At 49.7% G+C, this 57671-nt stretch carries 54 protein-coding genes and 3 tRNA genes (2 of these 57 running past the window's edge); 16 read left to right on the top strand and 41 right to left on the bottom strand.

All coding sequences use genetic code 11. The features are described 5' to 3' along the window. Positions 1-710, top strand: the final stretch of a protein-coding gene (locus tag IE055_RS02835) for a TolB-like translocation protein (RefSeq protein ID WP_189398478.1). 1018 nt of this gene lie to the left of the window's left edge; only the last 710 of its 1728 coding nucleotides appear in the window; the start codon falls outside the window, past its left edge; it ends in the stop codon at positions 708-710. A gap of 163 nt (positions 711-873) precedes the next feature. Beyond that, entirely contained in the window at positions 874-1779 is a 906-nt protein-coding gene (locus tag IE055_RS02830; RefSeq protein WP_189398477.1) for a DMT family transporter, read from the top strand. Positions 1780-1860: 81 nt separating this feature from the next. Here IE055_RS02830 and IE055_RS02825 read toward each other — a convergent pair whose 3' ends face one another. The 3 genes from IE055_RS02825 to IE055_RS02815 are packed head-to-tail and all read right to left on the bottom strand — an operon-like array spanning position 1861 to position 4680. Continuing rightward, on the bottom strand, positions 1861-2760 hold the full coding sequence (locus IE055_RS02825) for an LbetaH domain-containing protein (protein WP_189398476.1): 900 nt from the start codon (positions 2758-2760) through the stop codon (positions 1861-1863). Between the two features lies 1 nt (position 2761). Beyond that, complete coding sequence (locus tag IE055_RS02820) at positions 2762-3436, bottom strand: sugar transferase (RefSeq protein ID WP_189398475.1); 675 nt, start codon at positions 3434-3436, stop codon at positions 2762-2764. After that, complete coding sequence (locus tag IE055_RS02815; protein WP_189398474.1) at positions 3436-4680, bottom strand: WecB/TagA/CpsF family glycosyltransferase; 1245 nt, start codon at positions 4678-4680, stop codon at positions 3436-3438. Before IE055_RS02815 ends, IE055_RS02820 begins: the two co-directional genes overlap by 1 nt. A gap of 210 nt (positions 4681-4890) precedes the next feature. Between IE055_RS02815 and IE055_RS02810 the strand changes: the two genes are divergently transcribed. The 5 genes from IE055_RS02810 to IE055_RS02790 are packed head-to-tail and all read left to right on the top strand — an operon-like array spanning position 4891 to position 10735. Continuing rightward, positions 4891-6120, top strand: coding sequence for a polysaccharide biosynthesis/export family protein (locus IE055_RS02810; RefSeq protein WP_189398473.1), 1230 nt, complete (start codon positions 4891-4893; stop codon positions 6118-6120). Then, entirely contained in the window at positions 6117-7496 is a 1380-nt protein-coding gene (locus IE055_RS02805) for a GumC family protein (protein ID WP_189398472.1), read from the top strand. The genes IE055_RS02810 and IE055_RS02805 overlap by 4 nt, the downstream gene beginning before the upstream one ends. Before the next feature lies 1 nt (position 7497). Continuing rightward, positions 7498-8856 (top strand): O-antigen ligase family protein, encoded by a 1359-nt coding sequence (locus IE055_RS02800; protein WP_189398471.1) that lies wholly within the window; start codon positions 7498-7500, stop codon positions 8854-8856. A gap of 10 nt (positions 8857-8866) precedes the next feature. Beyond that, positions 8867-9769 (top strand): sulfotransferase domain-containing protein, encoded by a 903-nt coding sequence (locus IE055_RS02795; RefSeq protein WP_189398470.1) that lies wholly within the window; start codon positions 8867-8869, stop codon positions 9767-9769. Positions 9770-9799: 30 nt separating this feature from the next. After that, complete coding sequence (locus IE055_RS02790) at positions 9800-10735, top strand: glycosyltransferase family 2 protein (protein WP_189398469.1); 936 nt, start codon at positions 9800-9802, stop codon at positions 10733-10735. A 25-nt stretch (positions 10736-10760) separates the two neighbouring features. Here the strand turns inward: IE055_RS02790 and IE055_RS02785 are convergent, their stop codons facing one another. The 7 genes from IE055_RS02785 to fusA all read right to left on the bottom strand — a co-directional run bounded on the left by IE055_RS02785 (position 10761) and on the right by fusA (position 18871). Beyond that, positions 10761-11786, bottom strand: coding sequence for a glycosyltransferase family 2 protein (locus IE055_RS02785; RefSeq protein WP_189398468.1), 1026 nt, complete (start codon positions 11784-11786; stop codon positions 10761-10763). Continuing rightward, complete coding sequence (locus IE055_RS02780; RefSeq protein ID WP_189398467.1) at positions 11776-13089, bottom strand: lipopolysaccharide biosynthesis protein; 1314 nt, start codon at positions 13087-13089, stop codon at positions 11776-11778. Before IE055_RS02780 ends, IE055_RS02785 begins: the two co-directional genes overlap by 11 nt. A gap of 3 nt (positions 13090-13092) precedes the next feature. Next, the gene (locus tag IE055_RS02775) at positions 13093-14817 is read right to left on the bottom strand and encodes an ATP-binding protein (RefSeq protein ID WP_189398466.1); all 1725 of its coding nucleotides are present in this window, start codon (positions 14815-14817) and stop codon (positions 13093-13095) included. A 41-nt stretch (positions 14818-14858) separates the two neighbouring features. Then, positions 14859-15395 carry a heme NO-binding domain-containing protein gene (locus IE055_RS02770; protein ID WP_189398465.1) on the bottom strand — a complete coding sequence of 179 codons (537 nt, stop codon included), beginning with the start codon at positions 15393-15395 and terminating at the stop codon, positions 14859-14861. 15 nt (positions 15396-15410) lie between these two features. Then, complete coding sequence (locus IE055_RS02765) at positions 15411-16028, bottom strand: response regulator (protein ID WP_189398464.1); 618 nt, start codon at positions 16026-16028, stop codon at positions 15411-15413. Positions 16029-16223: 195 nt separating this feature from the next. After that, complete coding sequence (locus IE055_RS02760; protein ID WP_189398463.1) at positions 16224-16613, bottom strand: hypothetical protein; 390 nt, start codon at positions 16611-16613, stop codon at positions 16224-16226. A 170-nt stretch (positions 16614-16783) separates the two neighbouring features. Next, positions 16784-18871, bottom strand: a complete 2088-nt coding sequence (gene fusA / locus IE055_RS02755) for an elongation factor G (RefSeq protein ID WP_189398462.1) — start codon at positions 18869-18871, stop codon at positions 16784-16786. A gap of 613 nt (positions 18872-19484) precedes the next feature. Between fusA and IE055_RS02750 the strand changes: the two genes are divergently transcribed. Beyond that, complete coding sequence (locus tag IE055_RS02750; RefSeq protein WP_189398461.1) at positions 19485-19742, top strand: hypothetical protein; 258 nt, start codon at positions 19485-19487, stop codon at positions 19740-19742. Positions 19743-20248: 506 nt separating this feature from the next. Next, on the top strand, positions 20249-20455 hold the full coding sequence (locus IE055_RS02745; protein WP_189398460.1) for a cold-shock protein: 207 nt from the start codon (positions 20249-20251) through the stop codon (positions 20453-20455). A 115-nt stretch (positions 20456-20570) separates the two neighbouring features. Here IE055_RS02745 and IE055_RS02740 read toward each other — a convergent pair whose 3' ends face one another. The 5 genes from IE055_RS02740 to glnK form a co-directional block, all read right to left on the bottom strand. Continuing rightward, on the bottom strand, positions 20571-22118 hold the full coding sequence (locus tag IE055_RS02740) for a YifB family Mg chelatase-like AAA ATPase (RefSeq protein WP_229794096.1): 1548 nt from the start codon (positions 22116-22118) through the stop codon (positions 20571-20573). Positions 22119-22248: 130 nt separating this feature from the next. Beyond that, positions 22249-23205, bottom strand: a complete 957-nt coding sequence (locus IE055_RS02735; RefSeq protein ID WP_189398459.1) for a LysR family transcriptional regulator — start codon at positions 23203-23205, stop codon at positions 22249-22251. Between the two features lie 65 nt (positions 23206-23270). Beyond that, positions 23271-23465 (bottom strand): hypothetical protein, encoded by a 195-nt coding sequence (locus IE055_RS02730; protein WP_189398458.1) that lies wholly within the window; start codon positions 23463-23465, stop codon positions 23271-23273. Positions 23466-23611: 146 nt separating this feature from the next. Further along, positions 23612-24853: an ammonium transporter AmtB gene (gene amtB / locus IE055_RS02725; RefSeq protein WP_189398457.1), complete on the bottom strand. Its 1242-nt coding sequence runs from the start codon at positions 24851-24853 to the stop codon at positions 23612-23614. A 42-nt stretch (positions 24854-24895) separates the two neighbouring features. Then, positions 24896-25234 (bottom strand): P-II family nitrogen regulator, encoded by a 339-nt coding sequence (gene glnK / locus IE055_RS02720; protein WP_189398456.1) that lies wholly within the window; start codon positions 25232-25234, stop codon positions 24896-24898. Between the two features lie 525 nt (positions 25235-25759). Here glnK and IE055_RS02715 point away from each other — a divergent pair. Then, on the top strand, positions 25760-26407 hold the full coding sequence (locus IE055_RS02715) for a TorF family putative porin (RefSeq protein ID WP_189398455.1): 648 nt from the start codon (positions 25760-25762) through the stop codon (positions 26405-26407). A 243-nt stretch (positions 26408-26650) separates the two neighbouring features. Here the strand turns inward: IE055_RS02715 and IE055_RS02710 are convergent, their stop codons facing one another. The 8 genes from IE055_RS02710 to IE055_RS02675 all read right to left on the bottom strand — a co-directional run bounded on the left by IE055_RS02710 (position 26651) and on the right by IE055_RS02675 (position 32800). Continuing rightward, positions 26651-27016: a MerR family transcriptional regulator gene (locus tag IE055_RS02710; RefSeq protein WP_189398454.1), complete on the bottom strand. Its 366-nt coding sequence runs from the start codon at positions 27014-27016 to the stop codon at positions 26651-26653. Positions 27017-27243: 227 nt separating this feature from the next. Beyond that, positions 27244-27555, bottom strand: a complete 312-nt coding sequence (locus IE055_RS02705) for an integration host factor subunit alpha (RefSeq protein ID WP_189398453.1) — start codon at positions 27553-27555, stop codon at positions 27244-27246. A gap of 34 nt (positions 27556-27589) precedes the next feature. After that, positions 27590-29992: a phenylalanine--tRNA ligase subunit beta gene (pheT, locus tag IE055_RS02700; RefSeq protein WP_189398452.1), complete on the bottom strand. Its 2403-nt coding sequence runs from the start codon at positions 29990-29992 to the stop codon at positions 27590-27592. After that, the gene (gene pheS / locus IE055_RS02695; RefSeq protein WP_189398451.1) at positions 29989-31035 is read right to left on the bottom strand and encodes a phenylalanine--tRNA ligase subunit alpha; all 1047 of its coding nucleotides are present in this window, start codon (positions 31033-31035) and stop codon (positions 29989-29991) included. The genes pheT and pheS overlap by 4 nt, the downstream gene beginning before the upstream one ends. Before the next feature lie 84 nt (positions 31036-31119). Beyond that, positions 31120-31479 carry a 50S ribosomal protein L20 gene (rplT, locus tag IE055_RS02690; RefSeq protein ID WP_189398450.1) on the bottom strand — a complete coding sequence of 120 codons (360 nt, stop codon included), beginning with the start codon at positions 31477-31479 and terminating at the stop codon, positions 31120-31122. A gap of 92 nt (positions 31480-31571) precedes the next feature. Continuing rightward, the gene (gene rpmI, locus IE055_RS02685; protein ID WP_189398449.1) at positions 31572-31769 is read right to left on the bottom strand and encodes a 50S ribosomal protein L35; all 198 of its coding nucleotides are present in this window, start codon (positions 31767-31769) and stop codon (positions 31572-31574) included. Between the two features lie 191 nt (positions 31770-31960). After that, complete coding sequence (gene infC, locus IE055_RS02680) at positions 31961-32479, bottom strand: translation initiation factor IF-3 (protein WP_189398923.1); 519 nt, start codon at positions 32477-32479, stop codon at positions 31961-31963. A gap of 244 nt (positions 32480-32723) precedes the next feature. Then, positions 32724-32800 (bottom strand) — tRNA-Val (locus IE055_RS02675). A gap of 247 nt (positions 32801-33047) precedes the next feature. On the opposite strand from IE055_RS02675, the gene IE055_RS02670 reads away from it, so the two are divergent. Then, positions 33048-33470 carry a YidB family protein gene (locus tag IE055_RS02670; RefSeq protein WP_189398448.1) on the top strand — a complete coding sequence of 141 codons (423 nt, stop codon included), beginning with the start codon at positions 33048-33050 and terminating at the stop codon, positions 33468-33470. 338 nt (positions 33471-33808) lie between these two features. Then, positions 33809-35110 (top strand): dicarboxylate/amino acid:cation symporter, encoded by a 1302-nt coding sequence (locus IE055_RS02665; protein ID WP_229794095.1) that lies wholly within the window; start codon positions 33809-33811, stop codon positions 35108-35110. 95 nt (positions 35111-35205) lie between these two features. Here IE055_RS02665 and IE055_RS02660 read toward each other — a convergent pair whose 3' ends face one another. The 6 genes from IE055_RS02660 to uvrB form a co-directional block, all read right to left on the bottom strand. Further along, positions 35206-36612, bottom strand: coding sequence for a Glu/Leu/Phe/Val family dehydrogenase (locus IE055_RS02660; RefSeq protein WP_189398446.1), 1407 nt, complete (start codon positions 36610-36612; stop codon positions 35206-35208). A 231-nt stretch (positions 36613-36843) separates the two neighbouring features. Then, the gene (locus IE055_RS02655; RefSeq protein WP_189398445.1) at positions 36844-39594 is read right to left on the bottom strand and encodes a TonB-dependent receptor plug domain-containing protein; all 2751 of its coding nucleotides are present in this window, start codon (positions 39592-39594) and stop codon (positions 36844-36846) included. Positions 39595-39706: 112 nt separating this feature from the next. Next, positions 39707-40747, bottom strand: a complete 1041-nt coding sequence (locus tag IE055_RS02650) for a FecR family protein (protein WP_189398444.1) — start codon at positions 40745-40747, stop codon at positions 39707-39709. 5 nt (positions 40748-40752) lie between these two features. Next, on the bottom strand, positions 40753-41421 hold the full coding sequence (locus tag IE055_RS02645; protein ID WP_189398443.1) for an RNA polymerase sigma factor: 669 nt from the start codon (positions 41419-41421) through the stop codon (positions 40753-40755). Next, positions 41387-42148: a TSUP family transporter gene (locus tag IE055_RS02640; RefSeq protein WP_229794094.1), complete on the bottom strand. Its 762-nt coding sequence runs from the start codon at positions 42146-42148 to the stop codon at positions 41387-41389. Before IE055_RS02640 ends, IE055_RS02645 begins: the two co-directional genes overlap by 35 nt. A 99-nt stretch (positions 42149-42247) precedes the next feature. Next, on the bottom strand, positions 42248-44248 hold the full coding sequence (gene uvrB / locus IE055_RS02635; RefSeq protein WP_189398442.1) for an excinuclease ABC subunit UvrB: 2001 nt from the start codon (positions 44246-44248) through the stop codon (positions 42248-42250). A 172-nt stretch (positions 44249-44420) separates the two neighbouring features. Here uvrB and IE055_RS02630 point away from each other — a divergent pair, with 172 nt between their 5' ends. Together IE055_RS02630 and IE055_RS02625 are read left to right on the top strand one after the other, a co-directional pair. Further along, on the top strand, positions 44421-44993 hold the full coding sequence (locus IE055_RS02630; RefSeq protein ID WP_189398921.1) for a GspH/FimT family pseudopilin: 573 nt from the start codon (positions 44421-44423) through the stop codon (positions 44991-44993). A 113-nt stretch (positions 44994-45106) separates the two neighbouring features. Next, positions 45107-45182: transfer RNA gene (locus IE055_RS02625), tRNA-Asn, on the top strand. Positions 45183-45477: 295 nt separating this feature from the next. Here the strand turns inward: IE055_RS02625 and IE055_RS02620 are convergent. Then, a complete protein-coding gene (locus IE055_RS02620; RefSeq protein WP_189398441.1) occupies positions 45478-46383 on the bottom strand; it encodes a hypothetical protein in 906 nt (301 codons plus the stop codon). Between the two features lie 219 nt (positions 46384-46602). Continuing rightward, positions 46603-47628 carry a 3-oxoacyl-[acyl-carrier-protein] synthase III C-terminal domain-containing protein gene (locus tag IE055_RS02615; RefSeq protein ID WP_189398440.1) on the bottom strand — a complete coding sequence of 342 codons (1026 nt, stop codon included), beginning with the start codon at positions 47626-47628 and terminating at the stop codon, positions 46603-46605. A gap of 1278 nt (positions 47629-48906) precedes the next feature. Between IE055_RS02615 and IE055_RS02610 the strand changes: the two genes are divergently transcribed. Beyond that, positions 48907-49467: a nitroreductase family protein gene (locus tag IE055_RS02610; protein WP_189398439.1), complete on the top strand. Its 561-nt coding sequence runs from the start codon at positions 48907-48909 to the stop codon at positions 49465-49467. A 15-nt stretch (positions 49468-49482) separates the two neighbouring features. Here the strand turns inward: IE055_RS02610 and IE055_RS02605 are convergent, their stop codons facing one another. From IE055_RS02605 to IE055_RS02570, 8 genes are all read right to left on the bottom strand, one after another. Continuing rightward, entirely contained in the window at positions 49483-49803 is a 321-nt protein-coding gene (locus IE055_RS02605) for a 2Fe-2S iron-sulfur cluster-binding protein (protein WP_189398438.1), read from the bottom strand. Positions 49804-49960: 157 nt separating this feature from the next. After that, a tRNA-Leu gene (locus IE055_RS02600) sits at positions 49961-50045 on the bottom strand. A gap of 31 nt (positions 50046-50076) precedes the next feature. Next, positions 50077-50592: a preprotein translocase subunit SecG gene (gene secG, locus IE055_RS02595; protein ID WP_189398437.1), complete on the bottom strand. Its 516-nt coding sequence runs from the start codon at positions 50590-50592 to the stop codon at positions 50077-50079. A gap of 81 nt (positions 50593-50673) precedes the next feature. Continuing rightward, positions 50674-51474 (bottom strand): triose-phosphate isomerase, encoded by an 801-nt coding sequence (gene tpiA, locus IE055_RS02590; RefSeq protein WP_189398436.1) that lies wholly within the window; start codon positions 51472-51474, stop codon positions 50674-50676. A gap of 91 nt (positions 51475-51565) precedes the next feature. After that, complete coding sequence (gene glmM / locus IE055_RS02585) at positions 51566-52912, bottom strand: phosphoglucosamine mutase (RefSeq protein WP_189398435.1); 1347 nt, start codon at positions 52910-52912, stop codon at positions 51566-51568. 13 nt (positions 52913-52925) lie between these two features. Beyond that, on the bottom strand, positions 52926-53714 hold the full coding sequence (folP, locus tag IE055_RS02580) for a dihydropteroate synthase (protein ID WP_189398920.1): 789 nt from the start codon (positions 53712-53714) through the stop codon (positions 52926-52928). A 105-nt stretch (positions 53715-53819) separates the two neighbouring features. Further along, a complete protein-coding gene (gene ftsH / locus IE055_RS02575; protein WP_229794092.1) occupies positions 53820-55730 on the bottom strand; it encodes an ATP-dependent zinc metalloprotease FtsH in 1911 nt (636 codons plus the stop codon). A gap of 127 nt (positions 55731-55857) precedes the next feature. Next, positions 55858-56484: an RlmE family RNA methyltransferase gene (locus tag IE055_RS02570; protein WP_189398434.1), complete on the bottom strand. Its 627-nt coding sequence runs from the start codon at positions 56482-56484 to the stop codon at positions 55858-55860. 131 nt (positions 56485-56615) lie between these two features. Between IE055_RS02570 and yhbY the strand changes: the two genes are divergently transcribed. Beyond that, positions 56616-56912, top strand: coding sequence for a ribosome assembly RNA-binding protein YhbY (gene yhbY, locus IE055_RS02565; protein ID WP_189398433.1), 297 nt, complete (start codon positions 56616-56618; stop codon positions 56910-56912). Positions 56913-57000: 88 nt separating this feature from the next. Here the strand turns inward: yhbY and greA are convergent, their stop codons facing one another. Further along, positions 57001-57480, bottom strand: coding sequence for a transcription elongation factor GreA (gene greA / locus IE055_RS02560; protein ID WP_189398432.1), 480 nt, complete (start codon positions 57478-57480; stop codon positions 57001-57003). A gap of 14 nt (positions 57481-57494) precedes the next feature. Then, positions 57495-57671: the final stretch of a carbamoyl-phosphate synthase large subunit gene (gene carB, locus IE055_RS02555; protein ID WP_189398431.1), read on the bottom strand. It continues 3051 nt past the right edge of the window; 177 of the gene's 3228 nt are visible here — the last part of the coding sequence; its start codon lies off the right edge, out of view; its stop codon occupies positions 57495-57497.

Here is a 57671-nt window from a genome sequence, read left to right as displayed (position 1 = left end):
CGATGGATCGAAGCAGTGAGCCGGTACTCCTTAACCCCATTCCAGTACCGGGTGGTAGCGTGAGCATCTATTTTGCGTTCACCCCGGATTCATCACGCGTGGTTTTCCTCGGTGATCTGGATACTGACAGGGTCGAAGAGTTGTATTCTGTCCCCGTTGCTGGGCCTAGTTCAGAAGCGGTAAAGCTCCACGCTGACTTGGTTGCAAATCAACGGGTAGAAAGTTTTGATATTGTGCCTGACGGCAGCAGCGTGGTATTTCGAATGGACACGTCAATACCCAGTTATCAGTCCGATCTCTACCTAGCGCCGGTGGACGGCAGCTCGCAAGCGACGATGTTAAATGTCAACGCACACGACAAGGTCAACGTCAAAGAGCAAATTTTCATCAGCACGAATAGTGAGTACGTGGTGTATCTGGCTGATCAAGATACGGACGATATAACCGAAATGTACTCGGTATCGCTCAAAGAACCTCAACTTCCAGTCAAACTAAATGCGCCTCTTCCCGCAGGCGGTCAAGTCGCAAGCGGTTTGGTCCTGCCTAACAACTATGTTCGCATTAGCCCGAATTCCAAGCGTATTCTGTACAGCGCGGAACAGGTAACAGACGATGTAACAGAGTTATTTATGATCGAACAAAAGAGCGATGACGAGAGCTGCTTCGTAGTCAAAACCGCTGCAGCCAAAGTGGTTACTTTTTGCCTGTAACGCCCGCTCCGGCGCATTTACACAAGTTCTGGTGAGCGCCTAGCCTGAAGGCGGCGCTCATCAGCCCTGCTCGAATCAGCATTTGACAATTCAGGGGCCAAAATCGCTTGGCATCCGAAACAAGTTACTGCATGCTTCGCGACCTACAAGGAGCTTTGAAGTTATGCAGCGTATTTTCTCACTCAGTCCAGTCTCGGTCGGGTTTCTGTTTGCCTTGGGATCCGCCGCCCTGTTTGCAATCCGCCCAATCTTTGTCAAACTGGTGTATGCCGAGGGCACAGACCCGACAACGTTAATCGGTTTCCGCATGCTGTTCTCGCTGCCGGTGTATTTAGTGATTCTGGTGTGGCTGCTACGAAGCCCTGAGCTACGCGGCCGTTTGACCCTGCGAAACATTAGCCAAGCAGCTATCGTTGGCTGGTTCGGCTACTACTTCGCCAGCTTACTTGACCTTCTAGGTCTGCAATACGTCACCGCACAATTAGGGCGCATGGTGTTGTATGTGTACCCGACCTTTGTTGTTCTGTTCGGTGCGCTGTTATTTCAACAAAGAATTACCTTACGCACATTGATTTCGCTGCTGATCACCTACACTGGCGTTTTAATCATTTTTGGTCATGATTTGGATTCGTATGGCAGTGATGTCATAAAAGGTTCGCTACTCATTCTAGCGTGCGCCGTGAGTTTTGCCTTTTATTTACTATTTAGCAAATCGTTGATTAAGGACATGGGCAGTCGTTTGTTTACCTCGATTGCGCTTATTAGCGCCAGCGTTGCCATTTTGGTTCACTACGCCACAACACGCTCCGTCTCAGCGCCCAACGTAACGCCAACTGCGTTGTTTTGGGTATTTATTATCGCCATGTTCTGCACCGTCATTCCGACTTTTCTAACCACCTCAGCCGTGGCGCGGATCGGCGCAGATAAAACCGGGATCGTGGCCATGGTTGGCCCCGGATTTACCTCTGTGTTTGCCGTTTCCATCCTGCAGGAATCTTTCACGCTCTACCATCTGGCTGGTGTGACAATAACGATTCTCGGTGTTTGGGTGCTGAGTCGCACCCGATGAGACTCAACACCCAAAACCGGCCTCAAAGAAACCGTATTTTCTCAACGTATCCACGTTATCGGGCTGGATGCACGTAGATATTTACGACAATTGAAATACCGTACCAGCGTGGATAATGGAATCCGTCAACACCTGCTCCGCTGATACCATTGAGTTGGGCATTACAATGGTATGGTCGAGACACGCATGATCCTCAACGTAAACATCGCGGTTTAATATTACCGAATTTAAACGGACCTCGCGCCCAACCTGGCAGTGCTTTTCAATCATCACGTCGCTCCAATTACCTGCGACGCCACGAGACACATGCGACGACCAATGCTGGCGTCGCCCGACTTGGCGATTTACCAGTACACTGGGCTCCAAGCCGTGAAACTTTCCGGCCATGAGATCGAAATTGGCCTGATGGAAATCACGCGCAGTGTGCAATAGGTTAACCTTCACACCCGGCAACTCAATCGGCATACTATTTATCACGAAGTCGGCCTTACTTGGCTTCAGTAGCGTCAGACCTGGTCGGTGCCCAGCAGACTGCGCTTGCAACAGTGTATGCTCATTCATGTGCGCAAGCCGTAAAAATTCCGCCACGCAAAAGCCGCGTAGCTTATCGGCTTCTATCACAAGCAAACCATGCTCACCGCCAACGGATTTAAACTCGCGTAGTACTTGTTCAGTGGAGCAGGCATACTGCATCACATTCACGGTCATTCCCCAGCGTCCATCATTGCCGACCCGCTTTAAAACCTGCTCAGCATTGTTGCCAGCAAGCACAATGCATTGCTGAAACTTTAGTTCCTGCAACTCCTGTAACACATGCTCCACGACAGACTTACCCGCCACCACCAGAGAGGCAGCCTCGATCTCACCAAAGACTTCGACGATCTCTTGACCGGGAAGCTTGTCTGCTAACACGATCGCGGTTGGTGCTCCGTATTCGCAAGCTTCGTTTTGCGTCGACGTCACGTTCATCAAATTCAACATGTTAGTAAGCTCCTCGCGCGGTCAAGACCGCCGGAATGGTTTTGATCAACAACATAATGTCGACCCATATTGATTGCGATTCGATGTACTGTAAATCCAGTTCCACCTGTTGCTCAAACGGGATATCCGAACGTCCACACACCTGCCAGATACAAGTAATTCCCGGCAACACCATCAACCGAACCCGGTCGGTACGACTGTATTGCGCTACTTCACTGGCAAGTGGTGGACGTGGACCAACCAACGACATATCCCCCTTGATCACGTTGATAAGTTGCGGAAGCTCGTCGATCGAGGCCTTCCTAATCAGCGCACCGACTCTCGTAATTCGAGGATCGCGCTTCATTTTGAACAACACGCCATTTTGCATCTCGTTAGCGTGCTCAATTGCGGTACGGCGTGCCTCAGCATCAACCACCATCGAACGAAATTTAAACATAGTGAAACCGGTACCATTTACGCCGACACGTTGTTGTTTGAAAAATACTGGCCCCTTGGATTCCAACTTGATAGCCACGCCAACCAACAATAATAACGGGCTCAGTAAACACAGTGCTAATCCAGCAACCAACACGTCCAGACTACGTTTCATGAGCATGTGAGACTTGAATTTGAGCTTCCAAACACGAGATTTGACGCGTAGTTTCCAGGAGCTTTTGACTTGATAGGCGCGCATTAGCAGACCTCCAACGTGGCGGCATGACTTCGACGTTGTGCTTTTGATATTAATACCCGGCACAGGAACAATGGATTGCCAATCAGATACCGCCCAGCTTTGGCTTTAGGCTGCATCGCCAATCGCCAAACCCACTCCAACGACAAGGCTCGTATCCACTCTGGCGCGCGGGATACAGCACCAGAATAAAAGTCAAACAAGCCCCCAACCCCGATCGCTACTCCCAAACTCAGGCGATCGGCATTGTCGGCAATCCACTGCTCCTGCTTCGGCGCACCCAACGCGACGAACAGAATATCCACATCATTACGATTTATTTCTTCACAAACGGCTTCGGCACTCGGTGTCGTGTATCCATCCAGATAACCTGCCACGATCAGACCAGGGTAGTCCCGTTTGAGCCGACGTGCCGTCTCTTCAACCACCGCTGGCTGCCCACCGTATAAGAATATGCGCTTTTCAGCCGCAGCGAGCGCGTGGCACAAATTCGGGAACATGTCCGTTCCATTCACATTGTCCACCAAGCGCGCTCCGTGGCGCCGTGCAGCAAGTCGTAGCCCCACACCGTCGGCGAATACGTGATCAAATCCCTGCAGCGCGCGTTGATAATGGTTGTCCTTGATATACTTATTGACACAGTCTGCGTTAACAAACGCTACCTTAGTAAGCGCTTTGTTCCGAGACTTTGTAGCCACATGCTCTATCAAGGTATTAACCGCTGACTGCATGGTAGCGTTTTGAATCCCAACCCCAAACAAAGAAAACGTGTCCGGCACTGTAAATTCGGCTACTGGTGAATTGGCTTTCCAAGGCACCAAAGCTGCCAGCAACACTCGGGCACGCAACGTCAGTGATTGCTGTTGCGCAAACTGCATTGAGGTGTCGAATTCACTATCAACAGCGCACCCACGTTTCAATGCCACACGATAAGGTGATATCACGCCGGGTGCCACATTGAATCGAGCACGCTGCCGCGCTGTCAAGCGTGCCAACTCGGTCATATCCAAGGCGACTGGCCCGATCAGATCGAAATCACCCTTCAAATAATGGAACCATAAGTCCACATTCGCCAATGGGCGATTTGCCGCAGTAAATACTCGGAGCTTAATTGGCTGCTTATCTCTACCCGCTACCACTCTCGTAAACAATGTAATCGCTTGCTGCTTATAAAGAGCCTGCAATAGCCCAAAACACAATTTGGTGCCGGTGATCAAAAGCGCCACACTCCCAATTAACAATCTCATGTTACCCCCTACGCGTTTAAGTTATTTTGCTATTATTATCATATTTATCACTATGTCAACATCAATTGATCATATTTATCATTAAATACGCGATTCGTCGCATTAAGAGCGTATTCATCAATCGATAATGTGCCTAAAACTGCCAATCAATGATAATAATGCTAATTATTCGTGAAATATTCACTGAAAATCTTGACATAAATGATAATTATGATAATTTCACCGCAATCAATTATCACTTTGGGGATTCAAGGGATGTTTACGACTTATCTACCTCGTATTGCGAGTATTTTCGGCCTGCTGATATCAGTGAGCGCTTGTAGCGTCATGCCGAAACATCTCGACAACGCGGGCGAAGAGACCGACCACACCTTTCATCGTTCAGTGAGATTGGACAATCAAACGGTGACGACTTTCCGCGCTTTGCAGCAACAACAACTGGTGACAGCCAGCGACGTTGAGATGAGCACCCCGCGCTTCTCTCGCGGCGATTGGGTAAAAATGAAAATTCAGACCATGCCAAATTACGATGGTTTGTATCAGATCAATGCCGCTGGAGAGATGGAGATCCCATTCAGTGACCCATTGCTCGCGGCTGGGCTCGATCGAAGAAACTTGATCCGGGCACTCCAATCGAGCCTGTTGCGACAAGGCTGGTTTCATGATGATCAAACCATGCTCGATGTCAGCTTGGTGCGCGCTTCGAGCATCCAAGTAACTGTATTCGGTGCGGTGTTCAGTCAAGGACAAGTCACTATTAATGGGCAGCCGGCGACCAAACCCCAAGATACCGTGCAGCACGAAACTGGCTCGTTTACAACCGGACGAAACCTGGCCGCTGCACTCCGTGCGGCCGGCGGCATCCGCCCCGATGCCGATCTGCGAAACGTCATCCTAAAACGCCACGGTGTGTTTTACTTACTCAACATTCACAACCTGGTCGATGGTGAACACTATCAAACTGTACCGACATTGATACAAGGGGACGAAATCTACGTTGCTTCGCGCGGTGAAGAAGACACTCACCTGATCCGACCGACGTCGATTACACCACCGGGAATGCGTGTACTGATGTCCAATCTGACCGCTCCGGCACTGAGTAATGCACAATCCGCGATTAGTACGGATGCCACCAGGCTGGCCTACGGTGCCAGTTTGCTGGATGCGGCGATCTCGGCCAATTGCATTGGAGGAACACACAATGCCAATGCATCGCGCAGTATTTTATTGATCACTCGGCATCATGGCAGCACACAACAGGTGGTTATTCGTCGCTCCATCAATCAACTGCTTGCGAATGCATCAGACTATGCGGTGAACCCTTACCTAATGCCTGATGACGGTGTTGCTTGTTACGATTCACGCTTCACTAACCTCCGTGACGTGGCACGCGGTGTCGGCGAATTGTTCGGTCCGATTTTACTTGGAGGCATCCTGTGAACTGGCCTCTGTTTTTTCGTGCATTCCTTGCGAGTGCTTGGCGCGTAAAGTTTCGCATTGCGGCAATTTTCATTGTGGTTACGGTGATTGCAGTTCTGAACACGGTTTTCGAGCGCCCTAAGTACAAAACCGACTGGGTGGTCTTGCTACCTGGCACTGAGCGCGGATCAACCATCAACCTGGACAATCTAGGTGAAGCCCGTAGCAGTGGTAAAAACGCCTATGGCAGTGTTTCCATCAGCCCGAAAAACACCTATAAAGAAATTGCGTTGAGTGATGCAGTGATTCAACGCGCCGCCAAAGCGTATTCGGTACCTGCGAATGCGTTTAGCAAACCCAGAATCCGCCTGATCGATCAGACTCCGGCCATGCAATTCTCTCTTAAGGGAAGGTCACCGGAAGAACTGACGCACCGCGCTGAACTCTATAACACCGTGTTTCATTCCGTGCTCGACGAGTTGAGAACCAATGAAATCGAGCGCCATTATCAAGGCGTCGAAGGCAATTTATCGGAAGCAAAAAAACGCTTACGAGCGGCACGCGAAGCCATTGTTGAATATCAGAACAACGGTAACATTCTTTCCGATGGTCAATTTCAGACCTGGCTCACCGACGCGGAACAACTGCGTACGGAACAGAGCCGCGCGGAAGTTGAGCTTGCCTCACAGTCCGCGAAACTGGAAGCCGAGCTACGGCAACTGGGCATTTCGCCGGCCCAAGCTCAAGCTTTATTACTACCGCAAGCTAACCCCACAACGCGCAGTGCGTTACAAGCTTTGGCAGAAACACAAGCCAAGGAATCCAGCATGCGCGAGGTGTACGGTGCGCAAAACCCAATGCGTCGACAAGTGAGTAAAGAGTTGACGGGAATTCGCAACGCGCTGGCGAACAACCTGACTAACATACCCGACCTCAACACATTGGATCGCAGCCAACTTTATGGCCTACTCTCCGAGGACCTGAGTGGCACGCTACAAAGCATAAATCAACAACTGGCCACGATAGAAGGTACCAAAGCTCGGATTCAAGTTTTAGTCAAGCAACGCGAACTTTACAGTGAACGCATAAAATCTCACACGCGTGAAGCGGCCAATCTGAGCGATCTCAAACGTAACCACCAAATCGCTGAGGCTATATTCAGTTCGGCACTGGCAAAGCTCGATACCAGTCGATTGGACATCTACGCTACTTACCCGTTGACACAACTATTGACGGAACCAGGCGGCACCATTAAGCGCGATCGCCTGCAAGCCAAGTTGATCATCGTCGCCCTGTTTATGGTCTTTGGATTGTTGTCGCTGGCTGTGATTTTGGCAGACGTGCGCCAATGTCTGATGAGCGACCTCAACTTCACCGAACGGAACAAGGAGCAATGATATGATCGCCGAGCTCTACGATAAGATACGCTATCAACGTTGGCACGATTTCGGTACGCTGAGTAGCGACGAACGTCTCATCACGCGCTGCATCACATTGACCTTTGCATTTTACTTGGTCGGTGCCTTATACCTCATTGCTCCGGTACTCGGTTGGGGACTGGCTGCAGTCGTGATCGCGCGTTGGGTCAGCGGTATTAAGCTCAGTCACCGAAACACCAAATGGTTGATCGCACTTTGGTGCCTAAGCGCGCTAATTCTCGAGCTCACGCTGGTGATCGCCCACGTCGACTTCAATCTGGGTTTCGGCAAAATAATTAAATCCACCATTGGCTGGGCTAAAGGCTGGGCACTATTAAGCATTTTCATTGTGTTGGGTTATACATTGAAGCTGCGCTACCAAGTCATTTGTCGTGCCGCGTGTATCGTTGGACTGATTGCATTACTCGCCACGCCAGCACTCATCATGGCCTTTATTCTGCGCTTGCCTGAAACATTGTATGTATCGCCGTTGAAGGTATTCGGCGGTGCCGGACCCGAGTTTTTCACGATTCGTCTCTACGAGATCGACCCATTTAACGGTCGCCCGCGCTGGCGGTATTTTGCACCCTGGGCGCCCGCCGTCGGATTTGTCGCGAATATCTATTTCTTATGTGCATGGTTCGAAAAAGATCGCTTCTGGAAGACTGTGGGCCTGATTGGAAACGCGACGATGATCTTCCTTGCCAGCTCGCGCATGGGCATTATCGTACTACTACTCATTCCGCTCGCAGTGTGGGGATTATCACGATTAACGCGCCCTTGGGTAATCATTACCACCGCATGCGGTATTTTGGCGGTCGCGATGATGTTCGACCCCATCTCCGAATTCCTGCTAACCACCTTAAACGACATTAAAGAAGCGCGTGCAGACTCAACACGTGTCCGTGCCAGCCTGGGCAATATCGCGCTTTACCGTTGGCAATCAGAAGCATTCTGGTTTGGGCATGGCGTGGTGGAAACCGGCACGCACCTAGTTGAGTTCATGCCTATTGGCTCGCACCACAATTGGTATGGGCTGCTGTTTGTTAAGGGCTTCATAGGTTTCTTAGCATTCCTCACACCATTTGTACTCACGTGCCTGGTCCTATTGATCAAAGCACAGTATCAGGTGAGCTCTCGTTTAGGCCTTGGTATGTGCCTCATCCTGGGCTTTTTCTCGATGAGTGAAAACATCGAGGCGCTGGCTTATATGACTTGGCCAGCTTGGTTGTTGATCGGCGTCGGTATCCGTGAATGCTTCGCAGACGTGGACACCTATCAACATAACTTACTCGGCCGATTCCGCATCATTTCTGAATCGCTCTCGACTAATCGATAAGAGACACTTTATGACACGTAAACCCAATTTTATTATCGCTGGCGCAGCCAAGTCTGGTACCACGACCTTGCACGGCCTATTGAACAGTAACCCCGAGGTATTTTTGCCGGAGTTGAAAGAACCACACTATTTTTGTCGCGAGCAAAAGTTCAATTTTCCGGTCATCACGGATCACGATGACTACGTCGCATTGTTCGATCAGCACCACGAGAAAGCACTCGGTGAAGCGTCTACGGCCTATTTGTATTACCCGGAGAGCGCGGAACGTATCCACGCGGAAATCCCAGACTGTAAAATAATCTGCCTAATCCGCAACCCAGTTGAGCGCGCATTGTCCATGTGGGGCCACCAAGTTAGAGAAGGTTTGGAAATTGAATCATTGGACCAAGCGATTGAAGACGAAATTAATGGCAAACAACGTACATTAAATGGCGTTGACTATGGATTCAATTATTGTCGATTGGGGCTAATCGCGGATCACATCGAACAGTATCAATCTCTGTTCGGTCACGATAACGTACTGCTGTTGGACTATCGACAATTACACAGCAACCCACAACAGCTGGTAAACCGAGTGTGTGACTTTCTGGGCGTGGAGCCACATACATTGCCCACGAAACAATCGCATTTGAACGCCTCTGGCGTGCCCAAGTTCGGTTGGTTGCATACCTTTCTGAATGCGCAGAACCCTGCTAAAAAACTGTTACTAGCGCCATTCAAATTGCTGCTACCTGCGAAGCTGAGACACCAAGTGTGGCAAAAACTGCGCAACCAAAACATTCGCCAAGGACAGCGACACCAACTGTCTGAGTTCGCCAAAATACACTTGGACCAGTATTTTAAAGAAGAAGTCTTGCGTATTGATGATCTGTTGCGCAATAGTGGTCAGGCCAGTCAACCACTAGCCAGCTAAACCAAAACCACCCAACGGAGCCCAGCAAAAATGTCGACAACCACGCCAACCTCATTCTCTGTGGTAATACCGGTATATAACAAAGCGGCCAGCATTCGACGTGCTGTGGTGTCAGTACTAGATCAAGCCGACATTGCACCGAATCGCGTGGAGATAATTTTGGTGGACGATGGCTCGCAAGACGACTCCGTAAGCTGTGCCACCGAATTGCAAGCTGAGTTCTCGGATCGGCGGATAAAACTGCATCGCCAGAAAAATGCGGGGGTCTCTGCGGCCCGAAACACCGGCGTAAGCTTAGCCTCACACCCTTTGGTTGTGTTTCTCGATGCAGACGACAGCTACAAACCTACTTTCTTGGCCACCATTGAACGGCTTTTTTTAGCCTTCCCTGCGTGTGCTGCCTTCGGCACCGCATACGAGTTCGTTTGGCAAACATCAGGCCAAAAAAAGAGCCCACGATTACGTGGTCTCGACCCAGCAAACCGCAAGCAAATTCTGCCAGATTTTTTTCTCAGCGCAGCGCAAGGCGACCTACCATTTAACACTTCGAGTCTCTGTGTGCGCAAAGACGTGTTTGAGCTTTTGGGAGGATTTCCATTAGGCGAAAATATGGGCGAAGATCAATCTCTGTTCTGCGAGTTAGCATTATCGCATCAGATTGCATACAGCCCCGATGTGTGTGCGCACTACTTTCAGGAAGTGAGTGGTTCTCTAATGCAAACCGAATCTGCAGTCGGGGAAATGCCGTTCTCTGAACGCCTACAAAGCAAACTCGACGCAGGTACCATTCCAGCGGACATGGCACCCAGTGTGCGGGCATACATAGCCGGGCATTTACTCGATCTTGTGCGACGCAATCTCCGTAGTGGAAACTTTGCGGCGGCGAAGAAGATACTCAAAGATCCAAGATCAAAGGTAACTCGATTGAAGTGGTACTACTGGCACGCGCGCAGCCTGCTCGCGTAATGCCCGCGCTTGAGCTAAGCGGCGGTTATAGAAATCGCGCCACCAATTTACGCTGACCAGCTTCGGGTAAACAAGCCATCACTAGACTGGCAGCAGCCGTCACCAAGGTACGTTTTGATTCTGTCATTAACGCACCAGGGCTGTACCGTAATGCTTTCACAAACCAAGACAACGCTTGCCTGCCTTGCGCCTGCGAAATACAGCGACGCGCAATATATCGACACTGAAATGCCTTGGCCGCGGGCGTATGCCGCTTGACGAATTCCGGTGCCAGCTCGGCGAGACCATCAATGAATTTGAGCCAAGTCTGATACTGACTGGCGACATCGGCTGACAATCCAGCATTATTCAAGCGATAATAGGTCAGAGGCTTATCAATCAAGCTGAATTCAGTGGCCGTCAACAATGCAAGTCGTGTCCAGCAATCAATGTCCTCGGACTGTTTTAGGGACTCATTGAAGTACTGCCAATACTCGGTCTGCCGACCATGTTTATCCTTGCCACGAAACGCCAGCTGCTGCAATACGCCATTTCGAATCACTGGCGCGGAACCATTTCCGATGGGGTTACGACAGAATACATCGCGCGGTGTATACCCAGATTTAATCGCCGGTGTCTGCATTTTTTCGAGTGACTGGCCCTGTTCGTTCACAAACATTGACGCGCTGAACGACACGCCGACTTCAGGGTGCGCCTGCATAAACGTCACGTGGTGTCGCAACTTGTCGGGATGCCAGTAGTCATCGGAGTCCAGAAACGCAATAAACTCGCCACGCGCCTGGCGAATCCCGGTGTTTCGAGCCCCTGCCAGTCCGCGGTTTTCTTGATGGACAAGCTGAATCCGAGGATCGGCGTCAATCAAATTCTGGATACACGCAATCGAGTCATCCGGGGACTCATCATCGACCACAATCAACTCGAGGTCGTCATAGGTCTGGGCCAACACCGATTCAACGGCGGTCCGGATGTAGTCCCGGACATTGTAAACGGGCATCACGACCGTCACAACTGGTGAATGCGCTGCGTGCGTATGCTGAGAATTAGTGTCCATAACCCGCCTCTTTCGCCAAGGGTTTAAGTTCTGCGGTTTGAGTGCTTGACTCCGCCGGACAACAAACGCGCCATGCATAAATCAAGTACAGCGGATTACTCAGCAGATAGATCAGGAGAATACCCGTTGCAACAGCCATCAGGCTGACAGTCGATGCAAAAGCCACCACACTGATGAACAGCGTCGTCAGCACCATATTCCAAATGAAATCATGCTGTATCCGATTTGCCGCTAACACCAAGGCCGAGGCACTCTCACCAAAGGCGCGTGGGACAGCAGACAAACACAATACCGCCAACAAGGGCACCGCATGCGCCCACTGCTCACCGAATACGATCGGAACATACCAATACGCCAAACCTGCCTGCAACAGCAATAACGGCACCACCACTAAGGCAATCTGTTTCATATTTCGACCAAATCGTGCACGCAGGGCCGCCACATTGTTTCGAACTTCACAGAGATTCGGATACAGCGCGGAGTTAACTGCTTTGATCAGTGTCAAACTGAACCCAAGACCCGCGTTCCGGGCAAAGTAATAAATACCAAGCGCCTCCATTCCCAATAAACGCCCGATCAGCATGTTATCTAGATTCAGACGTGCGGTTTTAAGCACCTCGATGCTTAGGAAATAACGTCCGAACTCCAGCACCTCACGCCACAGCGGTAAGCTCAACACCGCCCCACTCGGCCGCCAAACAATTGCACGCCGATAGCCAATTAACCAAATTGGGGTAGTGAGAAATTTCGGTAACACAATCGCCCATGCCCCCAGACCACAGAGCGCTAAGATAGCGGTAATCAGATTATCTGTGGCTACCTGCCCACCATCAATCATGGCAACGGATTTAAGCCGTTGTTGCCGTTGTACTAACGCCGCATGCACCATACCAAACGGCATTAATAAGTAGGTCAGTGCCAGAATTTGTAACATTGGCACCAAACTTGGTGCGTCATACCAATCGGCCAGCGGATACGCTATCAATACCTGAAACACAAACAGACTGAAGCAAAACAGCAGATTCAGCCGATATGCGGTGTTACACACCTCGTCCAATTGACTCTCATCGCATTGCACAATTTTGGCACCAATACCATTACGGCTAAACACCCGAATGAGCTCATTGACCGTGAGCACCAGCGCAGCCAGTCCAAATGCGAGCGGATCCAACATTCTTGCCAACACCACGGCGGTGATTAACCGCGTTGCACGCACGACGACTTCACTCGCCCCAAGCCAACCTAAATTGGTCAGAAAGACGTTGTTTGCCACCCGCGTCTGCAGTGATTTAATCCAGCCCATAATTCAACCTACCGCCTGTTGTTTCCTTGTAATCCGCGCTACCTCTTCCCGAATTACGGATGAGACTAGAGCCCATTGAGCCTCGATTTCCTCCTGCCAGTCGGTGAGCTGGATCGAGTCTGGTTCACGCTCTACCTGCTCAAACAAGGCCGACAGTGTTGATTCCCCCATACTGGCGGCAGCACCTTTCAGCGAATGACCTATTTTCGAAATCGAATCAGACTCACCCGCCTCGATGGCGGCCTGCAAGGCAACTAAGCTGGCGCTTGTGTGAGCAAGAAAGGTATCCGCAATTTCGACAAATACGGTTTCCCAAATATCGCCAAACTGAGTTTTAAAGTAACTTGAGTCGAACGCGCTTTGATGGCCGCGGTCGCTTGACGCCAAAGCACCCTGCGGCATCGGGACCTGTGCCAACATGTTTGCCAATTCGTTTAAACTCAGCGGTTTGCCGAGAAACTCATCGAATCCCATATCCAGCAATCGTTGTTTTTGATCTTGGTAATTGGATGCGGTTAGTGCTACGCAATAATGGCCAGCAATGCGAGGCTCTGCCTCACGAATTGCCTTGATTGTTTGCTCTCCGTCCATGATCGGCATGATGATGTCCATCAAAACCAAATCATAATCATGGGTTTGTAATCGCTGTAGCGCTTCTGCGCCGTTGTCTACCATGTCAGCATGTTGACCCAGCTGTGCCAGTTGGGCTGCTAATACCTTTTGATTAATCGGATTATCTTCTGCCACCAGGATACGTGGCTTAGGGGCCTTGGCCGGATCAGCAAACGTAACCGCCGCTTGCGCATCAGCCACATTAGCGCTGGACACGTCCGTTGGTAATCGCACCTCAAAGACACTGCCATGACCAACTTGGCTGCGACATCGGATACTGCCGTGCATCAATGCGCACAACTGAGAACAGATGGCTAAACCAAGCCCAACACCGCACTGCGGCTCGCCCAATTGTTCATACGCATTAAAAATTTTTTCAATTTGTTCGGGTGGTATCCCCACACCCGTGTCAACCACATCAATACAAAGCTCACCTGTTTGCGCGCCGTTAGGGTTGGGAATGAACGACAGTTTAATGCGCACCGAACCCGACTCCGTGTTCTTGATTGCATTGGAAACGAGGTTATTAAGAATTTGCCGATAGCGGCCCTTGTCCAAGCGCACAAATGACGGCAGAGAAGGGTCGAGTTCCAATCGTAGATCCAAACCCTTTTGATCAGCTTCTAGCTGAAACATGGCCACTAAGTTACGATGAAGTCGCGCCGTGTCGACATCCACCGGTTGCAACACTAATTTACCGGCTTCTATCTTAGTGATATCCAGCATGTCATTGAGCAGTACGATCAAGGACCTGGCGGCGCTGTTAATGGTATCCACATAGTCGTATTGCGAGGTCGACAAGTCGGTCTTGAGTAGCAGTTCGGACAATCCAGTGATGGCGTTTAGTGGCGTTCGCACCTCGTGGCTCATCTGGCCAATAAAGCGCAGGCGTTCATTTAGTGTTTTTTGCAAGCGCTGATTACTGATTGATAGCTCGTAGGTCGCCTGCTTCACTTCGTCTTCCAGACCTTTATGTGCTAACTCCAGTTGTTGATTCAGCTCATACAATTCTCGGGACTTCTTCTCCAGCAAGGTTTCAGCTTGATCCCGTGCCGCTTTCAGCCGTTCCGCGCGCGAACGCGCCAACCGTAATTGATTATCCAGATCGTTAGACATTGCCTTATATTCCCCCCGAGTAAAGGCTTGACTAATTCAGCTCAGATTAGCTGAATCACAAATTTTGCTGCACATTGATCCTCAGCAATTTCACACGAGACCAACTCTTCCCTATTTCCAAAATATTTAATACAAGCATTCACCAGCGCTTGCGCCACCGCCGCCAGCGGCCTTGGTGATTGATAGTCCAGTGTAAACTGCTTGCCGTCTGTCTGGTATTCAAACTTTGGCAGTTCCGCGTCTGGGTACAGCTTTTTTACCTCCACATGGATATGGTTATCAATCTGAGACAACATTTGGGCAGCAGAAGATACACCGTCAAAGAACACCTGATAGTCACGTTTAAACACCCCAAACAAATGATCTGAAAACGCTTGCAGCAAGAAAGACGTCTCGTGCTCTGTATCCGTGACCGCCTGAGTCAGCAATTGAATCAGTTCTTGGTAATCGTACTGACCTACTCGCGAGTACGCACCGCCCGATGACACTCCACTGTTATCAATAATAGCCTGCGCCTGCTCTGGACCGACAGTATCCTCCAGAAACTCAACAAACTCTGACAAAATTATCCCCTTCATTTTTCCCCCTAAGATCTAAGTAGCTACTGCAGATTTTGACGTTGTCGACGCCAGTTCAAGTCGTTCAAAAACGGTATTCCTCAGCTCGTCAACGTTGACTGGCTTCTTAAAATAAGCCACTTCCGCAGGGATCCCACCCCGCTCCGCAATGCTGTCACTGGAGAGGCCGCTGATGACGATAATTTTGTCGCTGGATAAGAGCTGAGACTTGTACAGCGAGCGAATCATCTGCAGTCCATCCATTCCGGGCATGTAAATGTCTGAAATAAGTAAGTCTGGTAACGCCTTACCGATTTCAACCAAACCTTCGAACCCATCATGCTTCACGACAACCTCAATTGGTTGCTGCCAAGAATCGATAACGGCTTGGTAAAATTTTGCCACAGTAGGATTGTCTTCGACCACCAGAATACGTTTTTTCTTCTTTGCGTAATTCTGCACAACATCCAGACTCGGCTTGCCTGCCACCCGGTCGGCGACGGATTTAGCCACGATTCGACGATGTCCGCCAGCTGTCTTCCACGCCTCAAGTGAACCGTTCTCCACCCATAATTGCACCGTTCGCACAGAAACACCGAGTAATTTAGCTGCTTCAATGGTGGTGTAAAACTCTTTTTCGTTTTGGTTGCTCATTTTAATGATAAATATAATAGAGTAGGTTTTTTCATTTTTATCATTTTAACTAAATAATGCAAGCTTCGATTGTAATTAATTCATTTTTTTTACGAAAGTGACACTTTTATCACTATTCGCAGATACCTCAGCGCGATGACGTTTTTTCGAATGGTGAGACCCTCTGGATCCACCCCGCGTGACACAACGATCAACTCAGTTTAGATCGGCATTGCCATCCAACGGTGCATGCTCAATGGATTTGAGCTTCTCAAATTTCTCTGCTAGCGACGCCGCATCCTGTTCTGACTCCGTCGCGGACTCGGCCAACACCTCATCGATAAAATCGACGCGATGCTGCTCGGACCGAGTTTCGAAATCGGAGTTAATCATCGCGTCGTGCTCGGTATCTTGGGCTGAACTTACGCTCAACGTGGACTGGCGCAAAGACTGTTCTAATTGTGAGGTGAACGCTGGATCGATGGCTTCATGCTCAACCGGCGCAGATTCAGGATATTCTGTTGAATTATCAGGCGGCTCATCTATTGAGCATGCGCTGACCAGCAGAATAACACTTAAAAGAGAGGAGCAACGGGTTCTAGACATACTGCTGATTTATTCTAGGTTGATTTGTTTCGAAGTAAAAAATCTAGCAGAACCTGGGTTCACACGCCAGTCTTGCGGTTACCGGAGACTTAGTGTGTAGGCATAAAAAAAGCCTCACCGAATCCGGTGAGGCTTTGTGACGAGACTTGTGCTAACTCACACGCAAGCCGTTATGCTTTTGCTGCATCACGCTCCTTTTGAGCGGCGATAACTTCATCCGCCACGTTGCGTGGGCAAGGCATGTAGTGCGCAAACTCCATTGAGAACTGGCCACGACCTGAAGTCATGGTGCGCAGATCACCAATGTAGCCAAACATTTCAGCCAGTGGCACGTCCGCTTTGATACGTACTCCGGTTGGGGTCAAATCTTGCGACTTGATCATGCCACGACGACGGTTCAAGTCACCAATTACGTCACCTACGTTGTCCTCTGGAGAGAACACGTCAACTTTCATGATTGGCTCAATGATTTGAGGTCCAGCTTTTGGCAATGTCTGACGATAGGCACCCTTAGCGGCAATCTCAAACGCCACCGCTGAGGAGTCAACTGCGTGGAAGGCCCCGTCCATCAACGTCACTTTCACGTCTTCTGTCGGGAAGCCAGCCAAAACACCTTTCTCCATTGACAAACTAAAGCCTTTTTCTACCGCAGGCCAGAACTCACGAGGTACGTTACCACCCGTTACCTTCGACTCGAAGACAAAGCCGCCACCCGGCTCATTTGGCTCGACCACGTAATCGATTTTACCGAATTGTCCGGAACCACCCGATTGCTTCTTGTGTGTGTAGCTATCTTCCACGCGCTGCGTAATCGACTCACGGTAGGCCACTTGTGGCGCGCCAACCGTACACTCAACACCGTGCGTTCGCTTCAGGATGTCAACTTTAATATCTAAGTGCAGCTCACCCATACCTCGCAGAATAGTTTCGCCTGATTCTTGATCAGTCTCGACCACAAAGGAAGGGTCTTCTGCGACCATCTTACCTAGCGCAATACCCATTTTTTCAGTCGCCGCTTTATCTTTCGGGAACACCGCCATCGAGATAACAGGGTCTGGGAACACCATTGGTTCCAAGGTCACTGGGTCTTTTGGGTCGCACAATGTGTGGCCGGTTTGCACGTTTTTCATGCCAACGATAGCGATGATATCGCCAGCCTGTGCCGAGCTCAGCTCGATTCGATCGTCCGCGTGCATTTCCACCATACGGCCAACACGCTCGGTTTTACCCGTAAACGAGTTCAAAATGGTGTCACCTTTGTTTAGCTTACCTGAGTAGATGCGCACGAAAGTCAGTGCACCAAAGCGGTCATCCATAATTTTGAATGCCAGCGCTTTGAATGTCTCAGCCGCATCAACCGTTGCAACACGGCCTGTTTCATTACCTTCTTCATCCACAATCGGTTGCGCCTCAACTTCAGTTGGGCTTGGCAGATAATCCACCACCGCATTCAGTACCAGCTGAACGCCTTTGTTCTTGAAGGCTGAGCCACAGTATGTTGGGAAGAACAGCAGCTTGTTCGTACCTTTGCGGATACACGCTTTAATCTGCTCGATGCTTGGCTCCTCACCTTCAAGGTAAGCTTCCATTACATCGTCATCGGCTTCAACCGCAGTTTCGATGAGCTTCTCACGAAACTCTTCAACTTTGTCGACCATATCCGCCGGTACTTCACCAACTTCGTATTTCGTCGGGTCGCCTGAGTTGTCCCATACGTAAGACTTACGCTCCAACAGGTCAACCACACCAACGAAGTCATCCTCAATACCAATTGGCAGAACCATCACCAGCGGTGTTGCAGCCAACACGTTTTCGATCTGATCAACCACGCGATAGAAGTCTGCCCCCATACGGTCCAGCTTGTTGACAAAGATCACACGAGCGACTTCTGATTCGTTCGCATAACGCCAGTTAGTCTCTGACTGAGGCTCAACACCACCCGATCCACAGAACACACCAATACCGCCGTCCAGTACTTTCAGTGAACGATAAACTTCCACAGTGAAGTCAACGTGGCCTGGCGTGTCAATGATGTTGAAGCGATGTCCGGCCCACTCACAGCTGGTGGCAGCCGACTGAATCGTGATACCACGCTCCTGTTCTTGCTCCATGAAGTCAGTTGTCGCCTCACCATCATGTACTTCACCGATTTTATGAATCTTGCCGGTCAGGCTTAAGATACGCTCAGTGGTGGTTGTCTTCCCCGCGTCTACGTGCGCGAAGATACCAATATTTCTGTATTTCGATAGGTCAGCCATGTCGATCTCTCAATGATGAGTTTTAACGGTTTTAGTCAATCCGGCGGCTAGAATCGGCGACCGAAAAGCCAGTATGCACCCAACTTTTTGGTACATACAAAAAAATGAAAAGGTGTTGGAATCCAAGACCCAACACCAAGTGGCTCGCGATTCTACAACAAGTTTTGCTTAAGGTCTAAGCTTAAACTTCAAATTTTGCTTAATTCGCACTGGCCCATAACTGGTGTAAAATTACGTATCCGTCAGGAACGACGAATTAACTTGCATGCCAACTACTGGTTTGGTAAAAATTAATTGTAACTCAATGGGTTGAGGTAGATTTATCAGCAGTGTGTAGATTTTGTACGCACGACTGAATTGAACCACTGGTAACAACGTGGTTTTTCAGTTTAGTCGCACGCAGCATTGCTGATCAACAAAACACGATTGGCGGGTACTTGGATTACCCCTGATGCCTCAACACTGAGTATTCCAACCACTCCTGTTCGGCTTCAGCCTCCCCTCCAATACAACGTCTTGCCAACGCCAATACGCCTGCGTTCGCACGACCAAACCGTTGTGTCTTTGATCTGTAACCAAGACCCGACACCCTTGACTCACACCAGGAGGACTCATGCATATTGACCGACCCATGGCCCGGCTGTTTTTTGAAATCAAACGCAACAGCCCGTTTGAAAAACGCGAAGACATGAAGATCGCGGCACCCGATGTTGGTGAACGTCTCGTCGCGCTCTACCGAGAATCCGACAACCAAGCACTCAAGAAAATGATCCGCACATTTATGGAACATGCCGGAGAAGATTGGGTGGCACAGCTTTCTGGTACCAAGAAATCAAAACTCCTTTTTTACCGGGTTGCGCAATCACGCTAAAAAGTGAATCTCCAGCTCAACGCCAAGCACATCCAGATTAAGAGTCGTGGCTTACTGGCTTGTGCTTGGCTTTTTCCTGCCACGCCAAATTCGAGCTCAAATTTCCGAATGATCACATTTTTTAACAAAAGCGTACCGTTTTCGTCATAAAAATCCGACTGTTAGCTAATTATTCTTTCCATGCAGGTACAATTCGCTCTATAATTAAGTTCACTTGAAAGTGCGATTGATTTTATGCACAGCTGACTGCCTTGTTTTACACGCTTAGGTCTGTTGGGTTTTGCCAAAGACGGTACCACCCCGCGCGAAACCTAAAGGTTTTCAACCTCAGTGTTTCCTGAGTAATTCGGTTTTTAATATCTACCCGCTTCATTTCACGTATCAACTGGCCGAAACCTGCAAATTATTAGCAGAGCTAAGCCTTTATAGTTAAACCTCCGGTCTAGCGTCTCGCACATCGAGAACTAACTGGAAAAACCGACAATTAATATCCAGGAATTTTTATCATGGCAACATCTACAGGTACAGTTAAGTGGTTCAATGAAACAAAAGGCTTCGGCTTCATTGAGCAAGACGGCGGCCCTGACGTATTCGCACATTACAGCGCCATCAGTGGCGGCGGCTTCAAAACTCTGGCTGAAGGCCAGAAAGTTGAATTCGATATCAAGCAAGGTGAAAAAGGCCCACAAGCTGAAAACATCGTTTTGCTGTAATTACTAAGATCGGAATGCTGGCTAACCAGCGCAGCAACTGATCCTGAAAAGCCTCGTGCAAACGAGGCTTTTTTTGTGCTTGTCGTAAACTCTAAGCGAATACGAACAACCCACTTCAATTTCGGTCCAGACACCGAAACCCAATAGCCTCAGATAAATGTACTTTGCTGATTTCAGCGTCTCTGTTCATATCAGCGATAGTCCGGGCCAACTTCAAAATCCGATGATATGCCCGCGCTGACATATTCAATCGTTCGCAAACCACTTCAAGAAATCCCGCTGCTTCTGCATCCAACGCACAATAGCGTTCAAGTTGTAGACTGGTGAACTGGCTATTAAGACAACCTTGCCGAGAGCGTTGCCGCGCTCTCACTTCATCGACTCTTGCTCGTATTTGCGACGAACTTTCTCCGCGCTCTTGATTCGACTGAAGTTCCTTTATAGATACCCGGGGTAAATGCAGGTGCATATCGATTCGATCGATCAACGGGCCGGAAAGCTTGCCCCGATATTGTTCGATGCTGGCTGCAGTACACTGACAACGATCCGTACCATCACCGAGAAAACCACATTTACAAGGATTGCAGGCAGCAACCAATAAAAACTTTGCTGGGTAACACACCGAGTGCGACGCACGTGCAATATTGACTTCACCGGTCTCCAGCGGCTCCCGTAATTGTTCTAAGGTCGAGCGTGAAAACTCCGTCAACTCGTCCAGGAACAACACGCCATGATGAGCACGTGAAATTTCGCCCGGCCGTGGCACCGAGCCACCGCCCACCAATGCTGCCGCCGACGCTGAATGGTGTGGTGCACGATATGGTCGTCGTCGCCAGTCAGATATTACAAATTCTCCGTTCGCAACGGATTGTATAGCCGCGGCTTGCAGTGCTTCATCCGATTGCATGGCCGGAAGCAATGTTGGCAATCGGCTAGCCAACATACTTTTACCCGTGCCCGGAGGCCCAACAAACAGCAAACTATGGTTTCCAGCTGCCGCTATCTCAAGCGCCCGCTTGGCATGAAGTTGGCCCCGCACATCACTCAAATCCAACCCATTGCTCAACTCCGACTCAGCGTGTTTCTCACACAGTGCTGGCACTAATCGCTGCTGGCCGGTTAGATGGGCGCAGAGTTCAAGTAGGTGTGCTGCTGGTAGACTCTCAGTATGCTCAGCCAGGCTTGCTTCGGCTGCGTTCACCCGGGGGAGAAATAAGCGATGTCTGGCGCGCCCGCACGCGAGCGCGGTGGGCAAAACTCCAGGCACTTTGCGCAATCCTCCGTCGAGAGCCAACTCTCCGATAAACTCAGAACCTTCTATACGCGCACCCGGTAACTGACCAGAAGCGAGCAAAATACCAAGGGCTATGGGCAAGTCAAATCGGCCGCCAGACTTTGGTAGATCAGCGGGCGCGAGGTTAACGGTGATGCGCTTAGCTGGGAACTCAAAACCACTGTTCAAGATTGCTCCGCGGACCCGATCTTTACTTTCTTTGACGGCGGTTTCCGGCAACCCAACTGTAGAAAAGCTCGGCAAGCCATTGGCCAAATGCACCTCGACGGTCACCGCAACGGCTTCGACACCAACGACCGCACGCGTACTTAGCATAGCAAGTGACTTAGTGCTGCCCGACGGCTGCACTTCAGACGGCATCTGATTCATTTTACTCTCCTTGTAAATTGTGAGTTACGTCAAACACAGCGCTTCCTGCGTCGATTTTGACCGAAATCAAAATCGGTGTTTATCTGTTTATACTAACGCATTCCGGATCAATTCGAAACTGTCTGCGCTGTTACTTAGCGGCCTCTTCTGCTTGAATTTCATTTGCGACCTCACGAATAACGTTGCGAAACCACTTATGAGCAATATTGTGATGCAATAACGGACTCCACACCATGTGCAGTTCAATTTTCGGGATTTCGAACGGCGCTGGCATGATCGCCAAATTATCAAAGTGATCCACCAAATGTGTCGAACGGGTAGCGACTGTGGCAATCAAATCCTGCTGCTGAGTCAGCTGAATTGCGGATATGTAATGACGAGTGTAGACCGCGATTTTGCGGCGTTTGCCTAAATTGTCTAACGCGATATCCACCCAACCAAGTTTTTGGATGTCATCTGGGTTTACCCCCGTTGCAACGCCCATACCGGTTTTGTTTACCCAAACATGATTGCCTTTGAGATATTTATCGAAATCAAAGTTCTTACGCAACGGATTGTCTTCACGCATCACGCAGGAAAAGTTATCCTGCCACAGAACTGACAAGTGCAGAGACTGGGGTAACTGATCGAAACGGTTCATCACCAAATCAACATTACCCAGCTCGATATCCTGAAAGGTCACATCGCTGGGTGTCAGAATATCCAACGCGGTATCTGGTGCTTCTTCCGCCATGCGTGTCCGTACGCGCGGTAAAAGCGTGGTTTCGGCGTAGTCACTGGCCATGACGCGGAATAGCCGCTTACTGTTAGTTGGGTCGAACTCAATGGTTGGCTGTACAAACAACTCAATCTGCGATAACACATTCTGTACCAGTGGCTGTAATTCCTTAGCCTTATCTGTTGGCATCATGCCATTACTGGTGCGCACCAAAAGTGGGTCGTTGAACACCTTGCGCAAACGCCGTAAACCATTGCTCATCGCGGGCTGGCTCAAGCCAAGATGCTCAGCGGCCTTGGTGACGTTTCCCTCGCGCAGTAGCACACTAAAATAGACCAGCAGGTTTAAATCGATATTAGATAAATTCAATGATATTCATGGCGTGAATGATTTAAATTTAATCATAACCCATGTTTATTTTATCGCCAAGCTTTTCAGTCACCGTGAGCGACATTCTGCTTCAGCTGTTCGGCATGTTGATGCCCGGTCTCGGCAGATAACGATAAAGGTTTGGATTGATTCATCGACTGCTCGTTGCCTGATTTTGTATGGTTTACCACAATCGCGAATACCACGCTGGTGAGCGTTACCAGAATTAGCCAATGGTTCTGTTTCATCTTTGTCGGCATGGTGACTCTCGCACTGATACGACATTTTACGGTTATCTAGTTAGTGCGCCCCAGTTGGAATACTCCCACTCGGATAATTTTCAGTGAATAAAAAAAGCGGCTCAGTCAATACACTGAGCCGCTTTTGTTGACAATTGAATCAGGAGTTAGTTGGTGAATTCTGGGTACGCTTCCATGCCACACTCTGACATATCGACACCTTCGAATTCCTCTTCTTCTGTTACTCGCAGACCCATGATAACTTTGATTAAGCCCCACGCAACCAAACTGGTTACAAAAACCCAAACAAAGATAGTCGCAGCACCAATCAATTGACCAGAGAAGCTCGCGTTTTCACCGTTGGTAAACGGTACCAGAAGCAGCCCCAACAGGCCAACAACACCATGCACAGAGATCGCGCCAACAGGATCATCGATTTTCAGCTTGTCCAGCGTCAAGATCGAGAACACAACCAGAGTACCACCGATGGCGCCAAACAACGTTGCTAACGCGGGCGTCGGCGTTGATGGCTCGGCAGTAATCGCAACTAGACCCGCCAAGGCGCCATTTAAGGCCATGGTCAAATCCGCTTTACCAAACAATACGCGCGCAACCAATAGTGCGGCGATCAAGCCACCCGCGGCCGCAGCGTTGGTGTTCATGAATACCACAGCTACCGCGTTGGCATTTTCAACCGTGGCAGTCGCTAAAACTGAACCACCGTTGAAACCAAACCAACCTAACCATAGGATGAATGTACCCAAAGTGGCCAGTGGCAGGTTTGCACCTGGAATCGCTTTTGGCTTGCCATCTGCTGAGTACTTGCCAGCACGAGGGCCTAATAGTAGAACACCCGCCAATGCAGCAGCGGCACCTGCCATGTGCACAATACCGGAACCGGCAAAGTCAGAGAATCCAAGATCACCGAGTGTGTACAGTCCAAAAACAGCCTCACCACCCCAAGTCCAAGCACCTTCCATTGGGTAGATGAAACCAGTCATCACGACAGCGAAAACAAGAAATGCCCACAGCTTCATACGCTCAGCCACCGCACCTGACACGATTGACATCGCCGTTGCAACGAACACCACCTGGAAGAAAAAGTCTGCGGACGGCGCGTAAGTCGCTGGCTCCTCAGCGCCAGCAACACCATCACCGACGATGCCGCTCAATAGCCATTTGAACTCATCACCACCGTACATAATTGAGTAACCGCAGACCATATACATGGTGCAGGCAACTGCGAATAAGGCAACGTTTTTAGTTAGGATTTCTGTGGTGTTCTTGGCACGAACCAGGCCCGCTTCGAGCATTGCGAAACCCGCGGCCATCCACATTACGAGTGCACCACATACCAAAAAGTAAAAGGTATCTAATGCATAAGAAAGTTGAAAAATTTGGTTTTCCATGATGTTGTCTCTCTATCTTAAGAGTTAGAAATTTGGGGGACTCTAGATTGCTTCTTCGCCGGTTTCTCCGGTGCGGATACGGATCACCTGACTTAACTCAACGACAAAGATTTTGCCGTCACCGACCTTGCCATTGTTGGCTGATTCGGTGATGACCTCGACGGTTTGATCCAACATGTCGTCGGCCACGGCGACTTCAATTTTGATCTTTGGCATGAAGTCGACGTTGTATTCAGCGCCGCGATACAATTCTGTGTGACCTTTCTGGCGACCGAATCCCTTCACCTCGGTCACCGTCATCCCCTGAATACCGATGCTGGCAAGAGCATCTCTCACGTCATCGATTTTGAATGGTTTAATAATTGCTGTGATTAGCTTCATAGCGCTTCACCTTAAGTAGTTTGTTTATTGATCCGCTTTTGTCCCGTAAACCAAAACAGGTATCGAAAAGCTCAGATTGTCTGTTGAGCCAGCACACGAGTGTGTCTACCTCACCGCCTAACACTGCTGCAGATGCACCTAATTAAGTACATTTGGAGCATTGCCCCAACACCAGCGCGTGATGCTGTTGTCGGTGGTTTAGCAAAACCCGTGCCAATCTAACCAACGCCGTAAATTAACGGATTCCGCGCTTAGAGTGGCGTTCTCACCTAAAAACCACCCCCAGCACGAAAACCAACGCACCATCATAGTGCCATCACAACATCGCATGCTCAATGTTGGTGCATTTCAGGGACAACTAACGTCAGTTACAGAATACTAATGCGCCTCGGTGCCTATTTAATAAGGGCCAGCCGGCAGCACTATTTTTTTTGGCACGGCTTTTGCTATGACTGGGTTGTCCAGCGTTTTGCGTGCGACTTAAATTAACAAATCTTTTCTCCTAGAAGAAATCGAGAGGACTACATGAAAAACTCACTGAAAGCAGTTTCCGCATCTATCTTGGCGGCCGCAATGCTCACCCCCACAGCTCAAGCAGAAATTTCCGCCAATGTTGCTCTCACGTCTGACTACGTTTGGCGCGGTGTTTCGCAAAACCAAGAAGACCCCGCATTGCAAGGTGGCTTTGACTACGCGCACGAGTCAGGTTTTTACGTCGGCACTTGGGGTTCTAACGTTAATTTCGGTGGTGCCAGTACGGAACTGGATATCTATGCAGGTTGGTCGACCGAGTTAGAAAGTGGCTTAGGACTTGATTTTGGTATCATCGAATACACTTATCACGGTAGCGATGTTGCGAGCGATCTGAATTTTACTGAGTATTACGCTGGTATCAGCTACGCGGGCTTTGGTGCCATCTATTCGGTTGGCGATGAGCTAGATGATCAATGGGAAGTCAGCTATGGCTACGACTTTGAAAACGGACTCTCGTTGGCGGCGGCCTACGGTGACTACACTCTCGGAGACGACTACCAATACATGTCAATTGGTGGCTCAATGGAAGTCGGCGGAATTGGCTTAGATCTGACGTACTACACAACCGACACCGAAGCAGTGGACGACATTCCAGATACAGACGATCGAGTGGTTTTCACTATTTCCAAATCATTCTAATTGACCTCAGACCAAAAAAATCATCGAAAAAGGCCGCACACTGCGGCCTTTTTTTATGCTCTCATAGGGAAAAATCACAACTTACATCGCGGTTGCAGACTCGACGCTTGCGCTAAGTTGCACAGGACCGCGCACAGGATGGCGCAGGGAGTCTGCAGACGGTGAAACCGTGTAAATCAGAACTGGAATGATCGTGGATACACGATGCAAAGTAAGATAGGAATTTCTTGCAAAAAGAACTAATTACTCAGATAGGATAGAGACGACTTCGTCGATTTCAGAGATCAGTTCAGCAACCACCTGACGCTTTACCTGTGTGGTTGGTGTAGACTGTCCACCCGCTTCCATTTCAATCTGGTTCTTAGCACCACTAATGGTGAAACCTTCGATATATAACAAACTACGAATGCGTCGAATCAGTTGGACTTCATGCCGTTGATAGTAGCGTCTATTCCCTCGACGTTTTACTGGATTGAGTTGCGCGAACTCCTGCTCCCAGTAACGCAATACATGCGGTTTGACCATGCACAACTCACTCACCTCGCCAATAGTGAAATACCGCTTACTTGGAATCGGGGGAAGAGTTGCGTTATCTCCTTGGTCTAACATTATTGCTTTTCCAATATGGCCGAGTTGTTCTTATATCGTTAGTTTATCAGTTACCGGCGTTGTCCGTACAGTGCAAACGCCGGTTTCTAATTATTTTTCTTTAAATTACTGGAATTTACTGAGCTTTATTAATCAAGTTTATCGCAATGCGCGGCATCCGTACTCCCGCGTCAAACTGCGTGGTAAGGGGCGTTTAAGCGCTGACGACAGCGCGGTTCACTACGGCTCTATTTAAACAATTGCTGTAAGTTAGCGGCATTTGTCTCGATTGCTTCTTTCAGTTTCTGGCTGGCTTTGAAGGTCACCACGCGCCGCGCAGAAATTGGAATTTCTTCACCGGTTTTTGGGTTTCTGCCTGGTCTCGCAGGCTTGTCACGCAATCCAAAATTACCAAAACCAGACAGTTTTACCGAAGACCCTTCTTCCAACGCTGCTTTAATAGATTCAAAAAATTGCTCCACGAACTCTTTCGACTCACGCTTATTGAGTCCTAGCTCCTCATGGAGCGACACTGCCAGTTCTGCTTTCGTAATTGCCATAAAATCACTCACACGTTTGGCACGCTGCGCAATGTTAACTTCGCAACGTGGCTCCAAATTCTTTCTCAAGCACTGTTCGAGCGGATGAGAACAACGCTTCAACCTCTTCGTCCGTCATTGTTCGATCAACGAACCGCAGCTCCAGACTCAACGATACGCTTTTACTACCTTCGGTAACACCAGTGCCTCGATACACATCAAAGAGTTCGACCTTTCTCAGCGGGCCTCCCAATTCGATTTCCACAGCGCGCATCAATGCAGCCACGGGGACGGCATCATCAACGACGACCGATATATCGCGCTTAACACTTGGATAACGAGAGACCGTAGTGAAAGACGGGCGACGCGCCATCAATGCCGTCTCCAAGTTCAACTCGAAGACAAACACATTGTTTACGTTAAACTGCTTTTCCAATTCAGGATGTAGACGACCCAACCATCCGATCTCTACAACCGACTCCTCATCCCCTGTACCATCATTAACTTCACGGGTAAGCACGGCTTGTTGCCCTGGGTGTAGTGCAAATCGTGTGGATTGTTCAAATATAATTGGCTTTGGTTGGCCGGTCAAGGACAGTACGGCGTCTAAGTCGGCTTTTATATCATAAAAATCAACGTTTTGCGCATCACCTACCCCCCACTGTGCGGGACACCGTAACCCGCAAACCACCCCAGCCAGACGTTTTACCTCTCGGTAACCTGACTCGGTATTGTGATAACTTGCGCCAACTTCAAATAACCGCACGCGTTCACGCTGACGATTAATATTGAACTGTAGTGCCTGCACCAAACCCGGGATCAAGCTGGTCCGCATGACAGACATATTTTCAGCCAAGGGGTTCGCTAATCTTACCGGAGCCTCAGAATCAAACGCTTGCTGTAATTTGGGTTCGATAAAGCTATACGTAATGGCTTCGCGATAATCGCGCGCAACCAACGCCTGTCGCACTTGACGATCAGTGATATAAGCTTCTGTACCAACCACGCTACGCGGCGCGATCCGTGGCATTGCCACCGGTATATTATCGTAGCCTTTGACCCGGGCAACTTCTTCAACCAGATCCGCTTCGCGCTCCAAATCGAATCGGAAGGACGGAGGTGTAACGACCCACTGTCCATCTCCGCCACTGACTTGGTCTGCAATTCGATTCAAAATATTTGACACTTCTTCGGCGTCGAGAGACATACCAAGCAGACTTTCGAGACGGCTCAGTCGCAACTCCACGGGTGGTTTACCAGCAATCTCGACCTGATTCGGCGACTGACAAACTGGACCGACCTGACCACCACAAATCTCCAGCACCAGTTCAGAGGCACGTTGAATCGCTTGCTCGCACAGCATCGGATCAACCCCGCGCTCAAATCGCTGCGAGCTCTCGGTGTGTAAGCCATAACGTCGAGCCGTACCGGCAACTGATTTACGTGTGAAGTGCGCCGACTCAAGTACGATATCAATGGTGTCGTCACCAATTGAGCTGCCTGCCCCTCCCATCACGCCGGCAATCGCTATCGCCGACTGCTGGTCAGCAATGACCAAAGTATCCTTGCTCAATGTTGCTTCGGAGTCATCGAGCAAGGCAATTAACTCGCCATCGTTAGCGAATCGGACTTGAACTCCACCCTGTAGCTTGGCTCGATCGAATGCATGCATCGGCTGACCCAGCTCCAACATGACGTAATTCGTAATATCGACCACCGCGCTAATCGGACGGACAGCTGATCGACGCAAGCGTTCTTGCATCCAGATTGGCGTTGCCGCTTTAGGGTCTATTCCGCGCACCACGCGTGCAAAATAACGTGGGCACGCGTCACTCTCGAGCAAATCGATGTCGACTTCGTCATCAATTTGACTGGTGATTTCCCCTACATCCAACGGGTGATATTGACCATTGGCCAGCACGTTTAACTCACGAGCTATGCCCTGAACACTCAGACAATCACCACGATTCGGGGTCAAATCGATATCAATAAGGTGATCATCTAACTGCAAGTATTCATCCACCCGCATACCGATTTCGGCGTCCGGATCGAGTTCAATCAAACCGTCGGAGGACTCTTCAAGCCCCAGCTCGGATGCCGAACACAACATGCCATTGGACTCGATACCGCGAACTTTCGCGCGCTTGATCTTTAGTCCGTTCGGCAGTTTGGCACCAATCAACGCAACGGCAACGATGAGCTCTTCACGCACGTTGCTCGCGCCGCACACAATCTCCAACTGCTGATCACCCACATCCACTGTAGTCAGATTCAAACGATCCGCATTTGGGTGTTTGCGTACAGATAATACACGGCCAACCACCAAATTATCGATAGGTTTACCGACCGCTTCGACGCCATCAACCTCTAAACCTGCGTTCGTCAAACAGTCCGCAATTTCTTGAGCGCTGAGATCAACATCAACCCAGTCACGCAACCATTGTTCACTAACGATCATTTAAACTGCTCCAGGAAATTCAGGTCATTATCAAAAAACAGTCGCAAGTCATCCACACCATAACGCAACATCGTCAGGCGCTCGACACCTAAGCCGAATGCAAACCCAGTGTATTTCTCAGGATCGATCCCGACATGGCGAAAAACTTCAGGGTGGACCATGCCGCTTCCAAGCACCTCGATCCAACCAGTTTGCTTACAGATACGACAGCCGGATTCACAAAACACACAACTGATATCCACTTCCGCTGACGGCTCAGTAAAAGGAAAGTAAGACGGTCGCAACCGAATCTTTAAATCAGCTTCGAAGAACTGCTGCAGAAAATGCGTGAGGACGCCTTTTAGGTCTGCGAACGAGATACCTTCGTCCACCATGAGCCCTTCAACCTGATGAAACATTGGCGTATGCGTCACATCAGAGTCGCAGCGATAGACGCGACCTGGGGCAATAATATTAATCGGCGGCTTATTCGTTAGCATGTAACGTGCTTGCACTGGGGACGTGTGCGTCCGCAGCAGATAGTCATGTGCCGCTGGTGTGTCGGCCGCCACGTAGAAGGTATCGTGCATCGCGCGTGCTGGATGCTCGGCTGGTATATTTAACGCCTCGAAGTTATGAAAGTCATCTTCGATCTCCGGCCCCGTCGCGACCCCAAACCCCATGGCCACGAAAATATCTTCGATACGCTGCATCGTGCGAGTAACAGGATGCAATCCACCGCTAGGCAGCCCACGTCCCGGCAAAGTAACGTCAATTGATTCCGCAGCAATTGCTGCAGCAAGAGCTTGCGCGTCCAGCTTGGCCTTACACTGATTCAAGTGCTCGGCTACTTGTTGTTTGATCTGATTGACTCTATCACCAAACAATGGGCGTTGCTCAGGTGGCAGGCTACCAATTTGCTTAAGTTGATTCGTTAACTCGCCTTTTTTACCGAGGTATTGAACTCGAAGCTGTTCCAGCTGGTTGGGCTGTTCTGCGGCATCGATCGCTGACTTTGCGGCCGCCAGCAACGATTCTAAAGAGCTGTCCTGTTGTGTCGTCATTGGTTTTATCGCGCTCGTAAAGATAAAAAAGGAAGGCCTAGGCCTTCCTTTTTATAGGGACTCAGTTCTGTAATTAAACAGAATTTATGCGGCCAGTGCAGTTTTTGCTTTCTCTGCAAGCTGGGCAAATGCAGCTGCGTCATGCACTGCGATATCAGCCAGAACTTTACGGTCCAACTCGATGCCAGCTTTGCTCAATCCGTTGATGAATCGGCTGTAGTTCATGCCGTTCACTTTAGCCGCTGCTGAGATACGTGTAATCCACAAACGACGGAACTGACGCTTGCGTTGACGACGATCTCGGTATTCGTACTGGCCCGCTCGTGTAACAGCCTGTTTGGCTACGCGGAATACGTTTTTATTACGTCCACGGTAGCCTTTTGCTTGGCTGATAACTTTTTTATGTTTAGCTCGGGCGGTCACGCCACGTTTAACTCTTGGCATTTTCTTTCTCCAAAAAAGAGCGTATCTGCTCTTTTAAAATCTCAAATAATCTAAGCTGAAATAAGCTTGGGAAATTCGCAAAGTAACGAGACTTATGCGTAAGGCAACATGCGCTGGATCAATTTTGCATCGCATGACTCGGCAGTGGTGCCGTGACGCAAATGACGTTTACGCTTGGTAGATTTCTTGGTCAGAATATGACGCAAGTGAGATTGAGAGCGTTTGAATTTGCCGCTACCCGTTTTTTTGAAGCGCTTAGCTGCGCCGCTATTACTTTTAATTTTTGGCATGATAACTCCAGGTGTAACAACACCGTTGCCGTATTAACTTCAGTAGAGAAGAGTTTAAAAGTCGACTCTAATCTACCCCATTGTCTTCGCTGACCAATCGCGGTACCGAAGACGCTAGTGAGCTCACACTTAGCCTAAATCGGTATTGGCTAAGCGGCCCGGGTGTGTGCGTGAAAAACACGCAAACAAAACTATTTTTTGACTGGCCCCAACACCATAATCATCTGACGCCCTTCCAGCTTGGGGTACTGCTCAACCGCACCGACCTCGACCAAGTCTTGCTCGACACGTTTAAGTAACTTCATACCCAAATCCTTGTGCGCCATTTCACGCCCACGGAATCGGATTGTCACTTTGGTCTTATCACCGTTCTCTAAAAACTGCTTGAGCTTACCGACCTTGATATTGTAATCGCCAATATCGGTGCCCGGACGGAATTTAATTTCCTTAACCTGGGTCTGTTTCTGGTTTTTCCGCGCAGCCGCTTTACGCTTGCTATCTTCGTACAAAAACTTGCCGTAATCCATGATCCGACATACTGGCGGATCTGCGTTTGGTGAAATCTCCACCAGGTCCAGACCAACTTTTTCGGCCATTTCTAACGCAGTAGCACGATCAACAATTCCGGCCTGCTCACCGTTCTGGTCGATCAATCGGACGGATGGCGCCGTAATGCTGTCATTCAGGCGCTGCTTTTTTTTAGTGACTATGGTGATACCTCAAAATACGTTAATAATTAAACTTCCACCACAAAAGTTGGAAATTTCAACTAGTTAGGGCGCGAATTTTAAAATGTAAGTCTATCATCCTCAATAGCCGACGCGACTAAAAAGCACAAAATAGGCCTTTGAAAAGCAAAAACCTTGGCATGCACGTAGAAAAATGAGCGCCTCAGGCCAACAATGGCCAAAAAATAATGGCAGACCAAGCCAGCCTGCCATTATTTTACAAATCTGGTAGACGCGATTGGATTCGAACCAACGACCCCCACCATGTCAAGGTGGTGCTCTAACCAACTGAGCTACGCGTCTGAATTTTCAGGAGCGCGACAATATCAAACCGCGGCTCGTGTTTCAACAATTTTAATCAAACTTATCATCCAAATTTATTCACTGGAAACAACATAAAATTCAGCCCCTATCGAACAAAAATGCAGTAAGTTCGGCAAAAGCTGACAATCTGCACAGTTTCTTGATACTTCAGCATCAAATATCAAAAAAACATCAATCTACGGTATAATATAGGCCTCTCTATAGAACACAATGTGAGGTAATAACTATGGATATAATGGATCTAGCAACTGACTTGCTTGGCTCTAAACTCGGGAATTCGGCTGGGGCGGATAATGACTTGGTCAAAACCGTGATTCAAAATTTGCTGGGCGGTTCAGGCGGCCAAGGTATCGACCTAGGTGCGCTGGTTGGAAACCTACAAAACAGCGGCTTGGGGGAACTGGCCGCCTCTTGGTTGGGCGATGGTTCCAATGACGCTATTTCCACCTCTCAGATTGAGAACATCTTTGGTTCCGACAAACTGGCACAAGCGGCACAACAACTCGGCGCAGACCAAGGGGATCTGCTCAAAGGCCTGCAAGATATGCTGCCACAAGTCGTTGACAAATCTTCTAGCGGCGGCAGCCTGTTGGATTCAGTTGGCGGTCTGAGTGGATTAGCCAGCATGGCAAGCAAGTTTTTGAAGTAAGCACCACACTGCTTTATGCGACCTGCCTGTCCGGGGCGGGTCGCAACCCTCTCTAAGCCCTCTCTAAGCCCTCTCTAAGCCCTCTCTAAGCCCTCTCTAAGCCCTCTCTAAGCCCTCTCTAAGCCTCCCTAAGCCCTCTCTCTTCCCCTCGTTCAAAACCAGCAGACTCAAGCTGCATCTTCTTTAATAATAAGACAATCGAGTCCATCGAGCGCCAGGTGGCCACCCCAATAGTGGATAGTTCGCGCTGATGTTTCTTATAGTTTAGACTTCACACATTATCGAGCCTGATAATAATCAACACGAATCGGCTCATGACTTCGACACTGGGAACCACTATGAATCTTGCGAATAAGGTTTTAATCGCGCTGGCGCTGGGTATCGGCGCCGGCATTGTAATCAATCTGACGGGCGCAAACGCGGTGCCTTGGGTCGACACCTACCTAGTCAACGGTGTGTTTTTGGTCGCAGGTAAGCTGTTCTTTAATGCCCTGCAAATGTTAGTGGTCCCCTTGGTTCTATTTTCTCTGATACCAGGGATTGTTGGTATTGGCGACATCCGACTTCTCGGCAAGGTTGGGACCAAGTCGTTCGCGCTGTATGTTGCCACTACCGCAATAGCGATCACATTGGGGATTACCCTAGCGTCAGCCTTAGGCATTGGTCAGGGTATGGAGATCCCGGCTGGCGATGACTTCGCAGGCAAAGAAGCCGCTCGCAATTTCGTTGAAGTTATCATTGGTATCGTACCCAAGAACTTGATCAGCGCCATGGCCAACGGCGAGATGCTGGCGATCATCTTCTTTGCTATTTTCTTTGGCATCGCCCTGTTGATCAAATTGGAGCAATCCCGTGAACTGGTGAACCTGATAGAACAACTTAACCGCATCATTATGCAAATGGTTGAGATGGTAATGTGGTTTGCACCTTATGCGGTATTTTGCTTGGTTGCCAAAGCGGTGGCTGATCTAGGCCTAGATATCATATTAAAACTTGGCGGTTACTTCACCACGGTGATGCTCGCTTTAATTGTGCATGCCTTTGTAACGCAAATGCTCATCATGAAAGCATTTACCGGGCTAAGCATCAAAACGTTCTTAAGTAAGATCCGAGCAGTGCAGATATTTGCATTCAGCACATCCAGCTCCGGCGCCACGATTCCAGTCACGCTCAGAACCATGCAGGAACGGTTTGGTATCGACCGCGCGGTGTCCTCATTCACGGTGCCCTTTGGCGCAACCATCAACATGGATGGCACCGCCATAATGCAAGGTGTAGCAACCGTATTTGTCGCGAATTTGTATGGCATAGAACTCACCCTTGGTGGTTACGTAACGATCGTCGTGACGGCGGTGCTGGCATCAATTGGTACCGCTGCGGTGCCAGCTGTTGGCTTGGTTATGCTGACCATGGTATTTAAACAAGTTGGATTACCAATCGAAGCCATTGGCATCATTCTGGGCATTGACCGGATCGTGGATATGACGCGCACCGCAGTGAACGTAACCGGTGATGCTGTAGTCACCACTATTGTGGCGAAAAGCGAAGGGAAAATGGACATAGACACCTTCAACGACCCCAATGCCGGTGAGGTCCACGAAGTACACCTTGAGGATATGAATCACCCGACGAAGTCCTGAGCTGCCTAACACGCACAAAAAAGCCGCCATCCCAACTGAGGATGACGGCTTTTTTTGTGTCTTCAGTGCAAACTGCGCTAAAACCTTCGACTGCGTTAGATACCAAGCGACGAATACGAGTCTCGAATACGCTCAATCGCAATCATCATTGCCGCTGTCCGCAGATCTGGAATGCGCTGGTCACTATGCCATTTCTCACTGATTACCTGATAGCCCTCGCGCATGACATCATCGAGACCAGAACGTACCAAGTCGAGCTCCGTTGGGCCTTGAATAATTTTGTGTAGCAGCTGTTCAGGGAACTTCTGACCGGTCATGGCTTCGATTGCTTCAACCATATCAATGGTTTGGCGTTCGTGCTGACGGCGTTGCATGCGCCCAAAACGAATGTGACCAATGTTTTTTACCCATTCGAAATAGGACACTGTCACACCACCCGCATTAGCGTATAAATCTGGAATAATCAGCACCCCGCGATCACGCAGCATTTCGTTCGCGGTAAAGGTAATCGGCCCGTTCGCAGCTTCGATAATGATTCTGGCTTTGATGTCGTCCGCGTTCGCTGTGGTAATGACACCCTCGAGCGCAGCTGGGATGAATATATCACAGTCACACGTCAACACCTGCTGTGAGTCATTCGTGAAGCCCTTATAACCTTTGACGCCACCGGTCTCATGGATATGCCGATGGAGGCCATCAATATCGATGCCGCTTTCATCGTAAACGGCGCCATCGCGCTCCATCACGCCAATGATAATCGCGTCGTCTTCCTGAGACAGAAACTGCGCAGCATGATACCCCACATTGCCAAGCCCCTGGACCACCACACGCTTGCCGGACAAGTTACCGCTCAAGCCAGCAAACTCGATATCACGCGTATGGCGAAACGCCTCTCGCAGTGCATATTGAACACCACGTCCCGTGGCTTCGACTCGACCACGGATACCGCCTTTGCTAACCGGTTTACCGGTAACACAAGCCCAGGTATTTAACTCATTTGGATTCAGTCGCTTGTACTCGTCGGCCATCCACGCCATCTCGCGTTCGCCGGTACCCATGTCCGGCGCGGGCACGTTTTGTGCCGGACTGATCAAATCACGCTTTGCCAACTCTTGGGTAAAACGTCGCGTAATACGCTCAAGTTCGTGAGGTTCCCATTCCGTAGGGTCAATCACCAGCGCGCCCTTTGAGCCACCAAATGGCGCCTCAACCAAAGCACACTTGTACGTCATCAACGCCGCCAACGCTTCGACCTCATCTTGGTCCGCATAGGGTGAATATCGAATTCCGCCTTTAACCGGTTCGCGGTGCTCCGAGTGCACAGACCGGTACCCAACAAAGGTGAACAGCTTATTGCGTAAGCGCACACCAAAACGGACCGTGTACGTTGAATTTGCCACCTTAATTTTGTGGCGAAGATCATCCGGAATGCCTACCAACTCGGCGGCTTGATCAAACATTCTTTCAACCGAGGAAAGAAAGTCCTGGTTACGTGTATTCATTTGTCCTCCTGGACGGAGTTTTTTTATGTTTCGTGGATAAGTTTGCCACTCAGTGTAACGTGAATAATGTGTACGAACTGCTGAAAACCACTTACCACGATCCACCTTTGGACATATGCCTTTTATCCTCAAACCGTGTTAGTTACAAGCAAAATTTTGTTAAACCGACGTTATCATCCGCGCTGTCCAGATTTCATCCATGATGCACAATTCGGCAAGCTCGCGCGCAGCTTAAAACCGGTAAACTCCACGTAAATACCATGATCCGCCTTCATAGTTTGCGGCGGTTCGCCGCGGGTATTGCAGTCCTACTGCCTGTCGATTGGCAAAGACACCGTCATCCTGAATTTCATCAACATAAGTATCAAATATATTGGAGAATCCCATCACGACGCGCAATTGATCCGTTGCCTGCCAACCAAGCTCAGCGTCAATATAGGTAATCGGCTGTATTCGCGCACTGCGATTGCCTGGCTCACCGTCGATTGTGCCACGCTCATCGAAATGCGAACCATAATAGGTGGCTCTCAGTAGCAGATTCACGTCATCGCTTAGATCAGTTCGAGTTGATAAAGTGACACGGTTCTTGGGGTAGTTCGACTCAATATCTTCGATCGTCGCTGCGCTGACCGGGTTGATGCCGGCCACCGGTGTCTGGCCAGTTACATTCACCTCATTGTGAGCCGCAGCCAATGTAACTTGGGTGTGTAAATCACGGCCCCAGTCAAAGCGGCCATTGACCACCAAATCAAACCCGCGATGACTGACATCAAGCGCATTCGTGTAAAAAGACAAGGTACGCTGCTCAGCGTTGGGCACGGGAATATCCCCCGTGCGATAAATCCGATCCTGAACATCCACACGGTAAAAATCCAGAGTCAGATCCCAATTGACACCCAGCGTACGGGTAAAACCGAAACTTAAATTCACCGACTCTTCTTCTTTTAGCTCCGTGCCGCCAGCGCCGCGTGCCAGACTCGAGTTTGCTGGCACTAGCCCTTCCTCCACCTGAATCCCGGATTGCCCATCAAAGGTGGTAATGGTGGAGGAAATATTAGACTGCCCCGGAGTTGGGGCGTGGAATCCGGTGGAGAGCGCACCGCGCAGCGCAAAGCCCTCAGTCAGGGTATAACGGCTTGCAATTTTAACGTTCGTGGTGCTGCCAAAATCGGAGTAGTCTTCATGACGGAGTGCATACTGAATTAGCCATTGCGCAGACAGATCATGCTCAAGGTCGAGGTATAACGCTAGATTGTCGCGACTAAATGCACCCGCATTGAATTCGTTTGGCGACGCGAATCCACTAGGCCCCTCACCGACGCGGGCATTTTCATCGCCAATTAACAGCGTAAATGTTTCATGCCGATGCTCGAGCCCGTAAGATAAGTACAGGCTGTCGTTAAGTTGACGTGATAAATCAACATTAAAATTAAACTCCTCCTGTCGGTACGCTCCGACATCGAAGTTCATCACCGGTTCACCATTGCCCAAGACCGGCAAACTTGGATTAAGCGTATTGAACAAATAGTAGTCGAGTTCGTTTTGTCCGTAGGCCACGCTTACGTCGTAGTTCGTACCATCACTAAAGCCGCCAAGTAGACCGCTAATAACACTGAAATCGGACTGATACCCATCAAGGTAGGGGGTATAGCCAGCCGGAAACAGGGTGGCGAGCCCCTGCTGTGTGATGCTCGGGTGATTTGGCTCACGATAGAAAAAGCGGTACCGGCCCTCTGTGTCCGCATAATTTCCGAACGCATACCACGTCACTCTTGGGCTCACATCGTATTCACTATTAAAGTAAAATCGTTGACCCGCAGTCTCTGGACGCCCCCAAGTCTGGGTAAACGGCGCATCACCAAAAGGTGAATCTGCGCCAACGCCAGGCACCCCAGCATCGATCAATGCCTGAGCATCCGGCCGAATAATCCCCCGCGACAGAGCATCATTATCGGTCGCCTCCAGACTCAGATTTAAAAATCCGTAACCGCCTAGGGACAATCCCAGGTTGGCAGCCACCTGGATACTCGATTCGCCATCATAAAACTGACCATAGGCAGCGCGAATCTCGCCGCCTTGACTTGCGTCGTTCAGCTCAATGTTAATCACTCCTGCAATTGCATCGGAGCCGTATTGTGCCGCCGCACCGTCGCGTAAAATCTGTACATTTTTAATCGCAATGGTTGGCACCATCCCCACATCCACACCGTGTGAGCCGTTCCCAGCCGCGGGCGCAAAGAAATGCACCACCGCGGACCGGTGTCGCCGTTTGCCATTCACCAGCACCAGGGTTTGATCCGGCGACATCCCACGCAATGAAGTTGGCCGAACAAACGCACTGGCGTCGCCTGTTGCTGGGGTTGCGATGTACGAGGGTACGAGCGTGCGCAAACTGTCCGTCAAGTCTGCGCCATTGCCGAGAAACGCCAGCTGTTCAGCACTGATGATATCGACCGGCACTGGCGACTCACTCACCGAGCGCGCAACCAGTCGTCGGCTACCGACCACCACCATCTCTTCGATTGGTTCGGTCTGCGGCGTCGTAACGTCTTCTGCATCCACCTTCTCTGAGGCAACCGTTAGGGTAATGACGCTGGCGGTCAGGTCGCCCTGACGGTCGCTAGAAATTGGCGGCGGCTCCGCTCCGTTTTCGTCTAGCATCAGATCGATATCTGGTTCAGAAGATTCGAACCCCGTACTGATCTGGATGTCTGTACCTGACAACATGATTTCCAGACCATCACGTATTGTGTAACGGCCATACAGTGCGCGAGTCTGATACTTTTTTACCAACTGATACGGAAACAGCAGCGTGAGATCGGCCTGGCGGGCAAAGCGAGTTAGCGCTTTGTCGGCGGATAAACGCGGGATATTAAAGTAGAACTGTTGTTGCACGTCTCGTTCAGCAGCAAAGGCTTTGCTCGACGCAATACAAACCACCAACAAAAATACCCAACCAAGGATGCTGGAATTTCGGACCATCTGGCGATTTTACGCAGTATCACCCAACTGTGCTACTTTACGCTGGCGTTCCGCCCAACGATTCCTCTGTGCGCGGCTAGAATAGTCCCAAACGAAAGGCGTAATCAGTGCCTTAATATGCGCGAGCCAGCATAACCCGAGTGCCGTGCCGGGTATGTGCCACGCCGAAGTTTTGTTCTAGAATTGCCAGCAATTGATCTAGATCACCAGTCTTAAAATACCCACCTACCGGAATCTCCGCCAGCTGTGGATCGGCGATTTCAAAGGACAATGGCGTGTAGCGATCAATTTCACGGATCGCCTCACGCAGCGGCTCGCCGCGAAATACAATCATGCCCTCACGCCAAGCCAGGGCACTTTCTGGATCATCATCTACCGACAACCGAGGGCGGGCTTCACCAACCAACAATCGCTGCCCGGGGGTTAAATATAAATCGTCGTACCGCTGACTCGGCGCATCCGCACGTCGATTCACACGCACCGTACCCTCGGTGACAATAACTTCAGTCTCATCGTCGCCACGTCGATCGACGCTGAATGCAGTCCCAATGGCGGTGACCCTATCTACCCCTGACTCCACCGTAAACGGTTTACTGGCATCTTTCGCCACATCCACATAGACTTCGCCCTGCAACAAAGTGATATTACGTGCGCTCGACGTGTATTCAACCGCCACTTTGGAGTCGGTATTTAACTGCATCAGACTCCCGTCACTGAGTGCGAACACCGTGGTCTCGCCAACACCCGTTTGGTAATGCTGAATAATTCGGGGCGCCGTATGCGCAGTCTCGGGCACATGATAGGTCTGTGACTGTGGTAAAAATGCAATCACGCTCACCGCAGTGACGACGGCCACCGACGCCGCGAGTGCAACACCTAGCACACGACCGAACCTGAATCTACTCCCCACGGCTACGTCCGCTTCGAGTTGAAAATCCCGCATCGGCATCAACTTAGAGATCGGCTGCAAGATATCCAGCATATCCCACATCGAGGCACACTGAACAAGCGCGTCACCGTGGTGCGGTGACTCTTCCAGCCACTGGGCCAGCGAACGCTGTTCCTCAGCGTTCAAGCCGCGATCTATTTTGGCAATCCAGTTCGTGGCGCGACTAATAACTGCCTCTTGGTTTGGAAATAATAACGTCTGCATGCGTTCTACCTTTGTCCGCGACCGCCTTTGGCCGCGCTTAAATCGTACACGGGTGCTGGACTCGCGTCGCCCGCCTCCATGTGTTGTGCGTTATAGCTTTGTATGGTTCTCAACAAACCTTTTGCTACGTGTTTCTCAACCGTGCTTTCACTGATCCCCAGTCGTTTGGCTATTTCACGCTGTGATAAGCCGTACACTTTTTTTAAAATAAAAACTTTACGACACTGTGTCGGCAACTCACTGACCGCCTCACACAGGAAACCAAACTCTTCTCGACTCAAAACTTCTTGCTCAGTTTGACTGGCAAACTGTTGTGCATTAAACAGCAGACCATGTTCATCTGAACGTTCCTCAATCATTTCATCGCAATCAACCCGCTGCGCGACTGAGATATGTCGATTGGCCAGCCGGATAGCCGTTTTCACCATAAATGCCTTAGGAAACGCTATGTCCTGCTTCAATGATGACTGGTAGGTGTTGATGTAGGTTTCCTGCAGAATATCCTCGATGTCCTGTACACTGGCGCGCGGACGCAACTTGCGCAAAAGCGATGCAATCACTCGACGATACTTTAAAAACTCGGATGCGATTTGATCAGTCAAACCAGTGCGCCCCATGCGGTCCTGCGGTGCAAACCACTCATTGGCGCCACCATGCCAAGAGAATAATTCCACACATTAGGATAACCAAATAGCGCAGCACCGAGGGATCAATTTTGAGCAAGGTCCGCGCACCGAGACTGGCGCCAATAAACTGACCTACGATCATGGCACCACCGACCAACCACAACACTTTGCCAAAGGCAACAAACACCAAGAGCGAAGCGACATTGGTGGCAAAATTCAGCGTTTTGGCAACGATCGTGGCCGGCACCATGGTCTGGCCGCGTAAGGCGACGCCAGCCCACACAAAAAACGACCCGGTACCAGGACCAAACATGCCATCGTAAAAGCCAACACCAGGCACGGCGCTTAATCCATAGGCCGTGCGATTTAGCCGCGGCTTTCGGTCTGGTTCGATATTTCGCGGCATAAACAAAAAATAGATTGCGATCCCCACTAGGACGACTGGGATAATCACCCGTAACGCACCGCTGTCAATAAATTGGACCGCAACCGAACCAATCGCGGACCCTATAAACGCAGCCAACATCCACCAGCGCACCTCAGAGAACTGCACTTTTCCTTTAAGCAATAAGGTCAGCGATGCGGTACCGCTACCAGCCACGGCCTGCAACTTATTGGTGCCCAATGCAACTATTGGTGGAATGCCTGCCGCCAACAACGCCGGAATGGTAATCAACCCGCCGCCGCCAACCAGCGTATCGATATAACCGGCCACGACCGCAATCAGCACGAGCACCAGAATCGATATCATCGATAACTCAACGGTCTCCATCATTGGGTGTGGTACTCCGGGCTATAGGTTAGGTTTCTAATAACATTGAGCATAAGACGTCGACTTTCCCCTACTTAAAATGAAAAAAATATCACCGCTGCATCAGCCTTTGAGGTATCCAGCGCGTAACTCTTCGATGCGATCACGCGTTTGTGCTGCTTTCTCAAATTCCAGATTCTCGGCAAATTCATACATCTCTTTTTCGAGCGATTGCATTAACCGTTTGAACTCCTGTGGATCGGTTACCACACCAATCGACGACTGGGGCTGCCTTATCTTGGCTAATTCATTCGCGGCATCGCTGGTGGCACCGTCAATAATGTCGCGCACCGCCTTGGACACACTCTTTGGCACAATGCCATATTTTTTGTTGTGAGCTTCTTGTTTCTTGCGCCGTCGCTCAGTTTCATCTATCGCGATTTTCATCGACCGGGTGATCCGATCCGCATACAGAATCGCCCTCCCGTTTAGATTACGAGCTGCGCGGCCAATCGTTTGAATCAACGAGCGCGTCGAACGCAAAAAGCCTTCTTTATCTGCGTCCAGAATCGCCACCAATGAGACCTCAGGCATGTCCAAGCCCTCTCTTAGCAGATTGATCCCGACCAGCACATCGAATTCGCCAGCGCGCAGGTCGCGAATAATCTCGACGCGCTCCACAGTATCGATATCGGAATGTAGATACCGAACCTTGACGCCTGCGTCGGTCAGGTAATCAGTCAGATCCTCCGACATGCGTTTGGTTAATGTCGTGATCAATACCCGTTCGTTAAGCTCGACACGCAAATTGATTTCAGATAACACGTCGTCCACTTGGGTTGCTACCGGACGTATTTCGATCTCTGGATCGACTAACCCAGTCGGGCGCACCACTTGGTCAATAGTGTCTGGGTTTTGTTCCAGTTCATAGTCGCCAGGCGTGGCGGACACAAAGACCGTTTGCGGCATGAGTTGTCGAAACTCCGCAAACTTAAGTGGCCGATTATCCATCGCGGATGGCAAACGAAACCCATACTCAACCAAGGTCTCCTTACGCGAACGGTCGCCTTTGTACATCGCACCCAATTGCGGCACCAACACATGACTTTCATCTAAAATCATCATTGCATTGGGTGGCAAATAGTTAATCAATGTTGGCGGCGGCTCACCTGGTTGAGCGCCGGATAGATAACGTGAATAATTCTCGATTCCATTGCAATAGCCCAACTCTTGCATCATTTCTAGGTCAAACAGTGTGCGTTGCTCTAGACGTTGGGCCTCGACTAGTTTGTCCAATTCTCGCAACTGGCTTAAGCGCTCGCGCAACTCTTCGCGAATCTGTTCACAGGCGGCCAACACACGCGAACGAGGTGTCACATAATGCGACTTTGGAAACACGGTCACGCGTTTGAGCTCTTCCTCTATAGCGCCAGTCAACGGATCAAACCGCGAAATTTTCTCCACGTCATCCCCGAACAACTCAACCCGAATGGCATAGCGCTCGGATTCCGCTGGAAAAATATCAATGACATCACCGCGAACCCGAAACGTTGCCCGCTTAAGCTCTGTATCGTTGCGTGTGTATTGAAGTTCTGCCAGTCGCTTGAGGATGGCACGCTGATCCATGATATCGCCAACACTTAAGTGCAGGATCATTTCATGATACGCGCTTGGGTCACCTAAACCGTAGATCGCCGACACGGTAGCAACGATGATAACGTCTTCACGCTCTAGTATCGCCTTGGTAGCAGAGAGACGCATTTGGTCGATATGTTCATTAATCGAGGCATCTTTCTCGATAAACGTATCGGAACTTGGTACGTAAGCCTCGGGTTGATAGTAGTCATAATACGAGACAAAATATTCCACCGCGTTGTGCGGGAAGAAATCGCGCATCTCGGAATACAACTGCGCGGCCAGTGTTTTATTCGGCGCCATTAAGATGGTAGGGCGCTGTACGGCTTGAATCACATTTGCCATGGTAAAGGTTTTACCTGACCCGGTGACCCCGAGCAAAGTTTGAAACGCCTCGCCATTATTCAAGCCCTCTATTAGGGCGGCAATCGCACCGGGCTGATCACCGGATGGCGTATATTCACTGACCAACTTAAATTCGCGTTTCATACTCATTTCAGACCACTGTTCCTCGGCCCGGTAGTATAAATCAACACACCGCAAGGCGATATGCAACACGATACCGAGATGGCGCTTGAGTTCACGAAAAATATGGTCTAGAGTGGGGACAGGTGTCAGGGAATGACGCTATTCAAACAATTCGTTTCACGGAGGAAACGTTATGCTTATACCACACACTCGTACGCGTGCGATCAGGCTACGTGGATTCACATTGCTGGAATTAATGATCACGGTCGCTCTAGTTGGCGTCGTCACTACGATTGCAGTCCCCAGTTTCGGCACCTTAATAACAAATACGCGCATTAGCACCAAAGCCAGTGCGTTGCATACGGCGTTGTACCAGGCACGCACGCACGCGATCACGCATCATGAGATCGTTACGGTATGCGCTGCGGCCGACGCCAGCATGACTGAATGCGAACCGAACCGCCACGCAAACATGAATTGGCGCTACGGATGGATTCTGTATGCAGATGCCAACGGGAACAACCGCCTAGACAGCTCAGATCAACTGATTCGTACGTATGATGGCGACGACGGCGTGAGAGTAACCTTCAACCAGCGTGGACGCCTCCGCTTTTTTGCCGATGGTCATGCGCGCAGCGCTGGGTTTTACGTGTGTAGCGCGAACAGCGAAAAAGAGGCCTACATTCGACTACTGCATACTGGGCGCGCGAGAACGAGTAGAAAACTGAACAAAAAACAGCGTTCTCGCTGCCTCAGTTCGAGTTAGATTTTAGGCATGGTGGCCAACCAGAACGAAGGCAAAATAATACGAAAAAATTCGGGGAAATTACTTGACCATTTAGGGCGGAGTCAGTACGATTCGCCTTCGTTGAAAAACGTTCCCCGATAGCTCAGTTGGTAGAGCAAATGACTGTTAATCATTGGGTCGCTGGTTCGAGTCCAGCTCGGGGAGCCATTCAACATTCCCCACCGTAATTCAACACTCCCCAACGCAAAGTCACCAGCGTGTCTCGCACCGGCTGACCACCAAATTCATTGGACACAACAAAACTGTTGACCCGCTAAGCACGAGTAAAATTGCTCAATGCACGTTACAGAAGTCGGGAAAGACTAACTCAAACACGGGAACGTTCGGGCTGGGACGGAAACAACTCAACATAGCCACCGCGCATCTCGACCGACGCGCAGCTTTTAGCCTCAGCAATACAACTCAGGCTCTGCTGCACACGGCGCACAACTGGATCTGTGAGTTACTTATCTTCGATCTTGAGTCGGTTAAAAATCGAATACAGTGATGAGCGTGGCATGCCCATCAGCTGCGCCGTGGCACTCGCGTTGCGATTGTTCTTCTGATACTTGTGTAATACCAACATCTTCTCAATTTCACTCACTGCTGCACGATACTCCATGTCGTCTCTCGAATAACGGGAAAATATCTCCATTATTTCATTCGATGTTCGACGTTCCGGTGAACCAGGAAGATAGCGTCGAATATCAGTTAAACGGTGGTGCGATTCAGTCAATAAAAGAATGCACAAGAAAGCTGAAGTCGCAATCGGTAAGATGGCCGTGGCGTTTATTTGGTAGCCTAAATTCATTAGTGTCATGATCAGCACACTCAACACAATTAGGGGCAAAAATGACGTGACCGTGGACAAACATTGAATCTCTGCCATATGCGACTTAGCGCGTCGATACCCATAAATCAGTATCGCAAACACAGCCATCATAGTGACCATGGAGTAAGCCTGAAACAGCAAATAAAGTGGTCCTTTGGTTGCCGTAAAAACGTAACCGATGGCATGACTGCCAGCGACGATGTAACCACTACCGAGTATGACAACTGACAATAAGGTTGCGGCACCGAGAGCAGCTGTGCGAATAGCCTGTTGTTTATAGTGAGCGACCTCCATCCCATACAGCAACACAAACACTAAACCCCAGACCGAACTGACGTAATATGCCCGCAGGGTCAAATCATTATTGCCTGCGAGGAAGAATTCGATAAACAACAACACTTCGCACAAATTGTGCAAGGCAAACACCAACACCAACTTTATAAAAGCTGGCGAATGTTTTTCACTACGATGTGCAACCACCAGTACCCCAACTTTGATCAGTAAGGCGATCAAAGCTGGCAGAATATATAAATTCATAATACGTCCCCTCTCAAGTTCGCTCACATTGGCAACACAGAGACGCCGGCAAAACATCACTTACACCCAAACACCGTTGCTGTTCTAAGTACGTGAATCACAGTCTAAGCTGGATCCACGCACCTACAGAGAAATTTGAGTGTCAGCAATGGACTACAAAGCGCGGTACTTGTCGCCATTTATTCGACTAGCTCGCGGATCTGCCAGATACGTTAATAGTTAATAGGTGTAACCGAACTGACCTATAACCAACCCTGATCCGGCAAAACAACCACCGACTCGATCACCTCGCTTTACTTCTCCTGACTCTGCCAGTTTGTGAAAATTCACTGGGAAAGTCGCCGAGGTAATATTGCCAAACTTATCCAACGTTTTGACCATCTTGTTCGGTTGAACACCTTCAAGACGCGATAGCTTATCAAACGGGCGCTGACCGATTTGATGGCTCAGCAACCAGTCAAACTCGCTCCAGCCCAATTGCTTAAGCGTGTCATTGATGAGTCCAAAATGGGACCTTACAATGGCGCCGGCAATCAAACCCATTAACATCTGCCCCTCAATTGAACCGTCTTCACGTTGTTTGTAAATGCATTTATCGACGTGACTACTGTAAGAAACTGTATTAAACAGTTCAAAGCCAGATTTACTGTTTTTGGGTGTCGCACCCAAAACAACCGCCCCGCCTGCATCACCAACCGACAATGCCCCGATAATATTTCGTGCTGTCTTAATATCAACACCGCCTTTTAACTGCTTGACAGCGGCTTTGAGAACACGAGTCGGCACTTCGCCAGTCGTAACTAATGCGTTCCTTACGATACCACAGCGGATGTAATTTGTCGCGATCTGCATGGCATCAACAAAGCCAAAACAAGCATTTGCAATGTCAAAGGTATAACGCGCATTCAAACCTAATGCGTTTTGGATGGTATGGGCAGTCGCGGGCTCGGACTGGTCGCGTTCTATTCCACAAAAAATAACCAAATCAATATCTTGCGAATCGACCTCAGCGGCACTAGCCAGCGCTTGACGCGCTGCGGGTATCGCCAAATCTGACGGCTTAGCTGAATCCGGAGCCATTCGACGCTCCGAAATCCCCATCACACTCGACATCCAGTTACGGGGAATATCGTACTGAGAGTCCGAGTTGATCTCAGCGAAAAGGTCGTCTGATTTTACGATTTCATCAGGAAAGTAAACGCCACTTGAACAAATTTTAACCTTGCTTATTAATGAATGATGCATAACGTACTCCAAAGTATGTGTCTAGATTTACGACGGGAGTTTTGACCCATAAAAACCCGGATTTGGGCGATTATGAAAAATAGACAGTTGAACGAATAAACAAATTTAAGGTAAAAATGGTTTCGTTACTAAGAAATTGCGTTTTCAAAGTAATAATGAATTTAGACATCAGGCAGAAGATTTGGAACCAGCAAGAGTGATCAACTGCGACCTTGATACGAAACCTGATGTGAGCATGCGCTCAACGGCTGTTATTTAAGTGGGGTAAAAGCTTGGTTAACACTAACCAATGAATCTTAGCTCCAGAGCGCTGACCACTGTAATAAAGCGCCTGAGACGGCGTCAGAGCAGCGTCAGCACGACAGAGCAACAAACCGAAGTCTAAGAAGGGTCGAACGAAACGACGGTTTAAGTAGTACTTATAATAAGAAGAACAAATAATAAGAAGAACAAGATAAAAACCAAAGGGGACTACGCCCTAGAATCTAGGGCGATGTCCTTGCTAAGTGGTCCGATTGTGCTCACTGCGACGGTGTCAAAATATGTCATGGATACATTTTGCGCTGCACATTGAGTCCATCGTTACCAATATTGTTGAGCCAACATCGTGACTAACACATCGTGTCTAACGTTGCGTCCGTCGGCGAGTCGTAAAGATTTGCGTAAGCGCATGCAAAGGTAGAAAGACGTGTGTTGCAGGCTTGGGTGCTTATAAACGATGTTTGTAAACGATTGTTGTAACTGAGATCGGACAAGTGTGATGACTGGAAATGAGTTTTCGGGCTCACAATAGTTCTCGGACTCACAAATAAGAGAGGCCCTTGAGCCGAACACTCAAGAGCCTCAATTGGAAGGCTGTCCCCCCATGAGAATGCCTTCCTAACCCCCAAGCAACCTTCCGTGAGCTGCTACGAGGGGCCTGTTGGTTCACCGGCACCGGGTTGGGAGACAATGCCTGCAAACCGAAGTCGCATATGAGGGTCAAACATATGCAACTCAAAGATAACACACCTGACGCTTTTGCCTAGCCCAAACCCTGTTTTTTTTTCGTCATTCCTTTATATTTGGGCATTATGTTAAATAATTTACTCAAATAAACCAAACAGATAGCTGCCTGACTTTCTGTTTAATAGTCAGATCTCCATTTCGAGCGCCTTGAACATCACTCCAATTCTGAGGCACCAAAGTCACGTTCGAAAATTAAAGGCGGCGTCACAAAGAAATGCTACCATCACGATTCGTTTCACCACTACCCGTTTATCACTATTCACGCACATCATGGATGCACTAGACGCACTTCACTCTCGAATTTCAGTCAACCTGCTCGAAGAACCTGGCCCAAACACTGCGCAAATTGACAACATCGTCCGCGCCGGGCTACGCGCTTGCGACCACAAGAACTTACGTCCTTGGCGTTACCTACTTATCGAGGGAGAAGCTCGTAATAAGCTTGGTAACTTGCTATCGAACGCAAAGGAGACGCTCGATAACGCGCCACTGGATCCAATCACCCGAGATAAAATAGAGAAAAAACCATTACGTGCACCGACGATTATTGCAGTGGTGGCACACATTACTGAAAACCCAAGCGTACCCAAAATCGAACAATTACTGTCTGCCGGTGCGAGCGCTCAAATGATGATGACAGCCGCTTTCGCTCAAGGGATCGGTGCTATATGGCGCTCGGGTGCCCTAATGTTCGAACGCGGCCTGCATCGCGAACTCGGTTTGACAGAAAATCAGGAATTGGTCGGATTTCTGTACCTCGGCACACCCAAGGTCAGCAAACCAGTACCCGAATTAAGCCCCAACGATTTCCTCAGCCGATGGAACGGCTGAAGCAAAACAGTCTTTTCAATATTGGCTTTCAGGTGTTGTTACAACCAGACCATCCATCGAGTCGGTGACCACTACCTGACAGCTCAAACGTGAGTTTGACTTGACCTCTTCCGCAACTTCCAGCATCTCGGTTTCCAAATCCTCCGCTGCGCCGACTTCGTCCTGCCAGTTAGAATCAATATATACGTGACAGGTTGCACAAGCACAGGCACCACCACAGTCCGCATCAATTCCTGGAATGTCGTTACTTGTCGCTGCCTCCATTAGCGTATCGCCAACATTGGCATCTACGGTTCGTTGTGTTCCCTCAAAGTCAATAAATGTGATGTGTGGCATAGTATCTGTACCGTCTGGATTTATTGTTGTTTCTACCACCATAGACCCGATTGATTAGTCTCCGCGGTGTAGCCGAAGGTTCCAGGAGCCGTCGACTGACGAGACACTCCCGAATACTAAAAAACCCAATCTGAATAACAGACTGGGTTTTCTAAAATGGTGCCCAGGGCCGGACTTGAACCGGCACAGCTTGCGCTACTACCCCCTCAAGATAGCGTGTCTACCAATTTCACCACCTGGGCAATAATCTTTCAATTTGACGTGCAAGAATTACTACTGCGCTTCGTCTACCGCAGATTGCGCCTCGTCTACCGCGGCATCGGTCGCTTCATCGACCGCTTCGACGCCGTCAGATGCCGCTTCCTCCACTATGTCACCCGTATTTTGAACAGCTTGTTCAGTATCATTAACTGCTTTCTCGGTTACCGTACCACCATTCGGAATAGCCGGAATATCGCCTGCATCGACTGATAGCTCTACTGTAGAGGTTTCAATAACGGGCACCTCAGAATCCTGTTGAATAATCAAAGGCTCAACCACATCAGCTTGCGCGTTTCGTTTTGCGTAGATATAAGCCAGAGTCAGACAACTCAGAAACAACACGGTCACCATGATGGACGTGGTGCGACTTAAGAAGTTTGCTGAACCACGACTGCCAAACATACTTTGCGAGCCACCGCCACCAAAGGCCGAACCCATGTCACTCTTGCTGTTTTGCATCAACACCAGCGCGATAATCGCCACGGCGGCGAATACGCTAATGATAATTAAAAAAGTAGTACCGTTCATTTGTTAACTCTGTTGTGCCGCGAATCTACCGCTGCATCTACATTCATGATTTCAGCTAACCTAAGCCCGAAATCCTCAATATCAAGTCTGCGCCGCTAACTTTTGCGCCGCACGACATATACCTACAAAACTCTCTATCTTCAACGCAGCCCCGCCGATCAGTCCACCGTCGATATCCGGTTGAGCGAATAGCAGTTCTGCATTGCCGGCTTTCACGCTGCCGCCGTATAAAATACGCATCGATTCTGCGATGCCTGTATTATGCTGTGCCAGACGTGCACGAATAAATGCGTGCACATTCTGCGCTTGTTCGGGACTCGCAGTTTCGCCAGTTCCAATCGCCCAGACCGGCTCGTACGCAATCACCGATTGCTGCATGCGCTGAATCCCGACCTTATCAAGGACCGCGTCAAGCTGTTGGCCTACGACCTGCTCAGTCGCACCCTGCTTACGCTCGTCCAGCGTCTCACCGACACACAAGATCGGCGTAACCTGTTGTTCCTCAGCCACACAGGCCGCAAATTTCTCGGCAACCTGCTGGTCAGTTTCATAAAACAACGCGCGTCGTTCTGAATGCCCTATCAGCACATATGAGCAGCCAATTTCCGCTAACATGGGCAGTGCAATTTCGCCGGTGTACGCGCCGTTCTCGTGTGCGTTAACATTTTGCGCGCCAATTACCAGCGGCTGACCCTCTGCTATGCCCACTGCGTGTTGCAAATACACCGTCGGCGGGCAAACTAAGATGTCATACGCTAAGGCGCGCTGTTCACTGAGTGACGCCATTTCAAGCACAGAGCGAGAAATGCCGGAGATCAGCTCAGAAGTCATTTCTAGACTGCCATGCATCTTCCAATTTCCTGCTACCAAGAATCGTCTCATATACGCCTCTGTGCTTGGGATTTAGTGAGCGCGGATATTAGCATAGCACTATGCCGAGCACTAGAACTTACGGCTAAATTTTCACCCAGTCTCAAACTTGTTTTTCCACCACAGCAGCAATATGCTGACAACAACTCGCAACCTCGGCCTCGTCATCGCCCTCGACCATGACGCGTATCAACGGTTCCGTACCAGACGCGCGTAACAGGATCCGGCCCCGCCCTTGAAGCTGTGCCTCTTTCTCATTCACACTGGCCTGAACCTCGGCACGTGCGAGCACATCCGCAGCACTTGAGCCCGGTTTTAAGCGCACATTGATCATAGTTTGCGGATACATCTGCATTTGCGAGGCTAACTCGTGCAATGGTTTTTGCATGAACGTCATTTGCGTTACGACCTGCAATGCGGACACCAAACCATCTCCGGTGGTAGTTTTATCCAAACAGATGATATGGCCCGACGACTCGCCGCCGAGAGCCCAATCGCGCGTATGCAACTCCTGCATCACATAACGATCGCCAACTTTCGCGCGGACAAAAGGTATACCGCGGGATTCCAAGGCTTTCTGCATGCCGAAATTACTCATCTGTGTGCCGACGACACCACCTTTGAGTCGCCCCTGTTTGTGCAGGCTATCTGCCAGCACGAATAATAACTGATCACCATCCACAACATTGCCCTGACGATCCACCATCATGACCCGATCGGCGTCACCGTCAAACGCGATACCAATATCGCACTCAGCGTCTAGTACCAATTTCTGAAGGCCTGCAATATGCGTGGAACCGCACTGTTCATTGATATTGTAACCATTGGGTTTGTTATTGATGACCTCGATCTCCGCACCCAGCTCGTGGAATACCGCCGGAGCTGATTGGTAGGCTGCGCCATTGGCACAATCCAACGCCACTTTCAGCCCGCGAAAATTCATTCTGCGTGGAATCGTGCCCTTACAAAACTCGACATATCGACCAACCGCATCGTCCATGCGAAACGCCTTACCAAGATCTTCCGACGCCACGACCTCAATCGGGACATCCATGAGTTGCTCGATCTCGGTTTGGATTTGGTCTGAGATCTTGCTGCCGTTGGCCGAGAAAAACTTAATGCCGTTGTCGGAATACGGGTTGTGGGACGCACTGATAACAACCCCCGCGTTCGCGCGGGCTGTTTGCGTAAGGTATGCAATCGCTGGTGTTGGCAAGGGTCCCAACATCACCACATCCATACCCGCAGAAGACAGGCCGGCCTCCATCGCAGACTCCAACAGATAACCGGAAACGCGTGTATCTTTGCCAACCAGTACGCTGCCTTTACCGTAATGCTTTTTAATGACGGAGCCCAGCGCCCAACCCAAATGAACAATGGTCTTCGGCGTAATCGGCTCACTTCCTACTGGGCCGCGCACACCATCTGTACCGAAAAATGATTTTGCCATAATTATTCTTATTCTAGTCTGCGAGCTGATCGCGTACCGCTTCAACGCTGCGTACCGCATCATACGTCGCTCTAACATCGTGGATGCGCAGTATTCTAGCGCCATTTAGCGCTGCCTGCACCGCCAATCCGAGGCTCGCCGGCAAACGCTCATCGACAGCACGCGTCAGCAGCTTATCAATCAATGATTTGCGCGAAACACCGATCAACACCTCACTTGCGGTGCGTGTACGCAGGCTGTCAATCGCATTGAGCAATTGCAAATTATGTGACAAAGACTTGCCGAACCCAATTCCTGGGTCGATGGTGATCTTGCTCTGTGGTATTCCGGCTTGCCGACATATCGCGATGCGCTGGTTTAAAAAATCGACAACGTCATCTTCAACGTGTTCGTAGTTAGGGGCAGTTTGCATTGTTTTAGGCGTACCCTGCTTGTGCATGAGACACAAAAACAACCCTGATTCAGCCGCCGTTTGCACAGCCCCTTCCGCTTGCAAAGCATTGATGTCATTGATCATATCCGCGCCGACAGCGGCTGATGCTCGCATCACCTCAGGTTTATAGGTGTCGATAGAAATCGGCGCATTGGTGTGCGTTCGTATCCCCTCGATCACGGGAATAACCCGATCTAATTCCTCTTGCAAGGAGACCGGATCCGCGCCAGGCCTAGTAGACTCACCACCGATATCCAGCATATCAGCACCGTCTTCTAACAGAGACAACGCGTGATCAACCGCACTCGCAGTATTCTCGTAGCAACCCCCGTCTGAGAAGGAGTCCGGGGTCACGTTTACGATGCCCATAAGCACTGCGGGCCTTCCACAAAGAAGGCCGCGCAAAGTGGCAGCGCCTGGGCTGCCGAGCTTTTTATTAGACGTCATCGCGCAGACTTCCGCCGATGACTTGGTTTACGTTTCGCTCGCCGGATTGTCGAGCTGTGGCTTTACTGCTGGCTTACCTTTTTCATCATCACCAGAGTCGCCCTTACCGCGCGGTGTTGGCAGATCCGCAGGCGGTGTTGGCTTTTTACCTTCCATAATCTCAGCGATTTGCGCTGCGTCTAGGGTTTCAAACTCCATCAACGCCTTGGCCATCACTTCGACTTTATCGCGATTTTCTTCCAGAATTTGTTTAGCACGGTGGTACTGCTCATCAAGAATACGCGTGACTTCGGTGTCAATTAGATTAGCCGTGGTGTCGCTCATATTGGCGCTGGTATTACCACCAAGACCACCTTCAGGCTGACTATTACCATACACCCGAGTGCCAAGCACATCACTCATGCCCCAGCGGGCAACCATGTTGTGCGCCATTTCGGTCGCACTTTCAAAATCACTCGAAGCGCCCGTGGTCATTTGATTCATAAACAATTCTTCCGCGATTCGGCCACCGAGTGCAACCGCAATACGTGCCAGGAGGAACTCTCTGTCGTAGCCAAAACGATCTTCCTCAGGCAAGTAAAATGTTAAGCCCAGCGCTCTTCCGCGAGGAATGATCGTAACTTTATGCACGGGATCGTAAATATCCTTCAACACGGCACCGACTACGGCATGACCGGATTCGTGATATGCAGTATTAAGCCGCTCTTTTTCTGGCATCACGATTGAGCGTCGTTCCGCACCCATCATGACTTTGTCTTTAGCAAATTCAAAATCTTCCATCTCAACCAGTTTTTTGGCCCCGCGCGCAGCGAATAATGCCGCCTCATTCACCAGATTGGCGATATCAGCGCCAGAAAAACCCGGGGTTCCACGGGCAATCACAGCCGGGTCTACACTCTTGCCGATTGGCACTTTTCGCATATGGACTTTGAGAATTTGCTCGCGGCCGCGAATGTCTGGCAAGGGCACCACAACCTGACGGTCGAAGCGACCAGGACGCAAAAGCGCCGGGTCTAACACGTCGGGTCGGTTGGTCGCAGCAATCACAATAATACCTTCGCCGCCTTCAAAGCCGTCCATTTCGACCAGCAGCTGGTTTAGTGTCTGTTCACGCTCGTCATTGCCACCACCAATACCGGCACCACGATGACGCCCTACTGCATCAATCTCATCGATAAAAATGATACACGGTGCATTTTTCTTAGCCTGATCGAACATGTCGCGCACGCGAGAAGCACCTACGCCGACAAACATCTCGACAAAGTCAGAGCCTGAGATCGAAAAGAACGGCACCTGTGCCTCGCCGGCAATGGCTTTAGCCAACAGCGTTTTACCCGTACCAGGACTACCAGTCATCAAGATTCCGCTCGGCATGCGGCCACCCAATTTCTGAAAGCGTGAAGGATCACGGAGAAACTCGACAATTTCTTGTACTTCCTCTTTTGACTCTTCAACGCCCGCGACATCGTCGAAAGTGACGCGATTGTTGTCTTGGTTTAGCAATCGCGCTTTACTCTTGCCGAAACTCATTGCGCCTTTCCCAGCACCACCTTGCATCTGGCGCATCAAATAGATCCACACACCAATAAACAACACAAAGGGCAAAATGCTGACCAGAAAACTTGCCAGTGCCGAGGGCTTCTCAGGCTGTATGACTTTGAAATTGATGCCACGGTCGATGAGGGTATCAACCAGCTTGTCATCCAAACGCGACATGGTCGCCCAAACTTGCTTGCCCGAGCTATCCGTTCCGTAAATTTTCAGCTCTTCTTCATTCAGAATCACGTCATCAACTGAGCCATTGACGATCAGTTCATTGAATTCTGAATAAGTCTTTTCATCCGGCAGTCGAGCGCCCGGTGACTTGCTGTCAGCTATCCAAGAGGCTGCAACAAGAAGAATGAGACCGACGATGACGATATTGGTGATTCTGTTCAATTCGATACACCTGTTTAAGGTTACAAAATTACGATGTTTAGTTTACCAGTAAGCACACGGCATTTGTGAGGCACCGTACACACTTATGACCATAGTCTTAGCGCGCATAGTCGTAGAAATCAGACCACTACTGTGCAATTCGATGTTTAGCCAAAAAGTAGTATTCGCGACTCTTTGCACGCGATGCACCTGGTTTTCTGACCACACCGGACTTGAACCGTGATTTAACCTCACGTCGATAGTAGTGCGCAGCACTGCCCTCGAACAACTTCACCAACAAATGATTACCTGCTTTTAAGCGCTGATCACAAAAGTACAATACAGAATCTAACAAGCCTTCATATTGGGCTTCGTCAACGCTTCTTACACCTGTAATGTTGGGGGCCATGTCAGAAATTACAAGGTCAATGTCGCGCCCATCCAAGATTTCGTCAATTCGCGCCAGTATGTCGGGGTCCTGAAAATCACCCTGGATAAAGGTGACGTTATCAATCGGGTCCATGGGCAGTAAATCAACACCAATCACCGTCACTGAGCCACCAAACTTACGCGCTATATATTGCGACCAGCCACCCGGAGCACAGCCCAAATCCACGACTACCATCCCGCTCTTGACCAGTTTATCCTGGTCATCAATTTCTTTAAATTTATAGACCGCTCTGGAGCGATACCCTTGACTGGTGGCCTTCTTGACGTACGGATCGTTGACATGCCGACGGACCCACTCACCAGTTTTGTTGCCTTTTCGTGCCATTTTAGGTGTATTTTTCCTAAGTTTAGGTAGAATCTCGCGTCTGCGCCACCGGAATACCGACTCAACTTGCAGCAACCGATTGCTGTGGCTCAGACACTGTTAATAATCGCATTATATGCACGCACTTATACATGACACTGACTGGAAAACAAAAAAATTACCTACGTGGTGTGGCTCACGGCCTTAACCCAGTGGTAATGATTGGCAGCAAAGGACTAACTGATGCTGTCATGAGTGAAATTGAGCTGGCGCTGGAACAGCACGAATTAATCAAAATCAAACTGCCGAGTAACGAAAAAGCAGAGAAAGTAGCGTTACTTGCCCAAATCACCGCGCGCTCAGCCAGCGAACCGGTGCAGTTAATCGGTCGCGTTGGTGTTGTTTACCGGCCTGCGACGGAACCAAAGCTGTCAATACCTAGCATCTGATTTGGTGTGTGGCCTGCGTAACCAGCAGGCCAGCGTACCGGTAGGTTACGCGCGGCGCACGATAACCCTCAATTGACAGCGCTGTCGACTATACGTCGTAACTCACGCTGACCACTTCATATGTTTTTTCGCCGCTTGGTGCTTCAAACGTAAATTCATCACCTTCAGACTTACCGATCAAAGCGCGACCGATCGGCGAGCTAAGCGATATCTGACCCTGATCAATATCAGCTTCCAGATCACCGACAATTTGATACGAAACTTCTTTAGCAGCGTCAATGTCGTACAAGGTTACCCGTGTTCCAAACACGACCTTGCCCTGAACATTCAACTTACTCGGGTCAATGACTTCAGCGATACTGAGGTGGCTCTCTAGCTCTTTGATTCGACCTTCGACAAAGCCTTGTTGCTCTTTAGCCGCGTCGTACTCTGCATTTTCAGAGAGATCGCCGTGCGATCGCGCTTCAGCAATCGCCTCGATTACCTTCGGGCGCTCAACACTCTTTAAATTTTTTAGTTCTGCCTGCAACGCTTCTGCGCCTTTTTTGGTCAGTAGTACTCGATCCATTTTGTTATGTCTGGTTAATTATGTTTTATTAGTTTATGCAAATCTTGCAGCTTGCTGACACTCATTTCTGAATGTGCTTTGTGCGCTGCAACCATGGCACGAGCTGATGAGATATTAGTGAAATACGTCACTTTGTGCATCAACGCTTCGCGTCGGATAGTGTAGGAATCCTTCACGGTGTCATTGCTTGA

The organism is Arenicella chitinivorans (assembly GCF_014651515.1).
GTDB lineage: Bacteria > Pseudomonadota > Gammaproteobacteria > Arenicellales > Arenicellaceae > Arenicella > Arenicella chitinivorans.
This window is presented reverse-complemented; position numbering and strand designations above follow the sequence as displayed.

Coding starts and splice junctions, on each gene's coding strand:
- IE055_RS02810 (WP_189398473.1), top strand. CDS start 4,891: ATGATAATTTCACCGCAATCAATTATCACTTTGGGGATTCAAGGGATG.
- IE055_RS02640 (WP_229794094.1), bottom strand. CDS start 42,148: ATGATGGAGACCGTTGAGTTATCGATGATATCGATTCTGGTGCTCGTG.
- yhbY (WP_189398433.1), top strand. CDS start 56,616: ATGACACTGACTGGAAAACAAAAAAATTACCTACGTGGTGTGGCTCAC.
- IE055_RS02570 (WP_189398434.1), bottom strand. CDS start 56,484: ATGGCACGAAAAGGCAACAAAACTGGTGAGTGGGTCCGTCGGCATGTC.
- IE055_RS02730 (WP_189398458.1), bottom strand. CDS start 23,465: ATGCCGACAAAGATGAAACAGAACCATTGGCTAATTCTGGTAACGCTC.
- IE055_RS02710 (WP_189398454.1), bottom strand. CDS start 27,016: ATGTTAGACCAAGGAGATAACGCAACTCTTCCCCCGATTCCAAGTAAG.
- IE055_RS02605 (WP_189398438.1), bottom strand. CDS start 49,803: ATGCCACACATCACATTTATTGACTTTGAGGGAACACAACGAACCGTA.
- folP (WP_189398920.1), bottom strand. CDS start 53,714: ATGGGCATCGTAAACGTGACCCCGGACTCCTTCTCAGACGGGGGTTGC.
- IE055_RS02610 (WP_189398439.1), top strand. CDS start 48,907: ATGGATGCACTAGACGCACTTCACTCTCGAATTTCAGTCAACCTGCTC.
- IE055_RS02800 (WP_189398471.1), top strand. CDS start 7,498: ATGATCGCCGAGCTCTACGATAAGATACGCTATCAACGTTGGCACGAT.
- IE055_RS02760 (WP_189398463.1), bottom strand. CDS start 16,613: ATGTCTAGAACCCGTTGCTCCTCTCTTTTAAGTGTTATTCTGCTGGTC.
- IE055_RS02830 (WP_189398477.1), top strand. CDS start 874: ATGCAGCGTATTTTCTCACTCAGTCCAGTCTCGGTCGGGTTTCTGTTT.
- IE055_RS02665 (WP_229794095.1), top strand. CDS start 33,809: ATGAATCTTGCGAATAAGGTTTTAATCGCGCTGGCGCTGGGTATCGGC.
- IE055_RS02705 (WP_189398453.1), bottom strand. CDS start 27,555: ATGGCAATTACGAAAGCAGAACTGGCAGTGTCGCTCCATGAGGAGCTA.
- IE055_RS02770 (WP_189398465.1), bottom strand. CDS start 15,395: ATGAAGGGGATAATTTTGTCAGAGTTTGTTGAGTTTCTGGAGGATACT.
- rplT (WP_189398450.1), bottom strand. CDS start 31,479: ATGCCAAGAGTTAAACGTGGCGTGACCGCCCGAGCTAAACATAAAAAA.
- fusA (WP_189398462.1), bottom strand. CDS start 18,871: ATGGCTGACCTATCGAAATACAGAAATATTGGTATCTTCGCGCACGTA.
- uvrB (WP_189398442.1), bottom strand. CDS start 44,248: ATGAAACGCGAATTTAAGTTGGTCAGTGAATATACGCCATCCGGTGAT.
- IE055_RS02785 (WP_189398468.1), bottom strand. CDS start 11,786: ATGGACACTAATTCTCAGCATACGCACGCAGCGCATTCACCAGTTGTG.
- secG (WP_189398437.1), bottom strand. CDS start 50,592: ATGAACGGTACTACTTTTTTAATTATCATTAGCGTATTCGCCGCCGTG.
- IE055_RS02745 (WP_189398460.1), top strand. CDS start 20,249: ATGGCAACATCTACAGGTACAGTTAAGTGGTTCAATGAAACAAAAGGC.
- IE055_RS02615 (WP_189398440.1), bottom strand. CDS start 47,628: ATGCATCATTCATTAATAAGCAAGGTTAAAATTTGTTCAAGTGGCGTT.
- IE055_RS02765 (WP_189398464.1), bottom strand. CDS start 16,028: ATGAGCAACCAAAACGAAAAAGAGTTTTACACCACCATTGAAGCAGCT.
- IE055_RS02825 (WP_189398476.1), bottom strand. CDS start 2,760: ATGTTGAATTTGATGAACGTGACGTCGACGCAAAACGAAGCTTGCGAA.
- pheS (WP_189398451.1), bottom strand. CDS start 31,035: ATGACGACACAACAGGACAGCTCTTTAGAATCGTTGCTGGCGGCCGCA.
- IE055_RS02795 (WP_189398470.1), top strand. CDS start 8,867: ATGACACGTAAACCCAATTTTATTATCGCTGGCGCAGCCAAGTCTGGT.
- IE055_RS02740 (WP_229794096.1), bottom strand. CDS start 22,118: ATGAATCAGATGCCGTCTGAAGTGCAGCCGTCGGGCAGCACTAAGTCA.
- IE055_RS02820 (WP_189398475.1), bottom strand. CDS start 3,436: ATGCGCGCCTATCAAGTCAAAAGCTCCTGGAAACTACGCGTCAAATCT.
- IE055_RS02655 (WP_189398445.1), bottom strand. CDS start 39,594: ATGGTCCGAAATTCCAGCATCCTTGGTTGGGTATTTTTGTTGGTGGTT.
- IE055_RS02670 (WP_189398448.1), top strand. CDS start 33,048: ATGGATATAATGGATCTAGCAACTGACTTGCTTGGCTCTAAACTCGGG.
- amtB (WP_189398457.1), bottom strand. CDS start 24,853: ATGGAAAACCAAATTTTTCAACTTTCTTATGCATTAGATACCTTTTAC.
- IE055_RS02780 (WP_189398467.1), bottom strand. CDS start 13,089: ATGGGCTGGATTAAATCACTGCAGACGCGGGTGGCAAACAACGTCTTT.
- IE055_RS02620 (WP_189398441.1), bottom strand. CDS start 46,383: ATGAATTTATATATTCTGCCAGCTTTGATCGCCTTACTGATCAAAGTT.
- IE055_RS02660 (WP_189398446.1), bottom strand. CDS start 36,612: ATGAATACACGTAACCAGGACTTTCTTTCCTCGGTTGAAAGAATGTTT.
- glmM (WP_189398435.1), bottom strand. CDS start 52,912: ATGGCAAAATCATTTTTCGGTACAGATGGTGTGCGCGGCCCAGTAGGA.
- rpmI (WP_189398449.1), bottom strand. CDS start 31,769: ATGCCAAAAATTAAAAGTAATAGCGGCGCAGCTAAGCGCTTCAAAAAA.
- pheT (WP_189398452.1), bottom strand. CDS start 29,992: ATGATCGTTAGTGAACAATGGTTGCGTGACTGGGTTGATGTTGATCTC.
- IE055_RS02750 (WP_189398461.1), top strand. CDS start 19,485: ATGCATATTGACCGACCCATGGCCCGGCTGTTTTTTGAAATCAAACGC.
- IE055_RS02815 (WP_189398474.1), bottom strand. CDS start 4,680: ATGAGATTGTTAATTGGGAGTGTGGCGCTTTTGATCACCGGCACCAAA.
- tpiA (WP_189398436.1), bottom strand. CDS start 51,474: ATGAGACGATTCTTGGTAGCAGGAAATTGGAAGATGCATGGCAGTCTA.
- IE055_RS02790 (WP_189398469.1), top strand. CDS start 9,800: ATGTCGACAACCACGCCAACCTCATTCTCTGTGGTAATACCGGTATAT.
- IE055_RS02630 (WP_189398921.1), top strand. CDS start 44,421: ATGCTTATACCACACACTCGTACGCGTGCGATCAGGCTACGTGGATTC.
- glnK (WP_189398456.1), bottom strand. CDS start 25,234: ATGAAGCTAATCACAGCAATTATTAAACCATTCAAAATCGATGACGTG.
- greA (WP_189398432.1), bottom strand. CDS start 57,480: ATGGATCGAGTACTACTGACCAAAAAAGGCGCAGAAGCGTTGCAGGCA.
- IE055_RS02775 (WP_189398466.1), bottom strand. CDS start 14,817: ATGTCTAACGATCTGGATAATCAATTACGGTTGGCGCGTTCGCGCGCG.
- IE055_RS02715 (WP_189398455.1), top strand. CDS start 25,760: ATGAAAAACTCACTGAAAGCAGTTTCCGCATCTATCTTGGCGGCCGCA.
- IE055_RS02650 (WP_189398444.1), bottom strand. CDS start 40,747: ATGCAGACGTTATTATTTCCAAACCAAGAGGCAGTTATTAGTCGCGCC.